The sequence below is a fragment of the Peribacillus sp. NJ11 genome, from assembly GCF_030348405.1.
Lineage (GTDB): Bacteria > Bacillota > Bacilli > Bacillales > DSM-1321 > Peribacillus.
The window spans coordinates 922,744-979,637 of sequence record NZ_JAUCFO010000001.1; the positions used below are offsets into that span (position 1 = coordinate 922,744).

Below are 56,894 nucleotides of genomic sequence, written 5' to 3' on the forward strand. Positions count from 1 at the left end.
ATGGTTACACTGTAGCCAAGCAAGGCTAATTCCCTTGCTGCAGATAAGCCCGCTGGACCGCTTCCTACAATGGCAACTTTTTTGCCATTCTTCTTCCCGGCCTTGAACAGGGCTTGTTTATTTTGGATGGCCCAATCTGTGGAATAACGCTGGAGATCGCCAATCATGATTGGCTTTGTAGAATGGTTCAGGACACATGCCCCCTCACATAACTCTTCTGTCGGACATACCCGCGCGCAGCTGGCACCGACAGGATTGGCCGTCATGATCGTCTTGGCCGAACCTTTAAAATTACCTGAAGCTATCTTCTTAATAAAACTTGGAATATCTATCCCTGTCGGACAGGCTTGGATACATGGGGCGTCATAGCAGTATAAACATCGATTCGATTCTTCCAAAGCTTCCCTAGGGGACAAACCCCTCTCCGCTTCCTGAAAGTTAATCTCTAGGCCACCTTTTAACGGGCTAGTCATACTCATCCACTATTTCTCCTTCCAAAAATTTATTTTTTGAAAAATAAAAAGGGAGGATTTGCATCCATTACTCTAAAAAGACAATTCTCACACATTTAAAGGATTGAAAAATTCCCCACATGGTTTTCACCAATTTATTCAACAGACAGTCATGGCGATTTCTTTGCCAAAATTCTCTCGTTCCGTTTATTATTTTCTATCATTCTCTCACTGGCCATGCCTCGGTCCCCACTTCCTTCGGCCATAAAAGCCCCCCCTACTAATCTTAAAAACTCAAATCCCGATGATTATCTTAGAAATGAGTATTCTTTATTTTATAATGTTGAAAAGTAAGTTACATTATACAAAGTGTAAAGTATTGCCAGCTGTAAGGTATGCAATATGTAATATCCATGTTATATTTCCTAACAATAAATGATAAACATCGTCATTTTTCTACATTCAAACTTATTATTCATCATACCTAATGATATTCTTTGATGATTTGTTCCGAAAATCTACTTATCAACACTTTGTCCACATAAAAAAAAGCCCAGAAACTTTATTCAAGATTCCCTAGGACTTTTATTTTTATCCACAACTTATACACAAAATATATTGCTTTATTCTCTTTGTTTTCGCAGAATAGAAGCACATATACAAAAGTTATCCACATTTACCAATTTATTTTTCCACTTATCAACAAGCTGTTAACAACTTATCAACAACCAATCTCATTCTTGATGAATAACGTACCGATTATATTTCTCATAATCTGTTTTCCTGCACTCAAGCTTAATTCGATATCCGTTTGCCTCATATTCAGTTTCCGTAATATGACCATTTTCATTGAAATAGGAAACCAGCTGTCCTTGATCAAATGGAATCAGCATTTCACAGTGAGTATAGTCGACAAAAATATGCTTGCGAATTTGATTGATCAATTCCTCGATGCCAACTTTGTTTTTCGCTGACATATATACAGAGCCACGATTCACCTGAGGGATTTCCAAATCGGTAAGGTCCGCTTTATTATAGGCAAAAATCGTTGGAATCCCTTTAATGCCTATCTCATTTAACGTCTTATCAGTTATCTCTATTTGCTGTTCATGATTAGGATTGGAAAAATCGACAACATGGATCAACAAATCCGCTTCCACCACTTCTTCTAATGTGGATCGGAATGCTTTCACAAGATGATGGGGCAATTTAGACACAAAGCCCACCGTATCCGTCAATAAGAATTCCTTGTTATCCGGCAGCGGTATGTTTCGTACGGATGTCTCAAGTGTAGCGAAAAGCATATCCTTTTCCAAAACCTGCTTCTCGGCTGTTGGATGGTACATCCCAATCAGAGCATTCATGATCGAAGATTTCCCTGCATTGGTATAACCGACTAAGGATACGACAGGGATGGCATTCTTTTTTCGCTGTTTCCTCTGCGTTTGCCGGTGTGCAACAAGGTCTTCCAGTTCTTTATTCAAAACACTTATATTTTCCTCGATTCTCCTGCGGTCAAGCTCTAACTGCTTTTCACCTGCCCCTTTGTTTGTACCGACTCCACCACTTTGACGCCCTAATGACTCCCTTAAACCAACGAGACGCGGGAGCATATACTGAAGCTTCGCCACTTCCACCTGAAGCTGCGCTTCCTTCGTTTTCGCCCGATGCGCGAAGATGTCCAGAATCAAGATTGTCCGATCGATCACCTTGCAATCCATGTCCCTCTCCAGATTCCGAAGTTGCGAAGGGGAGAGCTGATCATTAAAAATGACGACATTAGCTTCTTTATACTCAACGAGATTTTTTACTTCCTCAATCTTCCCGGTACCGATAAAATGTGATGAGTTAACCCGATGCAAATTTTGTGTGATGGTCCCTGCAACCTCTACCTCACACGCTTCCGTTAAATTGGCCAATTCCTCCATTGAATACTCAAAATCCTTTTGACCGTTGAGATTGACTCCAACCAAGATTGCCCTCTGCTGTAATTCCATCATTTCAAATCCTTTCCGTACATACCTTACTCCCTATATTATACTTAAACAAACCTACCATGCTTTTAAGTCAGCCACATTGTAGCATACTGACCATCTCTTGGATAACGATCTTGCCCAAGCAAAATGTTCTTATTAGAATTCCTTTTACTTAAAAGAAAATTCAACAATAAAATAACAGGACTGATTAGGACCTGTCATTTTATATCCTATTGATATTTTTACTATAGATTGACTATCATGATTTTTCCCTTGGGACACCCTTAACATTTTCAGTGCTCTAATCTATTTACGTTTTCAAAGGAAAAATGGATGCATTTTTTCAAAGTTTCACATGAAACAATTGGAAAGTGCATAAAAAAAGGCTTCCCAGCACCTTAATAAGCACCAGGAAGCCCATATCATTCTATTCTTTTATTCTCAGTAATCTAAGACTGTTCAATGTAACTAATAACGTCGCACCCATGTCGGCAAAAATTGCCATCCAAAGTGTTAACCAGCCCGGTGCTATCAATAATAACGCCAGGATTTTTATCACCAATGAAAACGTGATGTTCTGCTTAATGATTTTTAATGTTTTGCGACTTAAGCTGATTGTATACGGCAGCTTCGATAAGTCATCACCCATCAAGGCAATATCGGCTGTTTCAAGGGCCGTATCAGTACCCGCCCCGCCCATTGCAATTCCAACCGTGGAAGCTGCCAAGGCCGGAGCATCATTGACCCCATCGCCTATCATGGCCACTCGAACATATTTTTGTTTCCATTGTTTGATGATGGTCAGTTTATCTTGTGGCAATAGCTCCGCCTCGATCTCGTGAACGCCTGCTGCCGCTCCAATAGCTTTTGCCGTTCCGATATTATCCCCGGTCAGCATTATCGTTTTTTCAATGCCCAATGCATGCAGTTTCCGAATTGCTTCCTTACTGCTTTCCCTTATTTCATCTGCCACAGCAATGAGTGCCAGGAGCTTCATTTGATCGCCAAGCACCATCACCGTTTTCCCTGCATTTTGATAGCCGCTGATTATATTAAGGACATCATCAGAGAATACTAGGCCTGCCACTTCCTCAAAGAGATGGGGTTTACCAATGTAATAGATTTCTTGATTGATTTTCCCTTTTATACCTTTACCCGTGATCGCAGTAAAATCCTCTACCACTACAGAATGATAATCCACATCATGATTTGCCGCCTTTTGAAGAATGGCCGTGGCAAGGGGGTGCTGTGATCTGCTTTCTAAAGCAGCAGCGATCGCTAGCACCTCCTGTTCATTCAACACATCGGATAACACTTTGAAATCAGTCACTTCCGGTACGCCCTTTGTTAAAGTACCCGTTTTATCGAATGCAATCGCCCTTAAGGCTCCTGTTTCCTCCAAATGGACCCCACCTTTAATCAACACACCATGTTTCGCGGCATTTCCGATAGCTGTCACAATGGCGATGGGGGTAGAAATGACCAATGCACATGGACAACCGACAACCAGTACAGCCAATCCCCGGTAAATCCATTCACTCCAATCCCCGTTCATCACAATCGGGGGTACCACGGCAATGGCCAAGGCTATAAGCATAATGGCCGGAGTATAGAATTTTGCGAATCTATCCACGAATGCTTGGGAAGGGGCCTTTTCAGCCTGTGCTTCTTCAACAAGGTGGATGATTTTTGCAATAGTCGTATCCTCGACTCGCTTCGTGACCTTCACTTCGAGCAATCCTTCACCATTTAAGGTTCCGGCAAATACTTCACCCTCAACCGTTTTAAAAACCGGCTCGGACTCCCCTGTAATGGCTGCTTGATTAAGTGTCGACGCCCCTTTCATGATCCTGCCATCCATAGCAAGTTTTTGACCGGGTTTAACGATCATGATGTCGCCCACTTCAATCTCATCAACAGCAACCATCATTTCGTGATGTCCTCTACGGATCAAGGCTTCTTTAGGTGCGATATTCATTAATGATTCTATAGAATTCCGGGCTTTATCCATCGAATACTTTTCCAGTGCTTCACTTATTGCAAATAGAATGACAACAGTTGCCCCCTCACCCCATTCACCCAGCACAGCTGCTCCGATGATGGCAACCGTCATGAGAGTGTGCATATCAAAGCGAAGTCTGACGAGGTTTTTCAACCCATTGACAAATAATGAATATCCGCCAACTATGATTGCAGCCGCATAACCGATTACCGGCATGATGCCTCCATCAGCATATCGATTATCCAATATCCAGCTGATTAGCAAAAGGATAACCGAGAACACCACTTTAATATTTTCTTTTTGCTTCCAAAATGGTTCCTTTTGCGTCACCTGTTCCTGTTCACCACGGATTCTCAGGTTATCAAAAGCACCCGCCTTTTCAATCTCTTCAATGGTCGCGCTACCCTGTACCGAAATCTTTGAAGCCCCAAAGTTGATTTTGGCATCCTCCACACCCTCCAGATCACGGACATTGTTCTCAAATTTAGCCGCACAGTTCGTGCAAGATAGACCTTGAATACGATATGTTTTTAATGGGGACTCAGCCATCGACCCTTACCTCCTGCTGATGTTCTAATGCAATGAGAATCAATTGTTTAATATGGTGATCGTCCAAAGAATAAAAAGCTAACTTTCCTTCTTTTCGGTATTTTACGATTGCATGTTTATAAAGGGTACGAAGATGATGTGACGTTGTCGCCATCGAAGCACCAATGATATTGGCCAGATCGCACACACATAATTCCTCGTCCGTACAGAGCGCATAAGCTATCTTTGCCCTATTTTCGTCGCCTATCACTTTAAACAGCTTCGACATGCTGGATATATTCACCTGGCTCATTTCTTCTTGAATGCGATTAACCTTCACTTCATCATGCAGGTGGACATCACATATATCTTTCAGTTCCGCCATCTTCTCACACCTCTCATTCAAATCTTCGTTTGATTATAATATAACACAATTTCCTGAATATTCAAATCCATATTTGAATGTTTACTATTCTTCCTTCTCCTTTTCCGATACCGTAACGAAAGTGCCCTATATGCCTTTATATGAGGGCCATCGATTTTTGTTTCACTTCCCACGATTTTGATCCGCCCTTTAAGGGCAGGCTGTCCTCTTTCCAGGAACCCATCCAACCTTCCCGAATCTTCGTAACGAAACTTTTATCTTCCGGGGACAAAAAAAAGAAGGGACAGAAATTCCTTCATGCCCCTTCAATCCAATGATTTCAGTAATTCCCTAACAGTACCTTGATAAGTATTATATATTTAATTTAGTATTTTCTAGAAAAACTATGATATACTTAGTCAAACCTTTTTAAGCGTTTTACTTTACTTGTACCGTTTACCCTGCTTTTCGTTGAGCAGGGTTTTTTGTAATGTTTTTTTCAAAACAAAAAAAGACAAATCCCATTACTAGGATCTGTCTTTTTTTGTTTTTGAAATTATGCTTTTTGAACGTTAGAAGCTTGAGGTCCACGTTGACCTTGTTCTACTTCAAAAGTAACTTCTTGGCCTTCGTCTAAAGATTTGAAACCTTCGCTTTGGATAGCTGAGAAATGTACGAATACGTCGTCTCCGTTTTCGCGTTCGATGAATCCAAAACCTTTTTCTGCGTTAAACCATTTTACTTTACCTTGTTCCATTGTTGTTGCCTCCTAGTGCATTTAAGCACATTGTATTACTATCCTTGCTCTAAGTCATCATCGAAAACGAAAAGTAGTACTTTTAGTATCCTTAGTACCGAACAAAAATAATTAAGACTAAGCATAACATTAAATGGCAGCGATTGCAAATGGTTTGGATAAACTTTTTTCAAGCAATTTTTAATACTCTATAAATTCACATAGAAATAATCTTGGTCTAATGTGACTCTAGCTATTACAGCAAATGACCCACATGCCATTTCCACAAAAAAAAAACTCTTGTAAACAACGTTAACAAGAGGTTTTTTTTCACATCAAATATATCATTTTTCCGTAATGAACTTTTCTACCATCCCTTCTAATATGGCCGATTCATTTGCTAACTCTTCGTTTTGCTCCTTCAATCCAGTCATTATGGTACTTTGTTGAATTGCCGCTGCCGATATTTGCTCCGTTGTTGCGACTCCTTCTTCTGAAATCGCTGCAATTTCCTGAATGGATGCTAGGCTTTCATCCGAAGATTCACTGATTTTTTTCGAATGGTTTGCTAATTGTTCTGTGCCTTTCAACAATTTCTCTACGGATTCGAATATCTTATTGAAAATCTCTCCATTGTTTTCCACTAAGGAAACACCATTTATTATATCCTGAAAACTTTCATCATTATTTTGGATGACTTTGGCTGTTTGTTCATTGATCCGCGTAATCGACTCCGAAATGATATCGATGGATTCATCTGTTTGCACAGCCAATTTTTGCACCTCTTGAGCGACTACAGCAAAACCTCTGCCGGCATCCCCCGCCCGTGCCGCTTCAATGGAAGCATTCAATGATAGCAGGTTGGTTTGAGAAGCAATGCCCCTTATTAAACCAATCACTTCGTTTATCTTCACTACATCAGCTTCCAGGCTCACCAAATTCACTTTATTCGATTGGCCGTTTTCCATGATTTTATCCATCTGGCTCGTTACATCCTGCACTTGTTTACTTCCTTGTTCAGCAAGTGTATTCGTATGCATAGTAAATTCATTCATTTCATTCGTTTGTTCGCTCATTAAACGGATTGTATCCGTTAAGTCACTGATCATATTGGAAATTCGGTCAATATGATGGGCACGTTCTTCTGAGGCTTTTGCTTCTTCCGTTGTCCCAGTCACTATCTGCCCATAGGATTCCACCATCTCCTCAAAGGATTGGTGAATGGACACTGTCGTTTGATTCATCGTTTGAGCGTGTTCACGGACATTCTGAATTATATGGGATAAACTTAATCTCATATCTTCGAATCCATTTGACAGATCGCCAATCTCATCCTGTCTACCAATGGGTATCGATTTACTTAAGTTCCCTTCTGCCATTTCATTCGTGTAACCTACAAGTTCATTAACGGGTCCCGAGATCTTTTTCCCGATGACAACGGCGCATAGCACACCTAATATAATGGTACTTGCAAGAAATAAGATATTATAGAATAACATTGTGCTCTTCAATTCATCAATGAATTTTGCATCCATATCGATTCCCACAATGGCGTCGGTTCCTTCGATTGGCGTAAAGTACGACTTGTGTGTGCCCCACTTATCTTTATATATTTCACTCAATACGTCTTCTTTTCCATTTATCGATATTGCCTGTTCCGGCGTGAAAGGGGATTCCACCATGAAATCCATGCTGCCGTTCAAGGCTACAATCACGTCGGCATCATTCACCCGCTTCAAAACATAAACGTACTCAATTCCCTTTTTATTTTCAACAAAAGCATCTAGCTGCCTCACAATCACTTCTCCCCGTTCCGAAGCATTCTTTATCAAAGTAGGGTTGAGGCTTGCTGCTAAACTGTGGGCATTTTCAGAAAGACGCTCATCGAATTGCGGAAGGACATGCTCATTGATCATTTTATTAGTAATATAGGAAAAGCAAAGGCCCATCGCCCCTGCGAAAAGTATGAATGGAATGATATAAAACAAGAATAGTTTTGCCAGTAAAGATTTTTTAGGATTCAGCTTTGAAAATCTCATTCCCATGCCCCCCTTAGATAAAAGCCAGATGTTTTATAGTCAAATATGGTATTAAATCCAAATGAAGCAACTGGAGATTTTCGTTCAAATCCTCACTTCTATAAAATATGATTGCCATGCTCCGGTCATTTTGAAAAGGAAGCTGCCTATATTCCAAAACATGTTCAAATTCACGACAAAGTGCATCATGATCAATACGTGCAACATCTTCCAGATTTATTTCCAGTGGTGCCTCTGCAAAGAAAAAGCTATATATATTATCGTCCATCTCTTCCAATATCCGATTCCAATCGGGTTTCGTTCCTGAAAAATAATGTTCATACATATTCATCCCATACGCATGGTACCCTAGATCCGTTGTACCCGCTCCAGCAAAACGCAGAGGATTGATTTCGATAGGTATCACCCGGTTTCCTTTTTTGCGAATTTCGAAGTGTACTGGGTAATTCCTAAGAGGAAGGACCGTTTGGATATTCTTCATGAACTTTAGTGCATCATTATAGATTTCATTAATGGCCAACTTCGAAGTATAATAAATTCGATCGGAAGTATCGTAATCGTCCTTGAATAATCGTTTGAAGACATTCAAAATGACCGGTTCGCCATCTTGATTGTAATAACCATCAAAGGCATACTCTTCACCCTGAATCCACTCCTCTATTAAAACGGTCTGGGAACCGACCACTTCTGAATCATATAATCCATCCGAATGAAGTAAATCCGCTTTAAGCTGGTTCACGGCTATATCCCAGTCCTGTTCATTCTTGACTTTATGCACCCCTACACTTGAATAGCCAATATTGGGTTTGATAACTACCGGAAACGGTATTTGATTTTTATCCAGATCACTTATCATGGATAAATCAATATCTTGGAAATAGAAATCAGGATATAAAGATTTCGTTAAATTCCGCACCTGACTCTTATCCTTCAATAACTTTGACCATATGTACTCATTGCTATTTGGTCGGAAATGACCTAACAATGTAATGCCATTTTCAGAGTTTGTAAGAATTCTTTGGCCCATTTCCATGGACTTGAAAAATTCGGTATCTTTTTGAATGTTTAGCTTTTCTGATGTTAATGTTTCTCCCCATTGCCCTTGTTCCAGCACTGGAATTTGCTGTTCCTCCAACACCTTTAGAAGAATTGGCGACACAATGGACTCATTCAAAATAATCATTTTTTCCACCTAACTTATTCTGTTTTTTGTATCTCCATATTTAATCGGTTAAAAGCGGTAAGTATTTAGCTTATATAGGTAATTTATTATTAACTTCACAATGAAAAATAAAATTTCAATATACCTTTTTACCTATCGACTCCAACTTAAAAATCATTTGAGGACATAGAAAAAGCCCAGATTTTTTGCTCTGAGCTCCGTATACTTATGCCTTTTCATTAACCAAGAACTTCATATACCTAACATCCATATTCACCTGAATATTTCAGTCCGATTCTTTATTTTTCTTGTATCTTAATTAAAAAAAGCCGACACTATTTTAAGTGACCGCTATTTTTTCAACTTTATCATTCAGTAAAAATCCAACAGTAATTTCGTGGAATTTTCCTTTAATACCCAGAAGTTCATATTCAATTCATAACTTCTTTGTATACTTCCTCATGTAAAGATCAAGAAAGGATGTATTTAAATATGCCAGAAGAAAAAAAACAAAAAGGATGGCGCCAGTTCATTCGATTAGTTCAACAAACGAAGCCTTCTAAACTAATGATAGGGATTGCATTGGCATTAAGCCTAGGTACAACGGGTGTGGGTTTATTAGTCCCTTTATTCACAAAAAATTTAATTAATGATTTTTCGATCAGCTCACTAAGCACTGAACGGATCACCCTTCTCGTTCTTGCCATCATTGTTCAAGCATTGGCCAGTGGATTTTCCATCTATTTATTAAATCGGATCGGTCAATCTGTAGTGGCGGGTATCCGCGATCAACTATGGAAAAAAATACTCGTATTGCCCGTGAGTTATTTTGATGAACATCCGTCAGGTGAAACGGTCAGCCGAATGACAAATGATACAACTGTAGTGAAAGGATTGATCTCTGAACACCTCTCTAATTTCGTTACTGGAATCATCTCCATCGTAGGTTCCATGATCGTTTTATTCGTACTGGATTGGAAAATGACATTATTGATGTTCACTGCAATTCCACTCTCTGTTTTGATATTAATGCCACTAGGGAAAAAAATGCATAAAATTTCAAAAGGGATGCAGGACGAGACAGCAAGCTTCACCTCAGTCCTTCAGCAGGTGCTAACGGAAATACGTCTTGTTAAAGCCTCAAATGCTGAAACTCTAGAATATGAAAACGGAAAAAAAGGAATCAACAAATTATTTCACTTCGGATTAAAAGAGGCAAAAATCCAAGCGTTGATTGCACCGCTAATGAGTTTTGTCATGATGGCATTACTCGTGCTGATTTTAGGTTATGGGGGAATGCGCGTTTCTTCAGGAGCCCTGACAGCTGGAGCCCTAGTTGCATTCATCATGTATCTTTTCCAAATTATCATGCCAATGGCTCAATTAGCCAATTTCTTTACACAATTTCAAAAAGCAACGGGTGCTACAGAGCGCATCATTTCTATTTTGGATTCAGTGGAGGAGGAAGATGCGAAGCAGCCAGTTCAGAATATAAGTCAATCAATCACCGTGGATCACCTGAACTATAGTTACAATAATGGAGAACAGGTACTTAAAGATATAAGCTTTAACGTTGAATCCGGTAAGGTCACAGCAATTGTCGGACCAAGTGGCAGCGGCAAAACGACCCTTTTCTCATTATTCGAGCGTTTCTACAAACCACAGCAAGGCTCCATTTCCATAGGCGGGAAATCCATAAATGATTTCACACTGCTTTCATGGAGAAGCCAGATTGGGTATGTTTCACAAGAAAGTCCGATTGTATCTGGCACAATTCGAGATAATATCTGTTATGGAATCGATCGGGATATAACAGATGAGGAATTAAATCAAGTAGCTAAAATGGCGTATGCAGATCAATTTATTTCTGAGCTTCCTAACGGATATGATACAGAGGTTGGCGAAAGGGGCATGAAATTATCCGGCGGTCAAAGACAAAGAATTGCAATCGCCCGAGCATTTTTAAGAAACCCAAAAATACTGATGCTTGATGAAGCTACCTCCAGCCTGGACAGCAAATCAGAAAAAGTTGTTCAACAGGCGTTAAATGAATTAATGAAAGGCAGAACAACAATAGTTATTGCTCACCGCCTATCGACCGTTGTTGGTTCAGATCAAATCATCTTTCTGGAAAAAGGGAAAATAACGGGCAGCGGAACACATAAGGAGCTATATAAAACGCACTCATTATATCGCGAATTCGCTGAACAACAGTTAAACAAACTTGAACTGGCCTAAATCACCGAAAGGAAAGAAGAAGGATGACAAAAATACTAATTGTCGATGATGATGCACATATTCGTGAACTTATACAACTCTTGTTAAGAAAAGAAGGATTTGATCTATATGAAGCCTCAGATGGACTGGAAGCATTGAAAGTAATGGAGAAAGTGAAAATCGATTTGGCAGTCATCGATATTATGATGCCTAACATGGATGGATGGCAATTATGCAAAGAGTTACGGGAATTTAGTGATATCCCCATTTTAATGCTGACTGCAAAAGGGGATACAACACAGAAAGTAAAAGGATTTGGGCTTGGGGCAGATGATTATCTTGTAAAGCCATTTGAACCGATCGAATTGGTTCTTAGAATAAGGGCATTATTAAAACGGTATAAAATCACTATTTCACAAACATTATATATCGGCGAATTGAAGATGAATCGCAACACACATGAAATGTCATTCAAAGAACAGGAATATACGATTCCATTAAAGGAATTTGAATTGTTGTTTAAATTAGCAAGTTATCCTGGAAAAACTTTTTCCAGGGAAGATCTTATTGAAGACATTTGGGGCTATGATTATGAAGGTGATGAACGAACTGTCGATGTCCATATTAAAAGAGTGAGAGAACGGTTTCCAGAATTGGAATTCCCCTTCCGGATTAAAACGATTTGGGGATTAGGCTACCGTTTGGAGATAACTAGATGAGAGACAATCGATTTTACAAACAAATGCTTGGCATACTGTTTTTTCTTACGTTTATTTCAATTTGCTTTTCGGCCGGTTACTATATCATCGAGCTATTGCCCTTAAGATTAACCGATTATGTTCGGTATCTGGCCACAATCATGACAAGCATCGCAATCATGATATTCATTGGTTTTCTTATCCAGGCCATCCATCACAAAAAACGGGTAAATATTTACCTCGAGATCATAGATGCCTTAAGGAAAATAGCAAATGGCGATTATAATGTACAATTGGATTTTAAAATGGATAAGAAAAACGAAATGACCGATATCATTAACCACTTCAATCACATGGCCAAGCAATTGAAGCAAATGGAAGAGATGCGGCAGGAATTCATCTCTAACGTCTCACACGAAATACAGTCGCCCCTAACCTCCATTGTAGGATTTGCCCAAGCTCTTCAAAATAATAAACTGACAATCCAAGAACGAAATCATTATCTTCATATAATTGAGACTGAGAGCAGGAGATTATCTAAATTAAGTGATAACCTTCTAAAGCTTACATCCCTTGAATCCGAGCATCATCCTTTTGAAAGGACAGATTTCCGGCTGGATCAGCAAATACGAAACATTATTTTGGCTTGTGAACCGACGTGGTTGGAAAAAGAACTCGAATTGGATATATCCTTAGAAAAGGTTTCGATTTTCGCAGACGAAGATTTAATGAGTCAAGTATGGACCAACTTAATTCACAATGCCATCAAGTTCACCCAGCATCATGGCAGAATCACGATTCGGTTACAACAGATTGATGATCAAGCATCGATAACGATATCCGACAATGGAATTGGCATTTCCGAAACGGACCAGTTCCATATATTCGAGCGATTCTATAAAGCCGACCTGGCAAGGGAACGCTCAAAAAGCGGGAGCGGTTTAGGTCTATCCATCGTGAAAAGAATTATTGAGATGCATGAAGGGACCATATCCGTGAAAAGTGAGCTCGAAAAGGGAACGACCTTCACCATACTGCTTCCTATATCATGAAGGGTTTTGTGATTGTAAAACCCTTCATGTATAGGTTAATCATTAATGCTGCTTTTATTATTAACGACACGACCCCTTCGTTGTTGATTATCTTGTACGATTAACTCTTCTGCGTAAATTCTGGTTTGTTATAAAGCAAATTTTAAAGTTGGTATCACGCCCCCATCTAGTCATACAAAATGTAGTGGAACCATTATTTAAATCCATACATGACAATTGATTAGTCCTTTTAAAGCATGGTAGCAGCGTGTGTCCGAATCCCATTTTAATACATATATTAAAAGAGAATGGCTACAGAAAAGGCGATTGTGGAAAAATTTACGGAAACTATCTTTGTAGGATTGAAATAGGAATCCGATAATTTAATCAGATTAATAACACTTATATTATAAGCGTTGGGGCGTATCGATGGGATCAAATCGGGTTCGATATCAAACGATTAACATGCCGGCAAGAATTGTTGGTGGTGGAATCATTTAATCAAGTTAAAATTAATGGAGCCCTCCTTTAATTTTAATTAGATTTACTATTTAATTTAATTATCTCCTGTTTATACTATCTGAATTTTCCGGGTTTTTCATTCTTTCCACGAGAAAAATGACGATCATTTCAAAATATATTACTTAAATATGGACATCGACCTCAAAGAAATCCTCTTAAATGATGTCGTTAAATATTAGCGTTCATTTAATACCTGTATTATCTTTGATTAAAATTTATTTTATTGTTAGGAAAATAACATACATCAAAAACAACAAAATAATATATCTATCAAAGAATTTAGCTTCTTCACTTTGAAAATGATTATTTTTTCTTACTTTTATAAATAAGAAAGTTAATATAGATAGAAAAAGCATTAAACCAGTTATGGTAGTAATTGGAGATACCATTACCTTAAAATAAGTTTCAGTAACCTTTTCCGGGAAATGCATGATGATCCTCATTATTTCATTCACTACAAAGTGAAAAAAGATAGCCGGAACAATACTTCCAGTATAGATGGTTAATAGTGCAAAAGAGATACCCATTACAAATGCAAAAACCAAGTTTCCCACCGTCATATGATAAATGCTAAAAATAAGAGCACTTAAAATTATGGCCGACTTTATGTTCATTCTCTGATATTCTTTTAATAATATACCCCTAAAAAGAATTTCTTCACTAATCGCCACTGAAAAGCCAATCATAATAATGCTGTAAAAACTTATGCCTTTACTACTCTCCATAAGTGTACCAACAATTTTTTCAGCAGTAAGCCATTCGCCAGTTAGTAGATAATATTGGGTCCTACCAAAAAACATAGTTATCATGTGAACTATAATACCCATTAAAATACCAAGAAGAATATATTTTATATGTACCTTTTTAAGCTGAATGCTAGATAAAGTTATTTTTTTCTTTTTTAAGAAAAGAAAAAGCACATAGATAATAACCAGTTTACTTAAAAAGAAAAATAATTGTTTGTTTATTTGCAAAGAAAGTTCTTGTAATATAAGTTGTGCAAAAGGAAAAATAATCATAATTAGTATTGTTATATATAATATAAAGCGATGAGTTTGCTTAATATTAGTATCCATTCTTACCCCTTTGTTATACATTAATTTCAAATTCTAAAAAAACCCTTTTTAGAATAAGGGTTTCATTTGCACTTTTATTAACTTATTTTATTGCTACTTTTTTATATTTAATGAAGGTTGCATTTCTTTGTTCTGATTTTATCAAATTACCAGTTGGGTTATATGTTTTTAGAGTTCCAGTCACTTTCCATGTTTCTTTGTATTGGTTCCATTTTTTCGATGCCGAATATACCTTCTCTCCACCACCAGACATAACTATTATACCAGCTATTTCCACCTTAAAGGTAAGGTTAAGACTCCATGTTGTAGTATCAGTCACTTTTTTGTGAAAGACACTTGATTGTCGTTTATCTGTGGCTGTTTTCCAAGTATATCGATTACAAGTAGCACACACTGGAGATATACCAATTCTATCATTAGTCATTTCTCCTGTTTTTTCATCTACAAGTATAGGTATTTCTTGACCTAAAAGTACATCAGTGCCTGATAGAGTTGTATATTCTGTAGGAAACTCACCTGATTGCCTTTCCTCTTTTAAATCAACTTCTTTGGTTGGAGAACTTGCAAAGGTTGATGTTGGATTAAATCCAAACAAAAATACAGGAATTATTAATATAAAAAGATATAGTACCTTCTTCATTTCTTCACCTCATCAAATATTTTCCCTTAAATACCCACTGTGAATTTTTGTGCAGAAGTGTACTAATTTAGTAATTGTTTTGGCACAAACATTAATTTTTTAAATAATTTTTAATTAATTAATCTCACGTCCTATCTTTTTTTACTAGAGCAAAATCCTTTAATAATTTCGAACAGTTACTCTTGAGTATTCTTTCAACTGTTCCTATATAATGTAAATGTTTTTCTACCACATTTTTTTGTTAGTTTTGTATTTCGCCCCCTTTAATATCTTAAAGTAGTTTAGTTTTAATACTTTTATATCTTCATTTTATCAAAAACCAAAAACACAAGGAGTTCCAAATTTGGAACTCCTTGTGTTTTTTTTGAACTTTAAACTATTTATGAATAAGCAGCAGTGCCTGCAGCGCTAACAGTAATCGCTGCTGCCGCTCCTCACAGACATAGTACTGCATTTTGAATTAAGATTGTTCAAAATGTGTGGGTATCATTTTGGAATGAATTTGTTTTTTATAAAAATGTTTGATTTAAGATTAATTGAACCCTTAATAATCCAATTTTTTCATTTCCGCCAAAAGGTTGAACAGTCCGCCTTATCCAAAATATTAAACTCGATCATTCTCTCAAGTAATGAGTAATCAACCGGACTATCCCACTTGATACGTACCAACTGCTTGGTGTGATCATAGCCAGCCTGCACGATTTCATCAGAAAAATGATCAATCCCTGCCTTTTCAGGGGCAACAGCCAAATGATGTTTGGCTACGCTAAAGCCAATAATATATGTGTCATGATCGGTAAACATAGGCTGATTCCACGCAATTTTCGGCATTAAATTTGGAAATTTCTTAGATACCCAAGCCAAAACTTCTTCCGTTCGGTCCCGATGTTGCGGGTTATCAACATTCGCTAAAAATTCTGCAAAAACTTCCATGTCATTCTCTCCTAAAATTAAGAATTATTTTTGAAGATTTAATTATTCATGCTAATACGCTATTTCATCAATTGAACCATTCGCAACCTCATCCGTATCATCATCAATATGAATTAAATCGCCATCTTCCACATCGTCTTTTCTTTCTTTCAACAATCCACCATAGGAAATCAATCGTTTGTAAGCCAGCGCCTTATCCAAATCTTTAATTTTTCTCTTAAAGATGCCGTGATTACCTACCGATGGATTTGATAGATTGCATTAAACGACTTTATTTTACACTGCACCCCGATGCCTATTCCCCGGCCTTCTTTAATCCACTTGTCAACTTTAGAGGTTCCCGTTCTTTTAGACATAAAAAAACACCCCTTTGGCTAATCATAACCAAAGGGGTGAAGCTTCGCAATTTTTTTATAAACGTCGCATTGTTCTTTCAAATCTACAAAACATACATTGCATTCATTCCAACTTACTCAACCGTTACACTTTTCGCAAGGTTACGTGGTTTATCCACGTCACATTCGCGGTGCAAGGCAGCGTAGTAAGCAATGAGCTGCAGCGGGATAACAGAGATAAGGGGTGTTAATAGTTCATTCACTTCCGGGATGACGAAACGGTCATCCTCTTCTTCCAGACCCTTCATGGAAATGATGCAAGGGTTGGCGCCGCGGGCAACCACTTCTTTGACATTTCCACGGATGCTTAGGTTGACGCCTGCTTGAGTGGCAAGGGCTATGACAGGTGTACCTTCTTCAATCAAGGCGATCGTTCCGTGTTTAAGCTCTCCTCCAGCAAAGCCTTCTGCCTGGATGTATGATATCTCCTTCAGCTTAAGGGCACCTTCAAGAACAACATAGTAGTCAAGGGAACGGCCAATGAAGAAGCAGTTTCTTGTAACGGACAAATATTCACGGGCAATGGCTTCCATCTCTTCTTTCGAATCACAGAGGGCTTCCATTGCTGTCGCAACGATTCCAAGCTCTTTTACAAGGTCGAAATCATACTCCATTTTACGGAATTGGCCAGTTACATTTGCTAATATGGACAGGACTGCCACTTGAGCTGTGTAAGCCTTTGTAGAGGCCACGGCTATTTCAGGTCCAGCATGCAGCAAGAGCGTATAATCCGCTTCACGTGACAATGTAGAGCCCGGTACGTTGGTGATGGTCAGGGCTTTATGACCAAGCGCTTTGATGGACACTAATACGGCACGGCTATCTGCAGTTTCACCACTTTGTGAAATGAAGATGAATAACGGTTTTTTCGATAATAACGGCATATTGTAAGTGAATTCCGATGCCACATGGACCTCAACCGGAATTTCAGTCATTTTTTCGATGAACTGCTTACCAATCAATCCTGCATGATAGCTGGTTCCGCAAGCGATGATATAAATTCGGTCAGCCTCACTTACCGCTTCAGTAATGCTATAATCGATTGCCAGTTTACCTTCTTCATTTTGGTATGCTTGAATGATTTTACGAATGACAGCTGGCTGCTCGTCGACTTCTTTAAGCATATAGTGAGGATACGTACCTTTTTCAATATCACTTGCATCCAGTTCAGCAGTATATGGAGCTCGCATAACTTCTTCGTTGGAAAGGTTCTTGATCGTTACCTTTTCACTTGTCACGATAACCATTTCTTTATCCATCAGTTCAAGGAATTGATCTGTGACTTGCAACATGGCCATTGCATCTGAAGCGATAACGTTAAAATCATTTCCCACACCGATCAGCAGCGGGCTTTTATTTTTTGCGACAAAAATGGTTTCATCATTTTCAGCATCCAAAAGGGCAATGGCATATGAGCCTTCTAATAGAGTGAGTGTTTGACGGAACGCCTCTTCCACTTCCATACCATCGTTTACGAACTTCTCAATGAGTTGAACGATGACTTCCGTATCCGTTTCGCTTTTAAAGGCAACATCCTTCAAATATTCACGTTTTAGAATCGCATAGTTTTCAATGACCCCATTATGAACTAAAGTCAAGCGACCTGAATTACTTTGGTGAGGATGAGCATTCTCACGGCTTGGCACACCATGGGTGGCCCAGCGTGTATGTCCTATTCCAGTATATGCAATAGTGTTATCATCCACGGCTCCGCGTAAGTCCGCGATTCGTCCCTTTTCCTTAAAGATTGTCACGCCTGCATCATTTTTCACAGCAATCCCTGAAGAGTCATATCCGCGGTATTCAAGTTTTTCAAGACCCTTTAATAAAATTTCCTTTGCATCATTAAGTCCAATATATCCAACAATTCCACACATAATTTCTGTTCCTCCAACCGATTCGAGGGAACAGGAATGCACGGGGGCATCCCTGCCCCCTCATCTCTAATATATTTTTATAAAGGAAATGCCCTAAAGCACTTTTTCCCATTGTGCATTTCCGATCCTTTGTGCAGTAAGTTGCCCTACTGTTTTAAGATTGGAATTACTGCGGCTGTGCACTTCAGCCGGGAGGTATCCGCCGATCATTCGATAAACCTCCTCCTCGTCAACTAAGCCTTTCTCGACCAGACTTAGTTCAGGCGCTTTTGTAAATCTGTTTCTCCTTGCCTACCCTCCTTTTTAAAAACAACCATTTTAGAGAAAATGAGTTGTAAATCAGGATAATCATACCTTAAACAAGGGACATGGGTCAATTCTTTATTACCAAGACCTACGAAAAAGAACTTCTTTATAAAAATATGCATAAAAGGAAATTTCGTTCCTTTTATGCATTGGATTGGTTATTCGTTTATTCCCATTTCCGCTCTTACCACCGAGACGATGCGATCTACATAATTAGTGCATTCTTCAGCAGTCGGTGCTTCAGCCATAACACGGACTAGCGGTTCCGTACCGGATGGTCTCACCAAAATGCGACCGTTTCCGTTCATTTCCCCTTCGACTGCCTTAATGACTTCCTGTACCTTTTCATTATCAGTTACAGCATGCTTATCGGTAACTCTGACGTTGATGAGTGTCTGTGGATATTTCTTCATCTCGCCAGCGAGCTCTGATAAGGTTTTTTGGGTGTCACTCATGATGTTCACAAGCTGTAAGCCCGTCAATAAGCCATCTCCTGTGGTGTTATAGTCCAGGAAGATGATATGTCCGGATTGTTCGCCGCCAAGGTTATAGCCGCCTTTTCGCATCTCTTCCACCACATAGCGATCCCCCACTGCCGTTTGGGCGCTTTGTATACCGTGCTCTTCAAGACCTTTATAAAAACCAAGGTTGCTCATGATCGTAGAAACCACTGTTCCCTGTTTCAAACGATTATTTTCTTTCAAGTATTTCGCACATATATACATGATTTGGTCGCCGTCCACTATATTTCCTTTTTCATCTATGGCAATGACGCGGTCTCCGTCACCATCGAAAGCAAGTCCAACATCCGCACCTTTTTCTTTTAAGAATTCAGCAAGTGCTTCAGGGTGGGTGGAACCTACCTTGTCATTGATGTTCAAGCCATTGGGCGATGCCCCCATTGTAGAGATGTCTGCATCAAGATCCGCAAACAAATGCATGGCCAAGGCTGATGTCGCCCCATGTGCACAATCGAGCGCAACATGAATGCCTGTAAAGTCTTCATCCACTGATTGTTTCAAGTACTGGAGATACTTTTGCCCACCTTCGAAATAATCGTTCAAATGGCCTAAATCTCCGCCAACCGGGCGTGGAAGTTCATCCTTTTCCAAATCTAACAATGTTTCAATTTCCTCTTCTTGATCATCGGATAGCTTAAAACCATCCGGTCCAAAGAATTTAATGCCATTATCCTCTACCGGATTATGCGAAGCGGAAATCATGACACCTGCTTCGGCACTTAAGGCCTTTGTTAAATAGGCAACTCCCGGTGTCGAAATTACACCCAGGCGCATCACTTCAGCCCCAATGGATAATAGACCGGCAACAAGTGCACCTTCCAGCATTTCACCTGAAATTCGTGTATCGCGCCCTATGAGCACTTTGGGTTTTTCTGTATTTCTAGTAAGAACGTAGCCACCAAATCGGCCCAGTTTAAATGCCAACTCCGGTGTTAATTCGCTATTCGCTATACCCCTTACTCCGTCTGTTCCAAAATATTTACCCATCTTTATCGCTCCTTCTTCGAATCGTTACTGAATTAAATGATGTTAAAGGAAGGTTATGTCTCTTCGGCTTTTGGAGTAATGGTGACCGAAACCGTTTCAGAATCCAGCTCCCAGTCCACTCCCTCAGGCACGTTTACCACCAGTTCTACATCATGCGTACCTTCATCTAAATTACTCACATCTACTGTAAGATTAATGTCGTCTTTAGTTATTTTCTTCAAGTCATCCGCCTCACCAAGCAAGGTGATGCTTGTTACATCGGATTCCAATTCGGCATCTTTGTCATCCTGTATGCCCACAGGAACTATTTTTATATTGCTGAATGTTTTAGACTCAATGGCAGCCGGTTCATCTTCTTCGACTACTTGCTCTTTTTCTTCTTGTTTTGGTTCAGTTTCTGGTTCTTCCTCTTCTTCAACTGGCTCTGCAGTCACTTCATCTTCATCTACATCCACTTTCTCTGTACGAATCTTGACCTTTGCCTTACCCAAGGACATTTTTTGTACATTTTCCGGTTTAGTAAGATCGAGTTCCAATTCTGTATCACCATCAATTTTCGAGATATTTACAGGAAGATTTATTTCACTTATATCCCCAAGGCTCGTTTCTGACCCAAATAAGGTGACCTCTTTTGGATCGACACTTATACTCTTGATCCTGATGCCATCCTTTGCCTTCCCAGTTTGCTTTGGTGTTATCGACACCGTTTTGGAAGGAATGCTCACTTTTAAGGAAACGGCAACTGAAGCTGGCTCGATCGTCACGTCCAACTTATTCAAGTCCCTGTCCAGGGCTTTAACGGTTGCCTTGCCGTTCACCGTTTCGTTAAGTCCCTTACTTATTTCAAGGTTTGCCTTTACATAGGAAATTTGTTCAATCGCATCTTTAGCACCCGTAATTTTGACAGTTTTCGGGCTAACTGTTGGTTGACCGGCAGTATATCCCTCTTCAAGTAAAGAGCTATTATACTCGGCTTCAACGGAGAATTCCTTCGTCACCCGTTCCTGAACGTTGACTTCCGCATATTCCGGATCGATCGTCGCCACTAACTTTTCATTCAACTCACTTATTTTAAATGTGACGGTTCTGTCCCCCATTGAGATTGCAGGATCAGAAAGGTCTACATACACTTTAAAGTCCCTTTGGTTTTTCGCATTTATCAATAGGCTTTTTGCTCCCTTTAGAGTAACATCAACCGTTTCCGGCACTCCGCTGACCACTAGATTCTCACGGTCATAGTACACTTCAACCGGTACATTTTCGATGGTCTCCGTACTGATTTCAGGGGCCGTCGATAAACCAAGGGATTTTTTATCCGACTCCATCTCAAAGTTAATGGAAATGAACAAAAGTGCTGCCAAGGCAAAAGCTACGATTCTCATAAACCAAGCGCTATTGGTGAATTTATCCATTCTTTTTCCCCCTCCAGTTAAAGATGCTTGAGGAAGTTGATTTGATGTTTTCCACTACCAGTTCACTTGTAAGCATGGCCCTAAATGATTCTTGATTCAAATCCCGGTAAAGTTCCCCGTTTTTAGTGACGGATATCCCTCCCGTTTCTTCTGAAACGACAATCGTAAGACTATCCGTAACTTCACTCATGCCTATGGCTGCCCTATGCCGTGTGCCAAGCTCCTTTGATATGAATGGACTCTCTGATAATGGCAAGTAGCAAGCTGCAGCCGCCACCTGGTTATTTTGTAAAATAACTGCGCCATCATGGAGCGGCGTATTAGGGATGAAAATATTAATGAGCAGTTCTGAAGAAATATAGGATTTTAGGGGTATTCCCGTTTCAACATAATCCCCCAGCTCCGTACCCTTCTCTATCGTAATCAAGGCCCCAATCCGCCTTTTTGCCATATAAGTGGACGCCTTTAGGATTTCTTCGACTAAACGCTCTTGCTGATTCTCTTCTGGAACGGTGCCCCTTGCAAAGAGCTTCCCGCGTCCTAATTGTTCAAGTGCCCTTCTCAGTTCAGGTTGAAAAATGACGAGAATCGCCAATACTCCCCAATTCATGACTTGTGCCATTAACCATCCGAGTGTATTGAAACCAAACAGGTTGCTTAAGCTTTTTACAATGACAATTACAAAAATTCCTTTTAGCAGCTGAATAGCCTTCGTGCCTCGAATAATAGTTAACAATTTATATATCACAAACCATACAAGGAGAATATCAATGAAATTTACTACATAGTCCCAAACAGTCAAATTGGTTAAAGACATGTTGTTTCCTCCAGTCAGTATTACTCCAAATACCAATTACAATCTTTATACGATAACCTTAATAGTATACCATTTTTTAAATGATACATCTAAAAACTAGTGTGGGAAATTTACATGGCAAGAACGAACCATGCAAAATGGTTCCCTTCCCTTAAAAAAATAAAGCTGAGCGAAGTCACCGTATATGAAAACGATGCTCTCCTCCCAGCTCTATTCCTTATTCATTTTTTTCCTCTTTAGCAGGAACCAACGAGGTTGCAGTATCCTTTACTTTATACCACATCCACTCAAAAGCTTGGTCAATAACATGGATGCTCCCAGTCACATTCCCTGCCTTAGACATATATTTATGCCCATTTATGACTGTCACATCTCCCTCTACTTCACCATCTATTTGAATGTTGCCATTTTGAACTACCACATCACCCTTGATTGTCTCACCCGCAGGCACAATCACCGTTTCACCTGCGACCACTAAGTTAGGCTGCTTTGATACTGAAAAATGTTCGTCCTGATTATAAGTGGAAAAAACAGATCCTGTCATCAATATGATGAACATCGCTGCCGCTGTCATGAAGGGATGGCTTTTGAACCAACGTTTGGCGCCCGTTGTTTTCGTTTCCTTTGGCAATTGAGCCATAACCTTTGCTGTAAAGTCATCCGGTGCCTTAATATGGGAAGTGCTTTGTACAAGAGCGACCGCCTTTTTCATTTCATGAAAGTAATTCCGGCATTCAGCACAGTTGTGCAAGTGCTCCCGTAAAACTTCTTTATGCTCCGGTTTGATGTCCTCATCTAAATAATCATGCATATATTCAATGATTTCCTCATGGCAGTTCATTTTTCTCACCTTCTTTTTATAAATGGCGTAGTTGTTTACGCAAGGCTTCCCGACCACGATGTATTCTCGTCTTAACCGTACCGACTGGCAAATCTAATATTTCACTGATTTCCTTTAAAGATAACTCTTCAATATACTTCAATACGATAACCGATCGGTATTTCTCGGGCAATTTCATTATTTCCACTTGAATGGTTTCCTGTAGTTCTAAAGATTCAACTTCTTCCTCGGGTTTCGCCATATCTGATGCTATTTGGGAATACATATTCAATCCCTCTGTCCCTGCCACCTCTGCATCTAGATAGTAATCCGGCTTTTTCTTGCGAAGGCGGTCAATACAAAGATTGGTCGCAATCCGATATAACCATGTAGAAAATTTCATTTGTATATTGAAACTACGAATATTCACGAAGGCCCTTACAAAGGCCTCTTGTGCCAAATCCTCTGCTTCTTGCCTGTTTCCGAGCATCCTGAAACATATCTGGAAAACTTTGTCCTTGTAAATTTCGACAATTTCCCCAAATGCATTATGGTCTCCCTTTAATACTTGATTAATTCTCTCTTTAATGAGTGCATCCATTTTCCGGTATTACCCCCGCTCATGCGGCTATACGATTACTACGAATCGTAAGCTAAAAGGTTTCAAAAATTTAATACATTAATTTTAACAAAGTTTTACATTTAATGTTTAAGAAAAAAAGAACAGGGCTATATAGTAAGAAATTGTAAAATTCGAGGGAGTGAATCTCTATATGACTGCTGAACAAATTTTAGACCATATTGAACAATACAGACAGAAGATGATGATTTTGGCTTCCCGTTCTTCGATGGTTGATAATGAAGTTATTGAAGTTAGCAGCAAACTGGATACTTTAATCAACGAATACCTCCATTTAACTAAAAATGGAGATCTCACACACCGACGTGCTCTTAAGTGAATATGGATATGGGATTGCAACCATCTATTTATAGATATGTTCATGTTACATACACCCTGGAAAATAAACCTACGTCTTCTAGCATATAAAAAACAGTAACCCATTACAAGCCGGTTACTGTTTCTTTTATTTTTTCAGTTATAATAACTTTTCTCCAAATAGCGAACCCATTAGAGCCACCGCAACGATTGCCGTTTTATTCCGCTCATCTAATATGGGGTTCACTTCAACGAATTCAGCTGATGTAATCAAGTTGGCTTCAGCGAGCATTTCCATGGCCAAATGACTTTCCCGGTAACTTATGCCACCAATCACCGGTGTCCCCACTCCGGGAGCATCTGCTGGGTCAACTCCATCCAAATCCAATGAAAGATGGACACCATCCGTTCTTTCCCTTAAATAATCTATGCATTCTTCCATGACCTTTGTCATTCCCATGCGATCGATCTCATGCATCGTAAATACTTTAATCCCTTTATCACGGATAAGTTCTTTTTCCCCTTCATCCAAAGACCTTGCCCCAATTATTACGATGTTTTCCGGTTTCACTTTTGGACCGGAACCATGGATATTGATTAGGTCCGGATGTCCAATTCCAATACTGACAGCTAAGGGCATTCCATGTATATTCCCCGATGGCGAGGTTTCTTCCGTATTTAAATCCCCATGTGCGTCATACCAAATCACACCTACATTTTCATAGTGCTTTGCGACTCCCGCCAGTGTTCCTATAGCTATTGAATGGTCTCCTCCCAATACAAGCGGGAAGGAACCACCTTCTATTATTTCATCAACCCTTGCAGCTAACAGGGCGTTACCCTTTGCAACAAGCGATAAGTTTTTCAGGTTGGTCCCAGGCTTATTTGCATTTTCAGGCCGTCCTACAATTATATCTCCTAAATCCTCTACTTCTATATTTAACTGTTCAAGACGCTCGAAAATATCTGCGCAGCGAATGGCACTAGGTCCCATATCCACGCCCCGCCTTGCTTGACCAAGGTCCATAGGCAATCCAATGACGGAAATTTTCTGAATAGACATATAATTCCCCCTTTCACCCATTTTATATCGTATATGCCAAGTGGTTCAACTCGACATTTCCATGTATAATGATGCAACCTTTTCATACCTAATACGCTTTTTTTATAAGACCTATGAAAAAAAACCTTTCTAGACATAGGTTAACCCAAAAATGCTTTTATACAAAAAAAAGTCTTAAACCATTTTGGCTTAAGACGTAAGTTTTGGTGTATGTAGTTGATGGTGGAGCCTAGCGGGATCGAACCGCTGACCTCCTGCGTGCAAGGCAGGCGCTCTCCCAGCTGAGCTAAGGCCCCTAAGGAATTTAAAATATATTAAGCGGAAGACGGGATTCGAACCCGCGACCCCAACCTTGGCAAGGTTGTATTCTACCACTGAACTACTTCCGCAAATGGCTGGGCTAGAAGGGATCGAACCTTCGCATGACGGAATCAAAATCCGTTGCCTTACCGCTTGGCTATAGCCCAATATATAATATGTAACAATTAATGTTCAACAAAATAAAAAGGTGATAATCATATATTTCCCCATTAATGAGAATATATAACTGATCCACAGGATTTTATTAAAATGGTGGAGGGGGGCAGATTCGAACTGCCGAACCCGAAGGAGCGGATTTACAGTCCGCCGCGTTTAGCCACTTCGCTACCCCTCCGCAATATATGGTTGTAAATGGTGCCGGCAAGAGGACTTGAACCCCCAACCTACTGATTACAAGTCAGTTGCTCTACCAGTTGAGCTACACCGGCAAGTAAAGAATAAATGGTGGAGGATGACGGGATCGAACCGCCGACCCTCTGCTTGTAAGGCAGATGCTCTCCCAGCTGAGCTAATCCTCCGGATTAATGAATTAAGAATGGTGACCCGTACGGGATTCGAACCCGTGTTACCGCCGTGAAAGGGCGGTGTCTTAACCGCTTGACCAACGGGCCGGACTATTTTGTGTACATAGATAGATTGGGAAGCTCCCAAGCGGATTCGAACCGCTGACCTCTTCCTTACCATGGAAGTGCTCTACCTACTGAGCTATGGAAGCATATGGCTCCGCAGGTAGGACTCGAACCTACGACCGTTCGGTTAACAGCCGAATGCTCTACCACTGAGCTACTGCGGAATAATATAATGTTTCCTAAAACCCATTTAAAGATATAAATGAATTGCTTGGCGGCGTCCTACTCTCACAGGGGGAAACCCCCAACTACCATCGGCGCTGAAGAGCTTAACTGCCGTGTTCGGAATGGGAACGGGTGTGACCTCTTCGCTATCGCCACCAAACAATAAAGGAACGTTGTTCCTTCAAAACTAGATAATAAGAAGGTATTTCATTTTTTATAAAGCGTTGGTTAAGTCCTCGATCTATTAGTATCAGTCAGCTCCACATGTCGCCACGCTTCCACCTCTGACCTATCAACCTGATCATCTTTCAGGGATCTTACTAGCTTGCGCCATGGGAAATCTCATCTTGAGGGGGGCTTCATGCTTAGATGCTTTCAGCACTTATCCCGTCCGCACGTAGCTACCCAGCTATGCCTTTGGCAAGACAACTGGTACACCAGCGGTGCGTCCATCCCGGTCCTCTCGTACTAAGGACAGCTCCTCTCAAATTTCCTGCGCCCGCGACGGATAGGGACCGAACTGTCTCACGACGTTCTGAACCCAGCTCGCGTACCGCTTTAATGGGCGAACAGCCCAACCCTTGGGACCGACTACAGCCCCAGGATGCGATGAGCCGACATCGAGGTGCCAAACCTCCCCGTCGATGTGGACTCTTGGGGGAGATAAGCCTGTTATCCCCGGGGTAGCTTTTATCCGTTGAGCGATGGCCCTTCCATGCGGAACCACCGGATCACTAAGCCCGACTTTCGTCCCTGCTCGACTTGTAGGTCTCGCAGTCAAGCTCCCTTGTGCCTTTACACTCTACGAATGATTTCCAACCATTCTGAGGGAACCTTTGGGCGCCTCCGTTACTCTTTAGGAGGCGACCGCCCCAGTCAAACTGCCCACCTGACACTGTCTCCCACCCCGATAAGGGGCGCGGGTTAGAATTTCAATACAGCCAGGGTAGTATCCCACCAACGCCTCCACCGAAGCTAGCGCTCCGGCTTCTCAGGCTCCTACCTATCCTGTACAAGCTGTACCAAAATTCAATATCAGGCTGCAGTAAAGCTCCACGGGGTCTTTCCGTCCTGTCGCGGGTAACCTGCATCTTCACAGGTACTATAATTTCACCGAGTCTCTCGTTGAGACAGTGCCCAGATCGTTACACCTTTCGTGCGGGTCGGAACTTACCCGACAAGGAATTTCGCTACCTTAGGACCGTTATAGTTACGGCCGCCGTTTACTGGGGCTTCGGTTCAAAGCTTCGCTTGCGCTAACCTCTCCCCTTAACCTTCCAGCACCGGGCAGGTGTCAGCCCCTATACTTCGCCTTGCGGCTTCGCAGAGACCTGTGTTTTTGCTAAACAGTCGCCTGGGCCTATTCACTGCGGCTTTTCCGGGCTATTCACCCTAAAAAGCACCCCTTCTCCCGAAGTTACGGGGTCATTTTGCCGAGTTCCTTAACGAGAGTTCTCTCGCACACCTTAGGATTCTCTCCTCGCCTACCTGTGTCGGTTTGCGGTACGGGCACCTTACATCTCACTAGAGGCTTTTCTTGGCAGCGTGGAATCAGGAACTTCGGTACTATATTTCCCTCGCCATCACAGCTCCGCCTTAATGGAAACGGGATTTGCCTCGTTTCCGGCCTAACTGCTTGGACGCGCATATCCAACAGCGCGCTTACCCTATCCTTCTGCGTCCCCCCATCGTTCAAACGATGTATAGGTGGTACAGGAATATCAACCTGTTGTCCATCGCCTACGCCTTTCGGCCTCGGCTTAGGTCCCGACTAACCCTGAGCGGACGAGCCTTCCTCAGGAAACCTTAGGCATTCGGTGGAAGGGATTCTCACCCTTCTTTCGCTACTCATACCGGCATTCTCACTTCTAAGCGCTCCACCAGTCCTTCCGGTCTGACTTCAACGCCCTTAGAACGCTCTCCTACCATCGACACCTAATGGTGTCAATCCACAGCTTCGGTGATACGTTTAGCCCCGGTACATTTTCGGCGCGGAGTCACTCGACCAGTGAGCTATTACGCACTCTTTAAATGGTGGCTGCTTCTGAGCCAACATCCTGGTTGTCTAAGCAACTCCACATCCTTTTCCACTTAACGTATACTTTGGGACCTTAGCTGGTGGTCTGGGCTGTTTCCCTTTCGACTACGGATCTTATCACTCGCAGTCTGACTCCCAAGAATAAGTATTTGGCATTCGGAGTTTGACTGAATTCGGTAACCCGTTGGGGGCCCCTAGTCCAATCAGTGCTCTACCTCCAATACTCTCATCTTGAGGCTAGCCCTAAAGCTATTTCGGAGAGAACCAGCTATCTCCAGGTTCGATTGGAATTTCTCCGCTACCCACACCTCATCCCCGCACTTTTCAACGTGCGTGGGTTCGGGCCTCCATTCAGTGTTACCTGAACTTCACCCTGGACATGGGTAGATCACCTGGTTTCGGGTCTACGACCTCATACTCATTCGCCCTATTCAGACTCGCTTTCGCTGCGGCTCCGTCTTATCAACTTAACCTCGCATGAAATCGTAACTCGCCGGTTCATTCTACAAAAGGCACGCCATTACCCATTAACGGGCTTTGACTACTTGTAGGCACACGGTTTCAGGATCTATTTCACTCCCCTTCCGGGGTGCTTTTCACCTTTCCCTCACGGTACTGGTTCACTATCGGTCACTAGGGAGTATTTAGCCTTGGGAGATGGTCCTCCCTGCTTCCGACGGGATTTCTCGTGTCCCGCCGTACTCAGGATCCACTCAGGAGGGAACGAAGTTTCAACTACAGGGTTTTTACCTTCTTTGACGGACCTTTCCAGATCACTTCATTTACCCCGTTCCTTTGTAACTCCATGTTGAGTGTCCTACAACCCCAAGAGGCAAGCCTCTTGGTTTGGGCTAATTCCGTTTCGCTCGCCGCTACTCAGGAAATCGCATTTGCTTTCTCTTCCTCCGGGTACTTAGATGTTTCAGTTCCCCGGGTCTGCCTTCAGTACCCTATGTATTCAGGTAAAGATACTGTTCCATTACGAACAGTGGGTTTCCCCATTCGGAAATCTCCGGATCAAAGCTTACTTACAGCTCCCCGAAGCATATCGGTGTTAGTCCCGTCCTTCATCGGCTCCTAGTGCCAAGGCATCCACCGTGCGCCCTTTCTAACTTAACCGTTAAAAAGATCTTACAGATGCTTTGAAAAAAATTAATTGCCTTCTATCTATTATCTAGTTTTCAAGGAACAAAGCAGAAAGAATCCATCACATCGTGATGTTTTTCTTCCCTATCTGAATGAATTACTCATTCAAAACTGAACAAAACAAAAGCGCGCTCGTAATTATCCTTAGAAAGGAGGTGATCCAGCCGCACCTTCCGATACGGCTACCTTGTTACGACTTCACCCCAATCATCTGTCCCACCTTAGGCGGCTGGCTCCATAAAGGTTACCTCACCGACTTCGGGTGTTACAAACTCTCGTGGTGTGACGGGCGGTGTGTACAAGGCCCGGGAACGTATTCACCGCGGCATGCTGATCCGCGATTACTAGCGATTCCGGCTTCATGTAGGCGAGTTGCAGCCTACAATCCGAACTGAGAATGGCTTTATGGGATTCGCTTACCTTCGCAGGTTTGCAGCCCTTTGTACCATCCATTGTAGCACGTGTGTAGCCCAGGTCATAAGGGGCATGATGATTTGACGTCATCCCCACCTTCCTCCGGTTTGTCACCGGCAGTCACCTTAGAGTGCCCAACTGAATGCTGGCAACTAAGATCAAGGGTTGCGCTCGTTGCGGGACTTAACCCAACATCTCACGACACGAGCTGACGACAACCATGCACCACCTGTCACTCTGTCCCCCGAAGGGGAAAGCCCTATCTCTAGGGTTGTCAGAGGATGTCAAGACCTGGTAAGGTTCTTCGCGTTGCTTCGAATTAAACCACATGCTCCACCGCTTGTGCGGGCCCCCGTCAATTCCTTTGAGTTTCAGCCTTGCGGCCGTACTCCCCAGGCGGAGTGCTTAATGCGTTAGCTGCAGCACTAAAGGGCGGAAACCCTCTAACACTTAGCACTCATCGTTTACGGCGTGGACTACCAGGGTATCTAATCCTGTTTGCTCCCCACGCTTTCGCGCCTCAGTGTCAGTTACAGACCAGAAAGTCGCCTTCGCCACTGGTGTTCCTCCAAATCTCTACGCATTTCACCGCTACACTTGGAATTCCACTTTCCTCTTCTGTACTCAAGTTCCCCAGTTTCCAATGACCCTCCACGGTTGAGCCGTGGGCTTTCACATCAGACTTAAGGAACCACCTGCGCGCGCTTTACGCCCAATAATTCCGGACAACGCTTGCCACCTACGTATTACCGCGGCTGCTGGCACGTAGTTAGCCGTGGCTTTCTGGTTAGGTACCGTCAAGGTACCAGCAGTTACTCTGGTACTTGTTCTTCCCTAACAACAGAACTTTACGACCCGAAGGCCTTCTTCGTTCACGCGGCGTTGCTCCGTCAGACTTTCGTCCATTGCGGAAGATTCCCTACTGCTGCCTCCCGTAGGAGTCTGGGCCGTGTCTCAGTCCCAGTGTGGCCGATCACCCTCTCAGGTCGGCTACGCATCGTCGCCTTGGTGAGCCATTACCTCACCAACTAGCTAATGCGCCGCGGGCCCATCTATAAGTGACAGCCGAAACCGTCTTTCCATCTTCTCTCATGCGAGAAAAGAACGTATCCGGTATTAGCTCCGGTTTCCCGAAGTTATCCCAGTCTTATAGGCAGGTTGCCCACGTGTTACTCACCCGTCCGCCGCTAATCTCAGGGAGCAAGCTCCCATCGATTCGCTCGACTTGCATGTATTAGGCACGCCGCCAGCGTTCGTCCTGAGCCAGGATCAAACTCTCCGAAGAAATGTTTGACTTGCTCATTTTGCTTTTTTGATAGTGTGTGCTCACTTAAAATTTAACGTTGGCGCTTTGTTTTGTTCAGTTTTCAAAGAGCAATTTTTTTCGCCATCTCTCTTAGCGACTTTAATATCTTAACATCTTATTACCACTTCGTCAATAACTTTTTTAAAAAGTTTTTTTCGCTTTTTTCAAAAGCTATTACTACGTTGCAGCAACTTTTATAATATACCAGCGTATAAATCAATAGTCAATAGATTTTTTGAATATATTTCACTTTTAATTATCATGACTGATTCCCCTTGGATAAGTTCGTTTTCACCCTCATATATATAAGGCATTCCTCCTCGGTGCTCACCCTTTTAAACAGTCTGAAAAGGATGTTATATTTCTCGTTTATTGCCCTTTTGACTAAGTGATCAATTCTGTCATCCTGTAAATCGAATAGTATTTCATCCATCTCTCTTTTTAACAGATACTCCAATTCCATCTTCTCCTTGTCATTAATCAATAAACCGAGCATGATTCACACCTCCACCAGATATCTTTCCCCATTCCCTTCAATTTTATGAATTTCCAACTGATTTTTTTTGCATAACAATAATCCTTGCGCATAAATTTGAAGACAAGAGTCTTTTGGACAAGGGGATGGATTAATGAAATTTTTCATGGTGCTTCATGCAAAGAACATCAAATTTTATTCGTTAATTTTACTTACGGCACTTTTTACCGCTTGGTTCCTTTTTGTACAAAACATTCTTCATGCCCCTGTTTTTTCTACAGAAGATGGACCAAAAGCGGTTTATAAAGGGGAAAAGAATGTCGCGATCACGTTCAATATTGGCTGGGGTGATGAGAAAGCCGCTCCGATAATAGAGACATTGAAAAGGGAAAAGGTTGAGTCTGCCACTTTTTTCCTTTCCGGCTCTTGGGCTGAGCGTCATCCGGACATAGTAGAGGAAATTGGGAAAGAAGGATATGAAATCGGTATGCTTGGTTACGATTATAAGGATTATTCCGAAATGGAAGATCAAGAAATCATCCGGGATATTTCTAAAGCTCAGGAAGCATTCAAAAAACTGAATGTAAAAAATATAGAACTTTTACGAGCGCCCACCGGTCACTTTGATAAACGCCTCTTAAAGATTAGCGAAAATTTCGGATATACAGTTGTTCATTGGAGTATCGATTCAAAGGATTGGACCAATCCAGGTGTGGATCGAATCGTTCAGAACATCACCAAGGCCCAAAAGGGTGATATCATCTTATTACATGCTTCAGACTCAGCAAAACAAACAAATAAGGCTTTGCCTGAATTAATAGGTGAACTTCGAGCAAAAAATTTAAATTTCGTTAATGTTTCAGAAATGATCTCCAATTCATCAGCCAGCAGTGAGGAAATCCGCTGACTGAAAAAACTGCGTACTATGTTCTCCATGAACTTTAGTACGCAGTTTTTATGTTGGCTTCCTTATGTATGGCCCACGTCTTACATATAGGTTAGCTGCTGCCTTTACCTAATTCGCCGGCCTTCATTTTCTTCCCCTTTGCTGGAGTTTGCATCCGTCCTCTTTTACTGGCCAATTCCTTTTGTGAACGTTCGATCAATTTGCTTAGGACCAATAATTGATATGCATTGCAGACCAGTAACGGAAACAGCATGAAGTAAAGCCAGCTTTCATCATCGGAACTTAGGACAGGTATCCACTCCAAAACCGTGACTACGACCATGAAAAACAAGGCCGGAATAAACGATTGTTTATTCGTTTGTTTCATTTTGAAATAAGCTGTAATAAGTCCTGCAGCCAATACAACCAACGCCAGGACGATGTATGAACTAATCCCCTCACCTGAACCAAAATTAAGATATCGCAGATACACCAAATCAAATACAACAAAAAGAATGAGTACAATTTGAACGGCATTCCATAAGGAAGCGCTTTTAAATATTCCCAGACCGAAACGATGTATCGTTAAATAGGCAAAAAAGCCGGCTTGGCTTATGACACTGAAAATTAATCCAACACCGAATAACCAAATAAACGTTGATAGGATGGCACTGACTTCAAAAGAAGAAAAATAAGGCTTAAACTCACTCCATCGAGCTAAGAACCCTACAACTCCGCCCGTTACACCACCGATAAGCAATGTTGTTAAAAACAATTTAACTAAATTACGGCTGTTCATTGTTTTCCTCCATAAAATTTCTATTTCATTTCCTTAATTGTACCAACCAAATTTGGAAAAATCCACTTATTCCACCAAGGAATAATATCGCCGATTGGAACCATATTAACAATAAGAAGGATGAAAGGGGCCCTGCGTATGAGAGTGGGAGTTGCTTTGCTTTTCACGTCATTCTTACTCGTTTGTTCCGGTTGTGCTCAAAATGGAGCAGGCGCAGATAAAATGGAGTATGAAGAGACAAAGAAAATGGTCGTCGATATCTTGAAAACAGATGATGGAAAAAAAGCCATCCAGGATATCATTTCCGATGATAAAACGAAAGCTGAACTTATTATGGACTCGGATGTCATTAAGAAATCCATTGAAGATATGATCACTTCAGATAAAGGGAAGGAATTTTGGAAAAAGACATTTAATGATCCTGAATTTGCCTCCGCTTACGCTAAAGCTTTAGAAGATGAACATAAAAAGGTATTGAAGGACTTAACTGCTGATCCTCAGTATCGTGGAATGATCATGGAAGTAATGAAAGAACCGGACATGGAAAAAGAAATGAATAAATTATTGAAAACCAAGGAAATGCGCTCCGTCTATAAAGAGCTGATCATAGAAACCATGGAGAGTCCTCTCGTTCAAGCGAAAATGCAAGAGAGATTGGATAAAGCAGCTACTAAAGCGGTAGAGAAGGAAAACAAGGATAAAAAGGAAAAGTAATGAAATAAGGCTGATTCCAATTGGAATCAGCCTTCATTTTATTGTAGCTTTTCAATGACCTTTTTAGCAATATCCTCGTATATCCTTCCAAGCCTATGGTCTGCTGCGTAAATGGAGGGAGCAAAGTCCTCTTCATTCCAATCTGGCTGTTGCAGGGGCAGTTGACCTAAAACTTCTGTACGAAGTTCTTCTGCCAGCTTCGCGCCGCCGCCTTTTCCGAATACATATTCTTTTTCACCGGTCGTTTTACTTTCGAAGAATGACATATTCTCAATGACACCAATGACTTCATGTTCTGTCTTGATGGCCATTGCACCAGCTCTTGCAGCAACGAAGGCTGCAGTCGGATGCGGTGTCGTAACAATGATTTCTTTACATGAAGGGAGCATCGTATGCACGTCCAATGCAACATCGCCTGTACCTGGTGGTAAGTCAAGGACTAAATAGTCCAATTCTCCCCATTCCACTTCATTAAAGAAACTGTTAAGCATCTTACCCAGCATCGGTCCTCTCCAGATGATAGGCGCGTTATCTTCTACAAAAAAGCCCATTGAAATAACTTGAACGCCAAACCGTTCTACAGGAATGATCTTTTCCCCACGAACAACCGGTCTTTTTGTTATCCCCATCATATCAGGTACACTGAATCCATAAATATCGGCATCAACCAGTCCGACCTTTTTACCTAAACGGGCAAGTGAAGTAGCGAAATTCACTGAAATCGTAGATTTTCCCACTCCGCCTTTACCACTGGCGATCGCGATGAATTGTGTCTTGTTATTAGGTCCAAGCAAACCATGGTCCGCTTCACCCTGCGGAATGCTTTCACGGTGCTTAGCCAACTCACCTTCAGAAAGTTCCGTGAAACGGATGCCTACAGATTCCGCTCCGTTCGTTTTCAGCAAGTCCACCACTTCTGATTGCATTTGCATTTGCTCGGCAGTCCCAGTTTTCGCAATCGCAAGTTTAACGCTTACATGATTCTTTTCAGGCTTTATTTTTATTTCTATAATTCCATTTGTCTCTTCAAGGTTTTTATGTAAAAAAGGGTCTTTAAGATCCTTCAATAAATTCAGTACTTTCTCTTCTGTTAACAAGTCGAGCACCCCTTTGAATTCGTTTTTTTTTCCCATTTTTCAGTATAACATATTACCGAAATAAAGCTTATTATCTGTCCTGTATTCGAAACCGATTATTTCCCATAGTAAAAAGGCCTTGTACTTTACAAGACCCAGACGTCACTCTTCATCCGATAGTTTTTCCTCTGTAAAGTAACGTAAAATGCCCATATAAATCGAACTGGCAACCTTTTCTTGATACCCATCACTGATAAGGCGTTCCCTTTCCTCAGTATTGGAAAGAAAGCCAATTTCCACAAGCGCTCCCGGTTTTTTAGCATAATTCATCAAATACACATTATTGATCGTTTTTGCATCACGCTTTGTATTTTCCAGGTTTCTAATGATTTCAGTCTGAATGAATTTTGCTACCTGTTCATTTTCCTCAAACCTGTTTGTATAAAAGGTTTGGGCTCCTTTCGATGACGCTGATGGAAAAGAGTTCAAATGAATGCTTAAGAATAAGTCCGCTTCCGAATCATTGATCATTTCAACCCGATTCCGTAAGTCTTCCTGTTTGCGCTGGCGGATCCCCTTTGTATTACCCTGTGCCAAATCCTCATCCTTCTCACGGGTCATGATGACAAGGGCACCCTGTTCCTGTAAATAGTCCCTGACCTTCAATGAAACGGAAAGGGCAATTTCCTTTTCCATTACCTTTTGTACATTTGCCCCTCCGTCCATCCCTCCATGACCAGCATCCAGTATGATTACCTTACCTGCCAACGGAAGGTTCCAAGAGTCCCAAGAATCATCTTCAACAAATTTAAAAGTCACAATTAAAAAAAGGACAAACAATCCCATAGCGATTCCTGTATATTTCAGCTTTTTGCGCATGACCGTTCCCCTTCCATGATCCCTCTATTAAAAAGTATGGGACAAACCATGGAATTAGAACAAGGAACGAGTGATTTTTGCCTTCTTAATGCAGTTTCATTTTATATCGTTTTTCACCAGTCTTAAAGCCGTCCAGCCACCACTCTCCCACAAACCCCTCACAGCAATAAAACAAACCTTCATCGAAAGCGTTATTTGCTGTAACTTCCCGCCAATACAAAATAAAGTTAAAAAGAGTATCGATCAAAAACTTTTCTTCCTTCCAGGACCTGGCCCTTACATCGTCTTCTGACTCACCGTAATAGCCAAACTTACTATAGTTCGCCCCTAATAAATAAGCCTCGATAGCAACATCAAAGTAGCCTTCTTCCAAGACATCCATCAAATCCTGTCCAAAGTAACGCTGGATTCTTCCCTTCATATCCTCGATAGAAAGATCCCTGAGCAATCTACGTTCGAACTTCAGTTGCCTTTCCCTTTGCATCTCCTGTAAACCTAATATCACAGCCATATTTCACCTCCGGGGCATTTCCCCATTTCCCAAATTATTTCCCAAGACATAATTTAGTTTTTGCGTTCTATTTTGAACCATTCATTTATTCTATTGGCAAAAAATAATGAGGATAAGTTCAGCAGGCGCAGGACGATGATCTAGTTTTATAAGAACACTGTTAAAAAGAAGACTGCCTGTACGGATTATAGAACAGAGATGTAAGCCGTTAAGAAGGAACCAGTATTACCTTTGAAATATGAAGCGATTCGCGCGTATCTAAAAACGCACCTCCTGGGTAACAAGGCATACGATTGAATATTCCGGAGTTTTCTCGCTTTTACACTTAGATCATTTGGACCGAAGAAACTTTCTCCCCCGATAACTTGCAACTCAGGCTGCTACCCGAGGCTGCCTTTGCCGACTTGGGTAGCTCACTGCGTATGTCTCTCTGGACATTGATCAATCCTAATTATTCATCATGCTTATCCATGTTTTGTTTCCTCTTCTTTCCCCCTTAGTAAAGAGTCGATTAGGATGACAAATGAATCATCTTTAACAAAACAGACGGATGTCATGGAGAAAGTAGAAAAATGATCAAATATATAAGCGTGAAAAAGTTTTAATCTTGGCATTAAGATTAAATAAAAAGGACATCCCTGATAAACGGATGTCCATGATATAACTTTTTATAATAGCGAAGTCATTTAATAGCTGCTTAATTAGCAGGTATCTTATTTTTAATTGTCCGGAATTCCCGGCGCAGTTTGTCATCAAACGGATACTTTTTTTGGTCGTAACATCAATCCCTATATCTGTCCGGCTCTTTTCTTTAAGCGGCCTACAAGCGGCACTACAATTATACCGGCTATTATGACCTGCATTACGTTACCAGGGACGGAGCCGAATGGCTGTATCCAGTTACCGTAAAGGATAACTTCAGCAAAATAATAGCCCACGATTTTTATGATCAACGCAACGGCAATGGCCAACGTGTATACATATTCTCTTTTGCCGGGTACCTTTTCGGATATGAGTCCTACTAAAAAGCCCATTGCACCTACTATGATGAATGTAAACGGTGCCCATGCTGCCCAACCAGATAAAAGATCGAATAGGGCCATTCCGAATGCTCCAGCTATGGCCCCTGTTTTTTTGCCGTAAACCAAGGCTGCTATAAAAAGAGGAACGTTACCCAGATGGATTAGGCCTCCGTTACCCATTATCGGGAGCTTGATGTTGATGAATGTCGCTACAATGGTTAATGCGATGAAAAGGGCATTGATGACTAAGGCCTTTGTTTTAGTTGTTTCTGTCGCTGAGAATGTTGAATTCATATGAAGTCCTCTTTCTTTTTTTTAGTATTATCATACTCCTAATCAGAAACTTAATAAATATGGATTTTACAAATAAACCTGTATTACATAAATAAACTCATCTTCCAACGAATGGAACGCAACTGTCTCCAACGCTGAAACGCCTTTACCGCGGCGTTTCATTTGCATTTGATGCTGGAAAGACGCATTCAGAATTCATGATGTGGTCTAATCTTTTACCGGGCCTAAAAAAGACACCGAACCATCAAGGACGACTATTAAAAACTGTGAAAATCTAAAACATCAGAACAAAACCCCGACATTAATGAAATTCAAGGTTGATTCAAACGAAAGTAGAATCAGTGCACTCTGTACATTAAATAAATTTGATTGGCAATATAATCTGAACTAAAATGAAGCCCCTGTCTTAACCACCATATTATAATGCCTACCAAGGAGGCTGTTTTAATATCAATGGCAACATAATCAGCAGGTAAATCCTTCTTGGAATTCTTCCTCCTTATTTCTACTAATTGCTTTAATAATGAAAACAATTGTTCCTCAAACTGATTCGTATTAAATAAAATAAGTAAATAATTTCGATGGATATATAAGTAATCAAGCAATTGTGTTAGCTGTTGTTTTTCTGATAAATCTTTTGCATGTATTAAAGCAACAATTTTATCAGAAAGCTCATTTAAAATCTCATCGGTGATTTGCGTTAGTAAATCTTGAATATCCTGGTAATGCAAGTAAAATGTTGTCCGATTTAATCCTGCATTGGCTGCGATTTTCTGAACCGTTAAATTTGAAATTGCGGAATCCTCGCATAAGAGAACAATGACCGCATTTTTAAACATTTCTCTAGAACGAATTGTACGAGGATCTTCTTTTTTAGGTATAGACATTTTTAACTCCTTTATAGTTTTTTCTTTTACTTTCTCAACAGCATATATTTCTATGTCGATTAGTGAACATTTTCATGAAAACTGTTCATGGTAAGGAACATATATTTTTGTTACCATCGATTTTATCGACACGATGTTGAGAATGCAAGTCAAAAATAAAGGGGTTGTCGAAAGAAATGGGCATAACAGAAGGAAATAAAAAAGTTTTATTAATTGTATTGATTGCTGGCTGTTTTTTATCAACATTAAATCAGACTTTATTAAATGTTGCATTGAGTGGCTTAATGGACGTATTTCATGTAACGGCTGCAACTGTACAATGGTTATCAACAGGCTTTATGCTAGTAAACGGTGTTTTAGTACCAATTACGGCTTTTTTAATGAAACGGTTTACAACAAGGCAGCTATTTATTAGCTCAATGTTTTTTTTGCTCATCGGATCGGTAATTTGTGCATGTGCGATGAATTTTGGCATGCTTTTAACGGGAAGAATGATTCAAGCAATTGGTGCCGGGATTATTATGCCTCTAATGATGACAGTTATTTTTTATTTATATCCTAGCGAAAAGCGTGGAAGTATTATGGGGACAATTGGCTTTGCGATGATTTTTGCTCCAGCCATCGCTCCTACATTATCTGGTTTTATCATTGAGTATGTTTCATGGAGATGGCTATTTATTGGGTTAATCCCATTTATATTAATTGTCATTGTTCTAGCGTTCAAATATTTAATGAATGTTGCGGAGACAACAAAAGCAAAATTAGATATCACAAGTGTCATTTTATCAACGATTGGTTTTGGCTGCATTTTATTTGGATTTAGTAGCGCAGGAAGCAAGGGTTGGGATAATCTCGTTGTCATAACTACAATTATCGTCGGAATAATCGTGACGACTCTATTCTGTATACGTCAAATGAAATCCAATGATCCATTATTAAATTTATCCGTATTTAAGTATAAGATTTTCACTCTCACATCATTCATCAATGTACTAATTACAATGATTATGTATGCGGATTTAATACTTTTACCAATTTACTTGCAGAATGGACGAGGTTTTACAGCATTTGAAGCAGGTTTGCTGTTATTACCTGGAGCTGTCATTAATGCCTTCTTATCCCCTATCACAGGTAAAATGTATGACAAATACGGTGCTAAACCACTCTTTATTACAGGTTTACTATTTATCATTGTTTCGATGTGGGGAGTCATTGATATAAACGAATCAACAACCTATATGTATTTAATGGTTCGTACCATTATTTTACGAATTGGATTAAGCTTTATTACCATGCCTTTAAATACAGCAGGGTTAAATGCTTTACCACGAGAATTGGGTTCCCATGGTTCAGCTGTAAATAATACCATTCGCCAATTGTCAGGTGCTATCGGCACAGCAGTTGTCATCACAGTGTATACAATGCAAGCAACTTTACATGCCTCTGAGATATCAATGCAAAATGAAAACATTACAGCTATACGACTAGAGTCATTAGCTTCTATCTTTGGCTCAAGTGACGCCTATGTTTTTATGTTAATCTTATCTATTGTGGCGTTAATTTTTACATGTTTTATGCCTAAAAAAGCCACAATCAAAAAAAGTGAAAGTGAATCCCATAACTAAAATTATTAACAATGGAGTCTTTAAAATAAAGCATATCTGGGATATCCCAGATATGCTTTATTATTTTTAATATATTTCAGTCCCACACAATAAGGTTCATGGAGCATGATATGATCAAAATCTTTTTCCTGACAAAAAAAAAGACCCCCAACCAAAATGGTTGAGAGCCTTTGAAACGGTAATAGAATTAACGTTTTGAGAACTGAGGTGCACGACGTGCGCCTTTAAGACCGTATTTTTTACGTTCTTTCATACGTGGGTCACGAGTTAGTAAACCAGCAGTTTTAAGAGATGGACGGTATTCTGGATCAACTTGAAGCAATGCACGAGCGATACCGTGACGGATTGCTCCAGCTTGACCAGTGTATCCACCACCGCTAACGTTTACTAGAACGTCGTAATTTCCAGTAGTTTCCGTTGCAACTAGTGGTTGGTTAACAACTTCACGTAATGCTGCGAAAGGAATATATTCATTAATGTCACGACCGTTAATAACGATGCGACCTTCGCCTGGTACTAAACGTACACGAGCTACTGAGCTCTTACGGCGACCAGTACCATAATATTGAACTTGTGCCAAGATAGTAACCTCCTTAGTAATTATCCGCGTAATTCGTATACTTCTGGTTGTTGAGCAGCGTGAGGGTGCTCAGCTCCAGCGTATACGTGTAATTTTTTGTAGATTTGACGACCAAGAGAATTCTTTGGAAGCATACCTTTGATAGCAAGTTCAAGCATTCTCTCAGGGTAGTTTGTACGCATTTCAAGAGCAGTTCTAGTTTTAAGACCGCCTGGATGCATAGTGTGACGGTAATAAATTTTGTCAGTCAATTTTTTACCAGTCAAGTGGATTTTTTCAACATTGATTAGAATTACATGATCACCAGTGTCAATGTTAGGTGTAAAAGTTGGTTTATGTTTACCACGTAAGATGGATGCTACTTCAGTAGAAAGGCGACCCAAAGTTTTGCCTTCAGCGTCAATCACATACCATTTACGTTCTACTTCATTAGCTTTCGCCATAAATGTCGTACGCATGGTTAACCTCCTAAAAAACTTTTTAATTTTTTATATTTATTTTCAATCACAATAAACTTCCGGGGCTTATCGTGGGATTAAAATACATACCATATTATATTAACTTCTCCCAGATTCATTGTCAAGGGAATGTTACACTAGGATAAGTTGTCTATAAAATACTCTCTGCAACTCCATGAAAAGGTCAGTATAGCGCCAAACCGCTCCATTACTGATTTCTTCCCGTTTATCAGTTGTAAAAAAACTGGTATCACACGAGAAATAATTTTATTTGTAAAATACTTTCCATAAATACAAGCCTTGGGCTGGTGCTGTTTTCCCTGCAAAACTGCGGTCTTTTTTATCCAATATCCCGATCATATCCCGGGGTGCCATCTTCCCGCTGCCGACTTCCAGGAGTGTCCCAACCAAGATACGTACCATATTATACAAAAAACCTTCCCCAACGAAGCGAAAAACCATGACGCCATCGCTCTCTTCAAAATCGATTTCTTGAATGGTTCGAACTTTATCGACCACTTCCGTTTTTGCCGAACAAAAACTTGTAAAGTCATGTGTCCCTATCAAATAGGAAATGGCTTCCCTCATCGCCTTCCCATCTAATGGGTAGGGATAATGGTAGGCGTAATTACGTTGGAACGGATCCCGTAGATTGGATCGGGCTACGATATAACGGTACTCTTTCCCAGTCGTATGGAACCTCGCGTGAAAATTGTCAGGCACGATATCGACTTCCAAAACGACAATATCGGTCGGAAGAAGGGCGCTGAACGCCTTTACCCAATTTTCAGTAGGAAATGTAAGGGGCGATTCAAAGTGAATGACCTGCCCCTTTGCATGGACCCCTGAATCTGTCCTGCCTGAAGCAGTCACCTTTATAATTGAGCCTTTGTGCATTTGTGCTAAGACTGCCTCGAATTCACTTTGTATGGTTCGTTTCTCAGGCTGCACCTGATACCCAGCGAAACCCGTGCCGTCATACGCGATCACACATTTATATTTTGGCATAGTACTCTTCCTTAATATGAACGTAATAAAAATAACATGACCGTAAGAAGACCTATTGAGACCATTAAAAGGCTATCACTCGTCTTCCAGTCCAATTGGCGGTATTTCGTGCGGCCTTCCCCACCACGATATCCTCTTGATTCCATGGCAGTTGCCAATTCTTCTGCCCGTTTGAATGAACTCACAAATAAAGGAACAAGCAGCGGTACAATCGATTTAACCCTGTCCTTTACTGGACCAGATGAAAAGTCAACTCCCCTTGCAGTTTGAGCCTTCATGATTTTTTCCGTTTCCTCCATTAGCGTTGGAATGAACCGAAGGGCAATGGACATCATCAATGCTAGTTCGTGTACAGGCATTTTCCACTTTTTCAAGGGACCCAACAGCTCTTCCATTCCATCTGTAATGGATATCGGAGTTGTCGTCAATGTTAATAGTGACGTAACAAGGATTAGTAAAGTAAATCTTACGGATATGAACAAACCTTGAATCAAACCGCCTTCATAGATCTCGAACCAACCGTATTCAAAAAGCAATTCCCCTTCTTTCGTAAACAATATATGGAGAAGGAAAGTAAACACGATTAAGAAAAAGATAGGTTTTAACCCATTATAAAGATAGCGAAGGGGTATCTTCGAAAGGCTAATCAAAAGGATGGTGAATACCGCGAGTAAACCATAAGAAACGACATTATTCGCCAAAAAGATGACACAAACAAACAGAAACACAAGGAGTAATTTAGCCCTTGGATCCATCCTGTGTATCAGGGAGTCAGCAGGTACATAGCGCCCGATAATCATTTTATCCAGCATCAGCGGTTCCCCCGTTTCATGGCTTTATCTATTTCTATCGCTAAATCACCGATATTAAGACACGGTTGATCAAATCTAACCCCAAGTTCCTTCTGGAGCTTGAGCTGAAAACGTACCGTATCAGGTACATCCAGGCCAAGCTCAAGTAATTGTTCTGGCTCGGAGAAGATTTCCTGCGGAGTCCCTTTTTTGAACACCGTACCCTGGTGCATGATAATGATGTCATCCGCGTACTTTGCTGCATCCTCCATACTATGTGTCACTAGAATTGTAGAAATGCCCCTTACTTTATGCAAATCATAAAACATGTTCATTATTTCTTTGCGTCCCCGTGGATCCAGTCCCGCTGTAGGCTCATCCAGTACCAATACTTCCGGCTCCATGGCAAGTACCCCGGCAATGGCCACCCGTCGCATTTGTCCGCCGGATAGATCGAATGGAGATTTTTCAAGAATTTCCTCACTCAATCCAACTTGAGCGATGGCTTTCCTGGCCAGTTTCTTAGCATCGGTTTCAGAAACCCCAAAATTCATAGGTCCGAAACATATATCCTTTTCAACCGTTTCATCAAATAGCTGATGTTCCGGAAACTGAAAAACAATTCCGACCTTTTGTCTAATTGGCCGCAATGCCTTTTCTTTTCTTCCAGCCTCGATCGTCCGGTCCCCAATGAAGACCCGACCCTTCGTCGGTTTTAAAAGAGCATTCAAATGCTGCAGTAGCGTCGATTTCCCGGACCCTGTATGCCCGATGATTGCGGTATAGGTTCCCGGCTCCATTGAAATATTGACATCATGAAGGGCGAGATGTTCAAAAGGAGTATTCACCTGATAGCGGTATTCTACATCATCGAGTGTAATTCGCATAAATCCTTCACCAACTCTTCCTCTGTCAAATGCCCATCAACCACACGAACACCATTTTTTTGTAACTCTTTGGTAAGTTTCACTGAAAAGGGAATATCCAGACCAAGAGCAATTAATTCTTCCTCTAATTCAAAAATATCCTGAGGTGGTCCTTCACGATATAACCGACCTTGGTTCATGACTATCATTCGATCAGCTTTCGCAGCTTCCTCAAGATCATGGGTGATTGATATGACGGTAATCTCGTTTTCCTGTTTTAACTCCCTAACTGTTTCAAGCACTTCTTCACGGCCTCTTGGGTCAAGCATGGAGGTTGCTTCATCTAAGATGATTATGTCTGGCTGCAAGGCTATTACACCTGCTATGGCCACTCTTTGCTTTTGACCGCCGGATAGATGGTGCGGCTCTTGATTAAGAAAGGCATTCATTTTAACCTTATTTAACGCACCATGAACACGCTCCACCATAACCTGCTGAGAAACACCGGCGTTTTCTAAACCAAAAGCCACATCATCCTGAACTGTAGTGCCTACAAATTGATTATCTGGGTTTTGAAAAACCATGCCAATTTTTTGGCGCGCATCCCAAACAGTTTCTTCCGTCAATAGTTGATCATTAATCGTAATGGTACCTGAGTTAGCGAACTGAAGTCCATTCAGTAACTTCGCTAATGTCGACTTGCCAGAACCATTATGCCCGACAATCGCAAGCCACTCCCCCTGATGAATATCAAATGAAACATCATCCAAGGCGTTTCGAGACTGACCCTCATATTTAAAAATAATATTATTTAAAGAAACCAGCTTCTTCCCCATGTGGCCCTCCTCATCCTCGACTGCACTCGTCTAATCTAAACTCTGCTCAATCAACATAAACATAGTGGTATTTCTTCTGAAAATATAAAAAAACGCTGCACCCCTTCCACCGAAAGAATTTTCGGTAAATTAAGAGCAGCTTACAGCGGGCCTGTTACGAAAAACAGGTTATCTTATAATCGCTTATCAAAAGCGGGAAGGGATGCTTGAGCTAGACGTGAAGGCTCCCTGTATAAACAGGTTCCGCCAGCCATCGTAACACTCAATGCGAATTTCTAAATAACAGAATTTCTATTTAAAAAAAGAAAAAGGGCATAGAACAAGTGAGTTTATTCATTTGTCCCGCCCTTTTTCATCGTTGTTATTAAACTAATTCAATAACCACGACTGGTGCACCGTCACCGCGGCGTGGACCAACTTTCATGATACGAGTGTATCCACCTTGACGTTCTTCATAACGTGGAGCCACGTCACTGAATAGTTTTTGAAGGGCATCTGTGCCATTCTCAGCGTCAGCGATTTCGTTACGGATGAATGATGCAGCTTGACGGCGTGCATGCAAGTCACCACGTTTACCAAGAGTGATCATTTTATCTACTACAGAACGTAATTCCTTTGCACGTGCTTCAGTAGTTTCAATGCGCTCATGGATAATAAGATCCGTAGCTAAATCACGAAGTAATGCTTTACGTTGTGCGCTAGTGCGTCCTAACTTTCTGTAACCCATTAGAGATTCCCTCCTTTGTTGAAGTTCTATATTGTGTGTCTAAACAAGGCTCACAACATAATGGATTGATTCCGCCATGTTATCAGTCGTCTTTACGAAGACCTAAGCCTAATTCTTCTAGTTTCGCTTTCACTTCTTCAAGTGATTTACGGCCTAGATTACGTACTTTCATCATATCTTCTTCCGTTTTATGAGCTAGCTCTTGAACGGTATTGATTCCAGCACGCTTCAAGCAGTTGTAAGAACGAACAGAAAGGTCTAATTCTTCGATCGTCATCTCAAGAACTTTTTCTTTTTGATCTTCTTCTTTTTCAACCATGATTTCAGCATTTTGAGCTTCATCGGTTAACCCAACAAAGATATTTAAATGCTCTGTTAAAATCTTAGCTCCAAGTGCTACCGCTTCTTGCGGACCCGTACTGCCATCAGTCCAAACATCGAACGTTAACTTGTCAAAGTTAGACAACTGTCCAACACGTGTATTTTCAACTTGGAAAGATACGCGTGAAACTGGAGTGTAAAGAGCATCGATTGGAATTACACCAATTGGCTGATCTTCTCTCTTGTTTTGAACAGCAGGAGTGTAGCCGCGGCCGCGACGTGCAGATAAACGCATACGCATATGACCGTTTTTACCAATTGTAGCAATATATAAATCCGGATTAAGAATTTCTACATCACTATCATGAGTGATATCAGCAGCCGTGATGACTCCGTCACCTTGAACGTCAATTTCCAGCGTCTTCTCTTCATCAGAGTAAATCTTAAGAGCTAGTTTTTTCACATTAAGAATGATAGATGTTACATCTTCCACGACGCCTTCAATTGTTGAGAACTCATGTAGCACTCCATCAATTTGTATAGCTGTGACAGCAGCACCTGGGAGTGAGGATAAAAGGATACGACGTAAGGAGTTACCCAATGTAGTACCATACCCACGCTCTAGTGGCTCTACGACGAATTTACCGAATTTGGTATCGTCGTTGATTTCAACCGTTTCGATTTTTGGTTTTTCTATTTCGATCATCAATAAACCCTCCTTCAAAACGTCAAAACCCCGGCAAGTAAACTAAGTCACTTAAACCGAAATTCCCCATGTATACGTTCCCGCTGTGCGCAACAACTGAAAATTAATCCTCTGTAAGAACGCAAACTCAGTATTATATCCCATTATTGACAGGAATACAAAATCTATACAGAAAAATTAAACACGGCGACGTTTTGGTGGACGGCATCCGTTATGTGGAACTGGAGTTACATCTTTAATTGCAGTTACTTCTAGGCCAGCAGCTTGAAGTGCACGAATAGCAGCTTCACGTCCAGCACCAGGTCCTTTAACTGTAACTTCAAGAGTTTTCATACCATGTTCAATTGATGTTTTAGCAGCTGTTTCAGCAGCCATTTGTGCAGCAAATGGAGTGGATTTACGAGATCCACGGAATCCTAGAGCTCCAGCACTTGACCAAGAAATAGCATTACCATGAGAGTCAGTGATCGTAACGATAGTGTTATTGAAAGTTGAACGAATATGTGCAATACCAGTTTCTATATTCTTTTTCACACGACGTTTACGTGTATTAGTTTTACGTGCCATGAAAAGTAACCTCCTTTACTAATTATTTTTTCTTGTTAGCTACAGTACGACGAGGTCCTTTACGCGTACGAGCATTGTTTTTTGTATTTTGACCGCGGACAGGAAGACCACGACGGTGACGTAAACCACGGTAAGAACCGATTTCCATTAAACGTTTGATGTTTAGGGAGATTTCACGACGAAGGTCGCCTTCTACTTTAAGCTTGTCAATGATATCACGAATTTTATTCAATTCGTCTTCCGTTAAGTCACGAACGCGAGTTTCTTCAGAAACGCCTGCTTCTGCAAGAACTTTCATCGCTGTTTGTTTTCCAATACCATATATATATGTTAATGAGATAACAATACGTTTGTCACGGGGAATATCTACTCCAGCAATACGTGCCATGCTTGAGTGCACCTCCTTCTATTTAGCCTTGTTTTTGTTTATGTTTAGGGTTTTCGCAAATAACCATAACTTTACCTTTTCTGCGGATAACTTTACACTTTTCGCAGATTGGTTTGACTGATGGTCTGACTTTCATTGCTATCTAACCTCCTTATACAGATCGGAGCGTAACCGGATTATTTGAACCGGTATGTGATTCTGCCGCGAGTTAGATCATACGGGGAAAGCTCAACCGTAACTTTATCTCCAGGCAAAATGCGAATAAAGTGCATACGAATTTTACCGGATACATGAGCTAAAACAGTATGACCATTTTCTAATTCTACCTTAAACATTGCATTTGGCAAAGTCTCTTGTACTGTGCCTTCTACTTCAATTACATCATCTTTCGCCATTAAAGTGATTCTCCCTTCTCTATGCGTGAACCTATTAAAGGTACACATCTTTCCGTCAACATTACTACAGTCCAATTATCCTCATAAGTCTTACAATTCTGCATCAAGTATTCACCATTTTGTAGAACCAGGCTTTAACTGAGGACCTTTATCAGTTGGACCGAAATGAGGATTTTATGGGTCCTCATGTAAGTCTTGACCGATTCCGTGACCGACATACTCTCGAATAGAGAAGCAATTAGTCTCGACATAGGTTTGAATAGCATGGGAGATGTTTGAAAGGCGCACGCCTGACATAGCTTCTTTCAACCCTCTATATCACGACTCTTTAGGAATCCCAATAGAGTCACTGCATTTCTTCATCAATTTTGCCGACCGGATATGTCCATGAAGATCACTTAAAAAGTAATCGCCCAATTCAGGGAATACCAAGTACAAGAACCTGATTAATAAATGTGCGAATGCTCTCGCGAAATCCATTATACCCTTTGTATTAAAGGAATGCACCAAGTTTAACTAGTAAGATATAAAAATGGTATGAATTTCATAAATCAATACGAATGATTAATTTTGCAAAGCACCTAATAACACATCGATATTTTCAAATACCTTATTAATATCTTGCTGTCCATTAATGTTGACCAAGTATCCTTTGTCTCCGTAGAAATCAAGAAGTGGCTTGGTTTGTTTCAAATTCACATCTAAGCGATTTTGAACCGTTTCTTCATTATCGTCAGCACGTTGATATAATTCTCCGCCACAGCGGTCGCATACATCATCTTTAGCAGGAGGATTGAATACAAGATGATATGTCGCACCACATGATTTGCAAATACGACGTCCTGTCAATCTTTCCATTAAGATGCTTTTATCCACATCGATATTAATGACAAAATTTATTTTTCGATCTAAATCAGTAAGAATGCTTTCAAGTGCCTCTGCCTGTGCCACAGTACGTGGAAATCCATCAAGCAAAAAACCCTTTAGGCAGTCTTCCTTGCTTAAACGTTCACGTACAATGCCAATGGTAACTTCATCAGGTACCAATTCGCCTTTGTCCATGAATGATTTTGCCTTTAGACCTAATTCTGTTCCATCTTTGATAGCTGTTCGGAACATATCTCCAGTAGAAATATGAGGGATATTATATTTTTCTACGATTTGTTCAGCTTGAGTGCCCTTACCAGCACCCGGCAGACCCATTAACACTAGATTCAATTTTCTTCCCCCTCAAACTCTATAATGGGTAAAGGGAACAAACCGTTCCCAAAACTCATTACTTTATAAAGCCTTTATAGTGTCTCTTCACAAGTTGTGATTCCAGTTGCTTCATCGTATCAAGGGCAACCCCCACTACGATTAGCAAACTAGTGCCACCAATCTGTGCAGATTGAGGTAGATCAGCAAGCTTAATGAAAAATACCGGTAAAACGGCAATGATGGCTAAGAATATAGAGCCTACAAACGTTAATCGGTATAAAACACGTGTTAAATATTCTTGTGTACTCTTACCTGGACGAATCCCCGGCACATAGCCACCTTGCTTTTTCAAATTCTCAGCCATTTGTTCAGGGTTAACCTGAATGAATGCATAAAAATACGCAAAAGCAATGATAAGAGCAACATAAATGATCATACCAATTGGCTTGGTGTAATCAAGATTTGTTGATATCCAACTAGTGACGCTGTTCTTTCCGAAGAAAGAAGCGATTGTAGTGGGAGTAATGATAAATGCCATTGCAAAGATTACCGGAATAACCCCCGCAGCATTTACTTTCAATGGTAAATGTGTAGACTGGCCACCCATTTGTGTACGACCTACCGCAGCACGTTTCGCATACTGAATAGGAATTTTTCGTAATGCCTGCTGAATGAAGATGACAGCAACCACGATTGCTAATACTGCTAAAACAATGAGGATAATCGTTATGATTCGTAAGAATAATTGATCCCCGGCATTTTCAAATTGTTGGGCGTAGATCTGATTTGCCGTAGTTGGCAAACTAGCTACGATACCAGCAAAGATTATGATGGAAATCCCATTACCCACACCCTTAGCAGTGATCAGCTCCCCTAACCACAAAAGAAAAGCTGTTCCTGCCGTTAAGACAGTCGCAATAAGCAAGTATGTTGCAATTCCAGGATTTTCAATCAATTGGCCACCTGACATATTATTGAACCCATAAGACATACCCAAAGCTTGGATGAATCCTAGGATAATAGTGAAGTAACGAGTGAATTGAGCTAATTTACGGCGCCCTGCTTCTCCTTGTTTAGACCATTCAGTGAACTTAGGTACAACATCCATCTGTAATAGTTGAACGATGATAGATGCCGTGATGTATGGCATGATACCCATCGCTAATATGGAAAAGTTTTGTAGTGCTCCGCCGCCAAAGGTATTTAAAAGACCGATGACGCTCAGCTGGTCCTGTTCAGCGAGAAAATCGGCATTCACATGCGGTACAGGTATAAATGTACCGATGCGATAGACGATTAACATTAGAAGGGTAAAAATAATCTTATTCCTTATTTCACCCACGCGCATAAAATTGGAGATCGTGCGAAACATTAGATCACCTCTGTATTACCGCCAGCAGCTTCGATAGCTTCTTTAGCAGTAGACGAGAATTTGTGAGCTTTAACAGTAAGCTTTTTCTCAATGCTTCCTTTGGCAAGAATTTTGATTCCTGCTTTTTCTTTACTTACAACTCCAGTCTCAAGTAAAAGAGCTGGTGTTACTTCAGTACCGTCTTCGAAAAGATTTAACGTATCGAGATTCACGATAGCATAGTCTTTACGGTTGATGTTGGTAAATCCACGTTTAGGTAAACGTCTGAATAGAGGAGTTTGTCCCCCTTCAAATCCAAGACGCACACCGCCGCCGGAGCGAGCGTTTTGTCCTTTATGTCCTTTACCTGCTGTTTTACCGTTACCAGATCCAATACCGCGACCTTTACGTTTACGTTCTTTACGAGAACCTTCTGCAGCTTTTAACTCATGAAGTTTCATGTTGGCACCTCCTTGTTAAGTTAAAAATTATTTTATTGTTCTTTTACAGTAACAAGATGAGCAACTTTGGTAATCATACCGCGAATCGCAGGGTTATCTTCATGAGTAACCGTTTGATGCATTTTGCGTAAACCCAAAGTGTTAACTGTAACACGTTGATCTTCTGGACGACCAATCAAGCTGCGAGTGAGGGTAATTTCTAATTTATTAGCCATAATTCGATTTCCCTCCTTATCCTAACAGTTCTTGTACTGATTTTCCACGTAACTTAGCTACGTCTTCAGCACGTTTCAATTGCTTCAATCCTTCAATTGTTGCGCGAACCATATTAATAGGTGTATTAGTACCTAGTGATTTAGACAAGATATCGCTAACTCCGCCTAATTCAAGTACCGCACGAACAGGACCACCAGCAATTACTCCTGTACCTTCAGAAGCTGGTTTCAATAGAATGTGACCTGCGCCATAGCGACCGTTCACAAGGTGAGGAATTGTAGTTCCAACCATTGGTACTGTAATTAGATTTTTCTTAGCATCCTCAATAGCTTTACGGATAGCATCCGGAACTTCTTGAGCTTTACCAGTACCAAATCCAACATGACCATTTTTATCACCAACAACAACTAGTGCAGTGAAACGGAAACGACGTCCGCCTTTAACAACTTTAGCTACACGATTTACTGTAACTACGCGTTCTTCAAGTTCTAATTTATTAGGATCAATGCTACGCATCTGTTATGTCCCTCCTTATCCATTAAAATTCTAAGCCGTTTTCACGAGCAGCGTCAGCCAATGCTTTAACACGACCATGGAAGAGGTAACCACCGCGGTCAAATACCACAGCTTTGAAACCTTTTTCAACAGCACGTTTCGCAATAAGTTCGCCAACTTTTTGAGCTGCTTCAGCATTGCTACTAGCTTCGATACTGATCTCTTTATCAAGAGTTGAAGCACTTGCTAATGTTACGCCTTGTGCATCGTCAATTAATTGTGCGTAAATGTGTTTGTTTGAACGAAACACATTTAAACGAGGACGAGCTTCTGTTCCAGAAAGCTTAGCACGTACACGTGCATGTCTTTTCTGACGAGTAGCATTTTTATCAAGCTTCGTAATCATTTACGTCACTCCTTTCGTTTACTTATGCGGCATTACTTACCAGTTTTACCTTCTTTACGACGAACGAATTCGCCTTCGTAACGAATACCTTTACCTTTATACGGTTCAGGTGGGCGAACATCACGGATATTAGCTGCTAGAGCTCCTACGCGTTCTTTGTTTGCACCTTTGATGATTACTTTTGTATTAGAAGGAACTTCGACTTCAACGCCCGCTTCTGGTTCTATTTCTACAGGGTGGGAATATCCAACGTTAAGGATAAGCTTAGTACCTTGCTTTTGTGCACGGTACCCAACCCCAATAAGTTCAAGTGATTTTACAAATCCTGTTGATACACCTTCAACCATGTTAGAGATAAGTGCGCGAGTAGTTCCGTGTAAAGAACGGTGAGCCTTCTCGTCAGACGGACGTGTTACAGTTAACACGTTCTCTTCAACAACGATTGTAAGATCAGGATTGAATGATCTAGTTAATTCACCTTTAGGTCCTTTAACAGTTACTTCACTTCCATTAACAGTAACTGTTACGCCTGCAGGGATTTCAATAGGTTTTTTACCTATACGAGACATATTGTGCACCTCCATTCTTGTGAAAATGTATTACCAAACGTATGCTAAAACTTCTCCGCCAACTTGTTTAGAGCGAGCTTCCTTGTCTGTTAAAACTCCGTGAGAAGTAGAAACAACTGCGATACCTAAACCGTTAAGAACGCGTGGTACCTCTCCAGTTTTTGCATATACACGCAAACCAGGTTTGCTGATACGTTTTAGACCAGTGATAACACGTTCGTTGTTTGCACCGTATTTTAAGAAGATACGGATGATACCTTGTTTGTTGTCTTCGATTAATTCAAAGTCACGTACGAAGCCTTCACGCTTTAAGATCTCAGCAATTTCTTTCTTGATCTTTGAAGCAGGAACTTCTAGTTTTTCGTGACGAACCATATTCGCATTACGGATGCGAGTAAGCATATCTGCAATAGGATCTGTCATGACCATTATATTTTACCTCCTTCCCAAACTCGGGTTTTACCAGCTAGCTTTTTTAACGCCAGGAATTTGTCCTTTATATGCAAGTTCGCGGAAACAAATACGACAAAGTTTAAATTTACGTAATACAGAATGTGGACGTCCGCAACGTTCGCAACGTGTATATTCTTGTACTTTAAACTTTTGTTCGCGTTTTTGCTTTACGATCATAGACTTTTTAGCCACGATTTCGCCTCCCTTTATTTAGAGATTACTTTTGGAACGGCATTCCAACTTGAGTAAGTAGTTCACGAGCTTCTTCGTCAGTGTTGGCAGTCGTTACGATAACGATATCCATACCACGAACTTTGCTCACTTTATCGTAATCAATCTCAGGGAAGATAAGTTGTTCTTTAACACCTAATGTATAGTTCCCACGTCCGTCAAAGGATTTCTTTGAAACGCCGCGGAAATCACGTACACGTGGTAAAGATACAGATACTAGCTTATCAAGGAATTGATACATACGCTCTCCACGTAATGTAACTTTCGCTCCGATAGGCATACCTTCACGCAAACGGAAGCCTGCGATTGATTTTTTAGCTTTTGTTATAACTGGTTTTTGACCAGTGATCAATGTAAGTTCTTCAACAGCTGTATCTAAAGCTTTTGAGTTAGATACTGCGTCACCCACACCCATGTTAATAACGATTTTCTCAATGTTTGGTACTTGCATTACTGATTGATAGTTGAATTTACCCATCAATGATGGTGTAATTTCACTTCTGAATTTTTCTTTAAGGCGGCTCATTGCTTAGTGTACCTCCCTTCATTTATGACTTATTTATCTAAAGATTCACCTGATATTTTAGCTACGCGTACTTTTTTACCATTTTCAATCTTATATCCAACACGAGTCGGTTTACCTGATTTAGGATCAAGTGGCATTACATTGGATACGTGAATAGCAGCTTCTCTGCTGATAATTCCACCTTGTGGATTAATTTGAGATGGCTTGGAATGCTTTTTCACGATGTTAATTCCTTCAACAAGCACACGATTTTGTTTCGGATATGCTTCAAGAATTGTTCCTTGTTTGCCTTTGTCCTTACCAGAGATGACTACGACTTTGTCACCTTTTTTAACATGCATTAGCTTGGCACCTCCTTGAAAGGCTTTATACAATTTTTACATATTATAGAACTTCTGGAGCTAGAGAAACGATCTTCATGAAACTATTGTCACGTAATTCACGAGCAACAGGTCCAAAAATACGAGTTCCACGTGGGCTCTTATCGTCACGGATAATTACACATGCGTTTTCATCAAAACGAATGTAAGAACCGTCAGGACGACGCATACCACGTTTTGTACGGACAACAACAGCCTTAACGACTTCACCTTTTTTAACAACGCCTCCTGGTGTTGCCTGTTTAACTGTACAAACGATGACATCACCGATGTTTGCAGTTTTACGGCCAGAACCACCTAGGACTTTAATTGTTAGCACTTCACGAGCACCTGAATTGTCAGCGACTTTTAAACGAGATTCTTGTTGAATCATGTACGGTACCTCCCTTCGGAATTAGCTTAATCCGAACTATATTAAATGATTACTGCTTTTTCTACTACTTCTACAAGACGGAAGCGCTTTGTAGCTGAAAGTGGACGAGTTTCCATGATACGTACTACGTCGCCTGCTTTAGCTTCGTTTAGCTCGTCATGAGCTTTTAACTTTTTAGAGTATTTCACGCGTTTACCGTATAAAGAATGCTTTTTATAGGTTTCTACAACAACTGTTACTGTTTTATCCATTTTATCGGATACTACGCGGCCAGTGTAGATTTTGCGTTGGTTGCGTTCGCTCATTCTGCAAACCTCCATTCATTATCGATTAGTGACACCGATCTCTCTTTGACGAACAACTGTTTTCATACGAGCAATCGATTTGCGAACTTCACGGATGCGAGCTGTATTTTCAAGTTGTCCAGTAGCTAACTGGAAACGAAGATTAAATAGTTCTTCTTTAAGAGATTTTAGTTTTTGTTCAATTTCAGCAGTGGTTAGATCTTTGATTTCATTAGCTTTCATTTGTTTCACCACCAATTTCCTCTCTTTTTACAAACTTGCATTTGATTGGAAGTTTGTGTGCTGCAAGGCGCAATGCTTCTCTTGCCACCTCTTCAGATACACCAGAGATTTCAAACAATACTTTGCCCGGTTTAACAACTGCTACCCAACCTTCAGGAGCACCTTTACCGGAACCCATCCGTACTTCAAGCGGCTTAGCTGTGTAAGGTTTGCTTGGGAAAATTTTGATCCAAACTTTTCCTCCACGTTTCATATAACGAGTCATCGCAATACGAGCTGCTTCGATTTGGCGGTTAGTGATCCAGGAAGCTTCTTGAGCTTGAAGTCCAAATTCTCCAAAATGAACTTCAGTGCCGCCCTTAGCCATCCCTCTCATCTTACCGCGGTGTTCACGACGGTATTTTACGCGTTTTGGCAATAACATATTATTTTCCTCCTTCCTCAGATTTCTTCTTAGTAGGAAGAACTTCTCCACGGTAGATCCAAACTTTCACGCCTAGCTTACCGTAAGTAGTATCTGCTTCAGCATGAGCATAATCTATGTCAGCACGAAGTGTGTGAAGTGGAACTGTTCCTTCGCTGTAATGTTCAGCACGAGCAATATCAGCACCGCCAAGACGACCAGAAACCTGAGTTTTGATTCCTTGTGCGCCAGAACGCATAGTACGTTGGATAGCTTGTTTTTGAGCACGACGGAATGAAACACGGTTTTCTAATTGACGAGCGATGTTTTCAGCAACCAATTTTGCGTCAAGATCTGCTCTTTTAATTTCAATGATATTGATATGAACTCTTTTGCCAGTTAACTGGTTCAAAGCTTTACGAAGTGCTTCAACTTCAGTACCGCCCTTACCGATAACCATTCCTGGTTTAGCAGTGTGAACAGATACATTGATACGGTTAGCTGCACGTTCGATTTCAACTTTTGATACAGAAGCATCACTTAAACGTTTCGCGATATACTCACGAACTTTAAGGTCTTCATGCAAAAGAACTGCGTAGTCTTTATCAGCGTACCATTTGGATTCCCAATCACGGATGATCCCGATACGCAAACCGACTGGATTTACCTTTTGACCCACAGATTACCCCTCCTTCTTTTCTGATACAACGATTGTAATATGACTAGTACGTTTGTTAATTGCACTCGCACGACCTTGAGCGCGAGGACGGAAACGTTTTAATGTTGGTCCTTCGTTAACGTATGCCTCTGAAACGACTAGGTTATTGATATCCATTTCGTAGTTATGTTCTGCATTTGCGATAGCAGATTTCAGAATTTTTTCTACGACTGGAGAAGCAGATTTTGGTGTTAAGCGAAGAATCGCTACTGCTTCACCTACTTGTTTTCCTCGAATTAAATCT

62 protein-coding genes, 9 tRNA genes and 3 rRNA genes (2 of these 74 only partly in view) are annotated in these 56,894 nt (G+C 40.9%); 7 read left to right on the forward strand and 67 right to left on the reverse strand.

Annotated elements, in window-relative coordinates:
- The 7 genes from QUF86_RS04415 to QUF86_RS04445 form a co-directional block, all read right to left on the reverse strand.
- A protein-coding gene (locus QUF86_RS04415) for an NAD(P)-dependent oxidoreductase (protein ID WP_421156999.1) crosses the window boundary here: on the reverse strand, window positions 1-473 show its 5' portion. 886 nt of this gene lie to the left of the window's left edge; the window shows 473 of its 1,359 coding nt (coding positions 1-473); it begins with the start codon at window positions 471-473; its stop codon lies beyond the left edge, outside the window.
- A 713-nt stretch (window positions 474-1,186) separates the two neighbouring features.
- Window positions 1,187-2,452: a GTPase HflX gene (gene hflX, locus QUF86_RS04420; protein ID WP_289333714.1), complete on the reverse strand. Its 1,266-nt coding sequence runs from the start codon at window positions 2,450-2,452 to the stop codon at window positions 1,187-1,189.
- Window positions 2,453-2,855: 403 nt separating this feature from the next.
- The gene (locus QUF86_RS04425) at window positions 2,856-4,979 is read right to left on the reverse strand and encodes a heavy metal translocating P-type ATPase (RefSeq protein ID WP_289333715.1); all 2,124 of its coding nucleotides are present in this window, start codon (window positions 4,977-4,979) and stop codon (window positions 2,856-2,858) included.
- Window positions 4,972-5,343, reverse strand: coding sequence for an ArsR/SmtB family transcription factor (locus tag QUF86_RS04430; protein ID WP_289318686.1), 372 nt, complete (start codon window positions 5,341-5,343; stop codon window positions 4,972-4,974). Before QUF86_RS04430 ends, QUF86_RS04425 begins: the two co-directional genes overlap by 8 nt.
- A 535-nt stretch (window positions 5,344-5,878) precedes the next feature.
- Window positions 5,879-6,079 carry a cold-shock protein gene (locus QUF86_RS04435; RefSeq protein WP_034304915.1) on the reverse strand — a complete coding sequence of 67 codons (201 nt, stop codon included), beginning with the start codon at window positions 6,077-6,079 and terminating at the stop codon, window positions 5,879-5,881.
- Window positions 6,080-6,402: 323 nt separating this feature from the next.
- The gene (locus QUF86_RS04440) at window positions 6,403-8,097 is read right to left on the reverse strand and encodes a methyl-accepting chemotaxis protein (RefSeq protein ID WP_289333716.1); all 1,695 of its coding nucleotides are present in this window, start codon (window positions 8,095-8,097) and stop codon (window positions 6,403-6,405) included.
- A 13-nt stretch (window positions 8,098-8,110) separates the two neighbouring features.
- Window positions 8,111-9,280 (reverse strand): ATP-grasp domain-containing protein, encoded by a 1,170-nt coding sequence (locus QUF86_RS04445; RefSeq protein ID WP_289333717.1) that lies wholly within the window; start codon window positions 9,278-9,280, stop codon window positions 8,111-8,113.
- Window positions 9,281-9,751: 471 nt separating this feature from the next.
- Between QUF86_RS04445 and QUF86_RS04450 the strand changes: the two genes are divergently transcribed.
- The 3 genes from QUF86_RS04450 to QUF86_RS04460 are packed head-to-tail and all read left to right on the forward strand — an operon-like array spanning window position 9,752 to window position 13,226.
- Entirely contained in the window at window positions 9,752-11,497 is a 1,746-nt protein-coding gene (locus QUF86_RS04450; RefSeq protein WP_289333718.1) for an ABC transporter ATP-binding protein, read from the forward strand.
- Window positions 11,498-11,520: 23 nt separating this feature from the next.
- Complete coding sequence (locus tag QUF86_RS04455; protein ID WP_289333719.1) at window positions 11,521-12,195, forward strand: response regulator transcription factor; 675 nt, start codon at window positions 11,521-11,523, stop codon at window positions 12,193-12,195.
- Window positions 12,192-13,226, forward strand: coding sequence for a sensor histidine kinase (locus QUF86_RS04460; RefSeq protein WP_289333720.1), 1,035 nt, complete (start codon window positions 12,192-12,194; stop codon window positions 13,224-13,226). Before QUF86_RS04455 ends, QUF86_RS04460 begins: the two co-directional genes overlap by 4 nt.
- A gap of 716 nt (window positions 13,227-13,942) precedes the next feature.
- Here the strand turns inward: QUF86_RS04460 and QUF86_RS04465 are convergent.
- From QUF86_RS04465 to sigW, 10 genes are all read right to left on the reverse strand, one after another.
- The gene (locus QUF86_RS04465) at window positions 13,943-14,803 is read right to left on the reverse strand and encodes a CPBP family intramembrane glutamic endopeptidase (RefSeq protein WP_289333721.1); all 861 of its coding nucleotides are present in this window, start codon (window positions 14,801-14,803) and stop codon (window positions 13,943-13,945) included.
- An 82-nt stretch (window positions 14,804-14,885) separates the two neighbouring features.
- Complete coding sequence (locus QUF86_RS04470) at window positions 14,886-15,443, reverse strand: hypothetical protein (protein ID WP_289333722.1); 558 nt, start codon at window positions 15,441-15,443, stop codon at window positions 14,886-14,888.
- Between the two features lie 561 nt (window positions 15,444-16,004).
- Entirely contained in the window at window positions 16,005-16,376 is a 372-nt protein-coding gene (locus tag QUF86_RS04475; protein WP_289333723.1) for an iron chaperone, read from the reverse strand.
- Window positions 16,377-16,427: 51 nt separating this feature from the next.
- The gene (locus QUF86_RS04480; protein ID WP_289333724.1) at window positions 16,428-16,577 is read right to left on the reverse strand and encodes a hypothetical protein; all 150 of its coding nucleotides are present in this window, start codon (window positions 16,575-16,577) and stop codon (window positions 16,428-16,430) included.
- 268 nt (window positions 16,578-16,845) lie between these two features.
- The gene (gene glmS, locus QUF86_RS04485) at window positions 16,846-18,648 is read right to left on the reverse strand and encodes a glutamine--fructose-6-phosphate transaminase (isomerizing) (protein ID WP_289318674.1); all 1,803 of its coding nucleotides are present in this window, start codon (window positions 18,646-18,648) and stop codon (window positions 16,846-16,848) included.
- A gap of 464 nt (window positions 18,649-19,112) precedes the next feature.
- Complete coding sequence (gene glmM / locus QUF86_RS04490) at window positions 19,113-20,462, reverse strand: phosphoglucosamine mutase (protein WP_289318673.1); 1,350 nt, start codon at window positions 20,460-20,462, stop codon at window positions 19,113-19,115.
- Window positions 20,463-20,515: 53 nt separating this feature from the next.
- Complete coding sequence (locus QUF86_RS04495; RefSeq protein ID WP_289333725.1) at window positions 20,516-21,874, reverse strand: CdaR family protein; 1,359 nt, start codon at window positions 21,872-21,874, stop codon at window positions 20,516-20,518.
- Window positions 21,867-22,691, reverse strand: coding sequence for a diadenylate cyclase CdaA (gene cdaA, locus QUF86_RS04500; RefSeq protein WP_034304935.1), 825 nt, complete (start codon window positions 22,689-22,691; stop codon window positions 21,867-21,869). Before cdaA ends, QUF86_RS04495 begins: the two co-directional genes overlap by 8 nt.
- Before the next feature lie 217 nt (window positions 22,692-22,908).
- Window positions 22,909-23,532 (reverse strand): anti-sigma factor family protein, encoded by a 624-nt coding sequence (locus QUF86_RS04505; protein ID WP_289318671.1) that lies wholly within the window; start codon window positions 23,530-23,532, stop codon window positions 22,909-22,911.
- 16 nt (window positions 23,533-23,548) lie between these two features.
- Window positions 23,549-24,112 (reverse strand): RNA polymerase sigma factor SigW, encoded by a 564-nt coding sequence (sigW, locus tag QUF86_RS04510; protein WP_289318670.1) that lies wholly within the window; start codon window positions 24,110-24,112, stop codon window positions 23,549-23,551.
- Window positions 24,113-24,284: 172 nt separating this feature from the next.
- On the opposite strand from sigW, the gene QUF86_RS04515 reads away from it, so the two are divergent.
- The gene (locus tag QUF86_RS04515) at window positions 24,285-24,470 is read left to right on the forward strand and encodes an aspartyl-phosphate phosphatase Spo0E family protein (protein WP_289318669.1); all 186 of its coding nucleotides are present in this window, start codon (window positions 24,285-24,287) and stop codon (window positions 24,468-24,470) included.
- Window positions 24,471-24,608: 138 nt separating this feature from the next.
- Here the strand turns inward: QUF86_RS04515 and rocF are convergent, their stop codons facing one another.
- From rocF to QUF86_RS04585, 14 genes are all read right to left on the reverse strand, one after another.
- Window positions 24,609-25,511, reverse strand: a complete 903-nt coding sequence (rocF, locus tag QUF86_RS04520) for an arginase (protein WP_289318668.1) — start codon at window positions 25,509-25,511, stop codon at window positions 24,609-24,611.
- Between the two features lie 220 nt (window positions 25,512-25,731).
- A tRNA-Ala gene (locus QUF86_RS04525) sits at window positions 25,732-25,807 on the reverse strand.
- Window positions 25,808-25,828: 21 nt separating this feature from the next.
- Window positions 25,829-25,900, reverse strand: a tRNA-Gly gene (locus tag QUF86_RS04530).
- A gap of 3 nt (window positions 25,901-25,903) precedes the next feature.
- Window positions 25,904-25,978 (reverse strand) — tRNA-Gln (locus QUF86_RS04535).
- Between the two features lie 104 nt (window positions 25,979-26,082).
- Window positions 26,083-26,166 (reverse strand) — tRNA-Tyr (locus QUF86_RS04540).
- 18 nt (window positions 26,167-26,184) lie between these two features.
- Window positions 26,185-26,260, reverse strand: a tRNA-Thr gene (locus tag QUF86_RS04545).
- Window positions 26,261-26,274: 14 nt separating this feature from the next.
- Window positions 26,275-26,350 (reverse strand) — tRNA-Val (locus QUF86_RS04550).
- Window positions 26,351-26,368: 18 nt separating this feature from the next.
- A tRNA-Glu gene (locus QUF86_RS04555) sits at window positions 26,369-26,443 on the reverse strand.
- 31 nt (window positions 26,444-26,474) lie between these two features.
- Window positions 26,475-26,547, reverse strand: a tRNA-Thr gene (locus QUF86_RS04560).
- Window positions 26,548-26,550: 3 nt separating this feature from the next.
- Window positions 26,551-26,625: transfer RNA gene (locus QUF86_RS04565), tRNA-Asn, on the reverse strand.
- 45 nt (window positions 26,626-26,670) lie between these two features.
- Window positions 26,671-26,786: ribosomal RNA gene (rrf, locus tag QUF86_RS04570) — 5S ribosomal RNA — on the reverse strand.
- A gap of 64 nt (window positions 26,787-26,850) precedes the next feature.
- Window positions 26,851-29,783, reverse strand: a 23S ribosomal RNA gene (locus QUF86_RS04575).
- A gap of 175 nt (window positions 29,784-29,958) precedes the next feature.
- Window positions 29,959-31,509 (reverse strand): 16S ribosomal RNA (locus tag QUF86_RS04580).
- Together the 16S, 23S and 5S rRNA genes with 9 tRNA genes alongside form the textbook arrangement of a ribosomal RNA operon.
- A 280-nt stretch (window positions 31,510-31,789) precedes the next feature.
- Window positions 31,790-32,026 (reverse strand): hypothetical protein, encoded by a 237-nt coding sequence (locus tag QUF86_RS04585; RefSeq protein ID WP_289318667.1) that lies wholly within the window; start codon window positions 32,024-32,026, stop codon window positions 31,790-31,792.
- A 133-nt stretch (window positions 32,027-32,159) separates the two neighbouring features.
- On the opposite strand from QUF86_RS04585, the gene pdaB reads away from it, so the two are divergent.
- On the forward strand, window positions 32,160-32,912 hold the full coding sequence (gene pdaB, locus QUF86_RS04590; RefSeq protein ID WP_289318666.1) for a polysaccharide deacetylase family sporulation protein PdaB: 753 nt from the start codon (window positions 32,160-32,162) through the stop codon (window positions 32,910-32,912).
- A 91-nt stretch (window positions 32,913-33,003) separates the two neighbouring features.
- On the opposite strand, the gene QUF86_RS04595 is transcribed toward pdaB, so the two are convergent.
- Window positions 33,004-33,690, reverse strand: a complete 687-nt coding sequence (locus QUF86_RS04595; protein ID WP_289318665.1) for a KinB-signaling pathway activation protein — start codon at window positions 33,688-33,690, stop codon at window positions 33,004-33,006.
- A 138-nt stretch (window positions 33,691-33,828) separates the two neighbouring features.
- On the opposite strand from QUF86_RS04595, the gene gerD reads away from it, so the two are divergent.
- Complete coding sequence (gene gerD, locus QUF86_RS04600) at window positions 33,829-34,404, forward strand: spore germination lipoprotein GerD (RefSeq protein ID WP_289318664.1); 576 nt, start codon at window positions 33,829-33,831, stop codon at window positions 34,402-34,404.
- A gap of 38 nt (window positions 34,405-34,442) precedes the next feature.
- Here the strand turns inward: gerD and QUF86_RS04605 are convergent, their stop codons facing one another.
- The 5 genes from QUF86_RS04605 to QUF86_RS04625 form a co-directional block, all read right to left on the reverse strand.
- Window positions 34,443-35,501: an Mrp/NBP35 family ATP-binding protein gene (locus QUF86_RS04605; protein ID WP_289333726.1), complete on the reverse strand. Its 1,059-nt coding sequence runs from the start codon at window positions 35,499-35,501 to the stop codon at window positions 34,443-34,445.
- A 141-nt stretch (window positions 35,502-35,642) separates the two neighbouring features.
- Window positions 35,643-36,359: an N-acetylmuramoyl-L-alanine amidase CwlD gene (gene cwlD, locus QUF86_RS04610; RefSeq protein WP_289318662.1), complete on the reverse strand. Its 717-nt coding sequence runs from the start codon at window positions 36,357-36,359 to the stop codon at window positions 35,643-35,645.
- An 85-nt stretch (window positions 36,360-36,444) separates the two neighbouring features.
- Window positions 36,445-36,870 (reverse strand): DUF2521 family protein, encoded by a 426-nt coding sequence (locus tag QUF86_RS04615; RefSeq protein ID WP_289333727.1) that lies wholly within the window; start codon window positions 36,868-36,870, stop codon window positions 36,445-36,447.
- Window positions 36,871-37,658: 788 nt separating this feature from the next.
- On the reverse strand, window positions 37,659-38,186 hold the full coding sequence (locus tag QUF86_RS04620) for an ECF transporter S component (RefSeq protein WP_289318659.1): 528 nt from the start codon (window positions 38,184-38,186) through the stop codon (window positions 37,659-37,661).
- Window positions 38,187-38,524: 338 nt separating this feature from the next.
- Window positions 38,525-39,073, reverse strand: a complete 549-nt coding sequence (locus tag QUF86_RS04625; protein ID WP_289333728.1) for a TetR/AcrR family transcriptional regulator — start codon at window positions 39,071-39,073, stop codon at window positions 38,525-38,527.
- Between the two features lie 176 nt (window positions 39,074-39,249).
- On the opposite strand from QUF86_RS04625, the gene QUF86_RS04630 reads away from it, so the two are divergent.
- On the forward strand, window positions 39,250-40,698 hold the full coding sequence (locus QUF86_RS04630; protein WP_483313907.1) for a DHA2 family efflux MFS transporter permease subunit: 1,449 nt from the start codon (window positions 39,250-39,252) through the stop codon (window positions 40,696-40,698).
- Between the two features lie 187 nt (window positions 40,699-40,885).
- On the opposite strand, the gene rpsI is transcribed toward QUF86_RS04630, so the two are convergent.
- From rpsI to rplV, 30 genes are all read right to left on the reverse strand, one after another.
- Window positions 40,886-41,278, reverse strand: a complete 393-nt coding sequence (gene rpsI, locus QUF86_RS04635) for a 30S ribosomal protein S9 (protein ID WP_034304957.1) — start codon at window positions 41,276-41,278, stop codon at window positions 40,886-40,888.
- A 20-nt stretch (window positions 41,279-41,298) separates the two neighbouring features.
- A complete protein-coding gene (gene rplM, locus QUF86_RS04640) occupies window positions 41,299-41,736 on the reverse strand; it encodes a 50S ribosomal protein L13 (RefSeq protein WP_034304960.1) in 438 nt (145 codons plus the stop codon).
- A 267-nt stretch (window positions 41,737-42,003) separates the two neighbouring features.
- A complete protein-coding gene (truA, locus tag QUF86_RS04645) occupies window positions 42,004-42,744 on the reverse strand; it encodes a tRNA pseudouridine(38-40) synthase TruA (protein WP_289333730.1) in 741 nt (246 codons plus the stop codon).
- 11 nt (window positions 42,745-42,755) lie between these two features.
- On the reverse strand, window positions 42,756-43,556 hold the full coding sequence (locus QUF86_RS04650; RefSeq protein ID WP_289318655.1) for an energy-coupling factor transporter transmembrane component T family protein: 801 nt from the start codon (window positions 43,554-43,556) through the stop codon (window positions 42,756-42,758).
- Entirely contained in the window at window positions 43,556-44,422 is an 867-nt protein-coding gene (locus QUF86_RS04655; RefSeq protein WP_289318654.1) for an energy-coupling factor ABC transporter ATP-binding protein, read from the reverse strand. Before QUF86_RS04655 ends, QUF86_RS04650 begins: the two co-directional genes overlap by 1 nt.
- Window positions 44,398-45,237, reverse strand: coding sequence for an energy-coupling factor ABC transporter ATP-binding protein (locus tag QUF86_RS04660; RefSeq protein ID WP_289318653.1), 840 nt, complete (start codon window positions 45,235-45,237; stop codon window positions 44,398-44,400). Before QUF86_RS04660 ends, QUF86_RS04655 begins: the two co-directional genes overlap by 25 nt.
- A gap of 364 nt (window positions 45,238-45,601) precedes the next feature.
- The gene (rplQ, locus tag QUF86_RS04665) at window positions 45,602-45,964 is read right to left on the reverse strand and encodes a 50S ribosomal protein L17 (protein ID WP_034304973.1); all 363 of its coding nucleotides are present in this window, start codon (window positions 45,962-45,964) and stop codon (window positions 45,602-45,604) included.
- An 82-nt stretch (window positions 45,965-46,046) separates the two neighbouring features.
- On the reverse strand, window positions 46,047-46,991 hold the full coding sequence (locus QUF86_RS04670; protein WP_053349049.1) for a DNA-directed RNA polymerase subunit alpha: 945 nt from the start codon (window positions 46,989-46,991) through the stop codon (window positions 46,047-46,049).
- 177 nt (window positions 46,992-47,168) lie between these two features.
- On the reverse strand, window positions 47,169-47,558 hold the full coding sequence (gene rpsK, locus QUF86_RS04675; RefSeq protein WP_028390438.1) for a 30S ribosomal protein S11: 390 nt from the start codon (window positions 47,556-47,558) through the stop codon (window positions 47,169-47,171).
- Between the two features lie 22 nt (window positions 47,559-47,580).
- Complete coding sequence (gene rpsM, locus QUF86_RS04680) at window positions 47,581-47,946, reverse strand: 30S ribosomal protein S13 (RefSeq protein ID WP_057915228.1); 366 nt, start codon at window positions 47,944-47,946, stop codon at window positions 47,581-47,583.
- A 22-nt stretch (window positions 47,947-47,968) separates the two neighbouring features.
- Window positions 47,969-48,082 carry a 50S ribosomal protein L36 gene (rpmJ, locus tag QUF86_RS04685; RefSeq protein ID WP_003156543.1) on the reverse strand — a complete coding sequence of 38 codons (114 nt, stop codon included), beginning with the start codon at window positions 48,080-48,082 and terminating at the stop codon, window positions 47,969-47,971.
- A 40-nt stretch (window positions 48,083-48,122) separates the two neighbouring features.
- The gene (gene infA / locus QUF86_RS04690) at window positions 48,123-48,341 is read right to left on the reverse strand and encodes a translation initiation factor IF-1 (RefSeq protein ID WP_028390440.1); all 219 of its coding nucleotides are present in this window, start codon (window positions 48,339-48,341) and stop codon (window positions 48,123-48,125) included.
- A gap of 174 nt (window positions 48,342-48,515) precedes the next feature.
- Window positions 48,516-48,638, reverse strand: a complete 123-nt coding sequence (locus QUF86_RS28885) for a M24 family metallopeptidase (protein ID WP_289318652.1) — start codon at window positions 48,636-48,638, stop codon at window positions 48,516-48,518.
- 267 nt (window positions 48,639-48,905) lie between these two features.
- Window positions 48,906-49,559: an adenylate kinase gene (locus tag QUF86_RS04700; protein ID WP_289318651.1), complete on the reverse strand. Its 654-nt coding sequence runs from the start codon at window positions 49,557-49,559 to the stop codon at window positions 48,906-48,908.
- 58 nt (window positions 49,560-49,617) lie between these two features.
- Window positions 49,618-50,913, reverse strand: a complete 1,296-nt coding sequence (gene secY / locus QUF86_RS04705; RefSeq protein ID WP_289318650.1) for a preprotein translocase subunit SecY — start codon at window positions 50,911-50,913, stop codon at window positions 49,618-49,620.
- Window positions 50,913-51,353: a 50S ribosomal protein L15 gene (gene rplO, locus QUF86_RS04710; RefSeq protein ID WP_034304982.1), complete on the reverse strand. Its 441-nt coding sequence runs from the start codon at window positions 51,351-51,353 to the stop codon at window positions 50,913-50,915. The genes secY and rplO overlap by 1 nt, the downstream gene beginning before the upstream one ends.
- Window positions 51,354-51,385: 32 nt before the next feature.
- On the reverse strand, window positions 51,386-51,568 hold the full coding sequence (gene rpmD / locus QUF86_RS04715; RefSeq protein WP_289318649.1) for a 50S ribosomal protein L30: 183 nt from the start codon (window positions 51,566-51,568) through the stop codon (window positions 51,386-51,388).
- A gap of 16 nt (window positions 51,569-51,584) precedes the next feature.
- Window positions 51,585-52,085, reverse strand: a complete 501-nt coding sequence (rpsE, locus tag QUF86_RS04720) for a 30S ribosomal protein S5 (RefSeq protein WP_034304987.1) — start codon at window positions 52,083-52,085, stop codon at window positions 51,585-51,587.
- A 22-nt stretch (window positions 52,086-52,107) separates the two neighbouring features.
- The gene (gene rplR / locus QUF86_RS04725; protein ID WP_061440390.1) at window positions 52,108-52,470 is read right to left on the reverse strand and encodes a 50S ribosomal protein L18; all 363 of its coding nucleotides are present in this window, start codon (window positions 52,468-52,470) and stop codon (window positions 52,108-52,110) included.
- Between the two features lie 32 nt (window positions 52,471-52,502).
- Window positions 52,503-53,039 (reverse strand): 50S ribosomal protein L6, encoded by a 537-nt coding sequence (gene rplF / locus QUF86_RS04730; RefSeq protein ID WP_289318648.1) that lies wholly within the window; start codon window positions 53,037-53,039, stop codon window positions 52,503-52,505.
- Window positions 53,040-53,069: 30 nt separating this feature from the next.
- On the reverse strand, window positions 53,070-53,468 hold the full coding sequence (gene rpsH, locus QUF86_RS04735; RefSeq protein WP_053349057.1) for a 30S ribosomal protein S8: 399 nt from the start codon (window positions 53,466-53,468) through the stop codon (window positions 53,070-53,072).
- Between the two features lie 30 nt (window positions 53,469-53,498).
- Window positions 53,499-53,684, reverse strand: coding sequence for a type Z 30S ribosomal protein S14 (locus QUF86_RS04740; RefSeq protein ID WP_034304998.1), 186 nt, complete (start codon window positions 53,682-53,684; stop codon window positions 53,499-53,501).
- A gap of 25 nt (window positions 53,685-53,709) precedes the next feature.
- The gene (rplE, locus tag QUF86_RS04745; protein WP_034305000.1) at window positions 53,710-54,249 is read right to left on the reverse strand and encodes a 50S ribosomal protein L5; all 540 of its coding nucleotides are present in this window, start codon (window positions 54,247-54,249) and stop codon (window positions 53,710-53,712) included.
- Between the two features lie 29 nt (window positions 54,250-54,278).
- Complete coding sequence (gene rplX / locus QUF86_RS04750) at window positions 54,279-54,590, reverse strand: 50S ribosomal protein L24 (RefSeq protein ID WP_061440387.1); 312 nt, start codon at window positions 54,588-54,590, stop codon at window positions 54,279-54,281.
- Between the two features lie 43 nt (window positions 54,591-54,633).
- On the reverse strand, window positions 54,634-55,002 hold the full coding sequence (rplN, locus tag QUF86_RS04755; RefSeq protein ID WP_061440386.1) for a 50S ribosomal protein L14: 369 nt from the start codon (window positions 55,000-55,002) through the stop codon (window positions 54,634-54,636).
- 41 nt (window positions 55,003-55,043) lie between these two features.
- Window positions 55,044-55,307, reverse strand: coding sequence for a 30S ribosomal protein S17 (gene rpsQ, locus QUF86_RS04760; protein WP_034305007.1), 264 nt, complete (start codon window positions 55,305-55,307; stop codon window positions 55,044-55,046).
- Window positions 55,308-55,325: 18 nt separating this feature from the next.
- Complete coding sequence (rpmC, locus tag QUF86_RS04765; protein WP_034305010.1) at window positions 55,326-55,529, reverse strand: 50S ribosomal protein L29; 204 nt, start codon at window positions 55,527-55,529, stop codon at window positions 55,326-55,328.
- On the reverse strand, window positions 55,519-55,953 hold the full coding sequence (rplP, locus tag QUF86_RS04770; RefSeq protein ID WP_053349061.1) for a 50S ribosomal protein L16: 435 nt from the start codon (window positions 55,951-55,953) through the stop codon (window positions 55,519-55,521). Before rplP ends, rpmC begins: the two co-directional genes overlap by 11 nt.
- A 1-nt stretch (window position 55,954) precedes the next feature.
- Window positions 55,955-56,611, reverse strand: coding sequence for a 30S ribosomal protein S3 (gene rpsC / locus QUF86_RS04775; protein WP_289318647.1), 657 nt, complete (start codon window positions 56,609-56,611; stop codon window positions 55,955-55,957).
- Window positions 56,612-56,614: 3 nt separating this feature from the next.
- A protein-coding gene (gene rplV, locus QUF86_RS04780) for a 50S ribosomal protein L22 (RefSeq protein WP_061440384.1) crosses the window boundary here: on the reverse strand, window positions 56,615-56,894 show its 3' portion. The gene runs 62 nt beyond the window's last position; the window shows 280 of its 342 coding nt (coding positions 63-342); the start codon falls outside the window, past its right edge — the gene reads right to left on this strand; it ends in the stop codon at window positions 56,615-56,617.

Bases quoted from the DNA above. Each gene is read 5' to 3' on its own strand.
- hflX (WP_289333714.1), bottom strand. From the start codon at position 2,452: ATGATGGAATTACAGCAGAGGGCAATCTTGGTTGGAGTCAATCTCAAC.
- QUF86_RS04425 (WP_289333715.1), bottom strand. From the start codon at position 4,979: ATGGCTGAGTCCCCATTAAAAACATATCGTATTCAAGGTCTATCTTGC.
- QUF86_RS04430 (WP_289318686.1), bottom strand. From the start codon at position 5,343: ATGGCGGAACTGAAAGATATATGTGATGTCCACCTGCATGATGAAGTG.
- QUF86_RS04435 (WP_034304915.1), bottom strand. From the start codon at position 6,079: ATGGAACAAGGTAAAGTAAAATGGTTTAACGCAGAAAAAGGTTTTGGA.
- QUF86_RS04440 (WP_289333716.1), bottom strand. From the start codon at position 8,097: ATGAGATTTTCAAAGCTGAATCCTAAAAAATCTTTACTGGCAAAACTA.
- QUF86_RS04445 (WP_289333717.1), bottom strand. From the start codon at position 9,280: ATGATTATTTTGAATGAGTCCATTGTGTCGCCAATTCTTCTAAAGGTG.
- QUF86_RS04450 (WP_289333718.1), top strand. From the start codon at position 9,752: ATGCCAGAAGAAAAAAAACAAAAAGGATGGCGCCAGTTCATTCGATTA.
- QUF86_RS04455 (WP_289333719.1), top strand. From the start codon at position 11,521: ATGACAAAAATACTAATTGTCGATGATGATGCACATATTCGTGAACTT.
- QUF86_RS04460 (WP_289333720.1), top strand. From the start codon at position 12,192: ATGAGAGACAATCGATTTTACAAACAAATGCTTGGCATACTGTTTTTT.
- QUF86_RS04465 (WP_289333721.1), bottom strand. From the start codon at position 14,803: ATGGATACTAATATTAAGCAAACTCATCGCTTTATATTATATATAACA.
- QUF86_RS04470 (WP_289333722.1), bottom strand. From the start codon at position 15,443: ATGAAGAAGGTACTATATCTTTTTATATTAATAATTCCTGTATTTTTG.
- QUF86_RS04475 (WP_289333723.1), bottom strand. From the start codon at position 16,376: ATGGAAGTTTTTGCAGAATTTTTAGCGAATGTTGATAACCCGCAACAT.
- glmS (WP_289318674.1), bottom strand. From the start codon at position 18,648: ATGTGTGGAATTGTTGGATATATTGGACTTAATGATGCAAAGGAAATT.
- glmM (WP_289318673.1), bottom strand. From the start codon at position 20,462: ATGGGTAAATATTTTGGAACAGACGGAGTAAGGGGTATAGCGAATAGC.
- QUF86_RS04495 (WP_289333725.1), bottom strand. From the start codon at position 21,874: ATGGATAAATTCACCAATAGCGCTTGGTTTATGAGAATCGTAGCTTTT.
- cdaA (WP_034304935.1), bottom strand. From the start codon at position 22,691: ATGTCTTTAACCAATTTGACTGTTTGGGACTATGTAGTAAATTTCATT.
- QUF86_RS04505 (WP_289318671.1), bottom strand. From the start codon at position 23,532: ATGAACTGCCATGAGGAAATCATTGAATATATGCATGATTATTTAGAT.
- sigW (WP_289318670.1), bottom strand. From the start codon at position 24,112: ATGGATGCACTCATTAAAGAGAGAATTAATCAAGTATTAAAGGGAGAC.
- QUF86_RS04515 (WP_289318669.1), top strand. From the start codon at position 24,285: ATGACTGCTGAACAAATTTTAGACCATATTGAACAATACAGACAGAAG.
- rocF (WP_289318668.1), bottom strand. From the start codon at position 25,511: ATGTCTATTCAGAAAATTTCCGTCATTGGATTGCCTATGGACCTTGGT.
- QUF86_RS04585 (WP_289318667.1), bottom strand. From the start codon at position 32,026: ATGCTCGGTTTATTGATTAATGACAAGGAGAAGATGGAATTGGAGTAT.
- pdaB (WP_289318666.1), top strand. From the start codon at position 32,160: ATGAAATTTTTCATGGTGCTTCATGCAAAGAACATCAAATTTTATTCG.
- QUF86_RS04595 (WP_289318665.1), bottom strand. From the start codon at position 33,690: ATGAACAGCCGTAATTTAGTTAAATTGTTTTTAACAACATTGCTTATC.
- gerD (WP_289318664.1), top strand. From the start codon at position 33,829: ATGAGAGTGGGAGTTGCTTTGCTTTTCACGTCATTCTTACTCGTTTGT.
- cwlD (WP_289318662.1), bottom strand. From the start codon at position 36,359: ATGCGCAAAAAGCTGAAATATACAGGAATCGCTATGGGATTGTTTGTC.
- QUF86_RS04615 (WP_289333727.1), bottom strand. From the start codon at position 36,870: ATGGCTGTGATATTAGGTTTACAGGAGATGCAAAGGGAAAGGCAACTG.
- QUF86_RS04620 (WP_289318659.1), bottom strand. From the start codon at position 38,186: ATGAATTCAACATTCTCAGCGACAGAAACAACTAAAACAAAGGCCTTA.
- QUF86_RS04625 (WP_289333728.1), bottom strand. From the start codon at position 39,073: ATGTCTATACCTAAAAAAGAAGATCCTCGTACAATTCGTTCTAGAGAA.
- QUF86_RS04630 (WP_483313907.1), top strand. From the start codon at position 39,250: ATGGGCATAACAGAAGGAAATAAAAAAGTTTTATTAATTGTATTGATT.
- rplM (WP_034304960.1), bottom strand. From the start codon at position 41,736: ATGCGTACGACATTTATGGCGAAAGCTAATGAAGTAGAACGTAAATGG.
- truA (WP_289333730.1), bottom strand. From the start codon at position 42,744: ATGCCAAAATATAAATGTGTGATCGCGTATGACGGCACGGGTTTCGCT.
- QUF86_RS04650 (WP_289318655.1), bottom strand. From the start codon at position 43,556: ATGCTGGATAAAATGATTATCGGGCGCTATGTACCTGCTGACTCCCTG.
- QUF86_RS04655 (WP_289318654.1), bottom strand. From the start codon at position 44,422: ATGCGAATTACACTCGATGATGTAGAATACCGCTATCAGGTGAATACT.
- QUF86_RS04660 (WP_289318653.1), bottom strand. From the start codon at position 45,237: ATGGGGAAGAAGCTGGTTTCTTTAAATAATATTATTTTTAAATATGAG.
- rplQ (WP_034304973.1), bottom strand. From the start codon at position 45,964: ATGGGTTACAGAAAGTTAGGACGCACTAGCGCACAACGTAAAGCATTA.
- QUF86_RS04670 (WP_053349049.1), bottom strand. From the start codon at position 46,991: ATGATCGAAATAGAAAAACCAAAAATCGAAACGGTTGAAATCAACGAC.
- rpsK (WP_028390438.1), bottom strand. From the start codon at position 47,558: ATGGCACGTAAAACTAATACACGTAAACGTCGTGTGAAAAAGAATATA.
- rpsM (WP_057915228.1), bottom strand. From the start codon at position 47,946: ATGGCACGTATTGCTGGAGTAGATATTCCCCGTGACAAACGTATTGTT.
- rpmJ (WP_003156543.1), bottom strand. From the start codon at position 48,082: ATGAAAGTCAGACCATCAGTCAAACCAATCTGCGAAAAGTGTAAAGTT.
- infA (WP_028390440.1), bottom strand. From the start codon at position 48,341: ATGGCGAAAGATGATGTAATTGAAGTAGAAGGCACAGTACAAGAGACT.
- QUF86_RS28885 (WP_289318652.1), bottom strand. From the start codon at position 48,638: ATGTCAGGCGTGCGCCTTTCAAACATCTCCCATGCTATTCAAACCTAT.
- secY (WP_289318650.1), bottom strand. From the start codon at position 50,913: ATGTTTCGCACGATCTCCAATTTTATGCGCGTGGGTGAAATAAGGAAT.
- rplO (WP_034304982.1), bottom strand. From the start codon at position 51,353: ATGAAACTTCATGAGTTAAAAGCTGCAGAAGGTTCTCGTAAAGAACGT.
- rpmD (WP_289318649.1), bottom strand. From the start codon at position 51,568: ATGGCTAATAAATTAGAAATTACCCTCACTCGCAGCTTGATTGGTCGT.
- rpsE (WP_034304987.1), bottom strand. From the start codon at position 52,085: ATGCGTAGCATTGATCCTAATAAATTAGAACTTGAAGAACGCGTAGTT.
- rplR (WP_061440390.1), bottom strand. From the start codon at position 52,470: ATGATTACGAAGCTTGATAAAAATGCTACTCGTCAGAAAAGACATGCA.
- rplF (WP_289318648.1), bottom strand. From the start codon at position 53,039: ATGTCTCGTATAGGTAAAAAACCTATTGAAATCCCTGCAGGCGTAACA.
- rpsH (WP_053349057.1), bottom strand. From the start codon at position 53,468: ATGGTCATGACAGATCCTATTGCAGATATGCTTACTCGCATCCGTAAT.
- rplE (WP_034305000.1), bottom strand. From the start codon at position 54,249: ATGAGCCGCCTTAAAGAAAAATTCAGAAGTGAAATTACACCATCATTG.
- rplX (WP_061440387.1), bottom strand. From the start codon at position 54,590: ATGCATGTTAAAAAAGGTGACAAAGTCGTAGTCATCTCTGGTAAGGAC.
- rplN (WP_061440386.1), bottom strand. From the start codon at position 55,002: ATGATTCAACAAGAATCTCGTTTAAAAGTCGCTGACAATTCAGGTGCT.
- rpsQ (WP_034305007.1), bottom strand. From the start codon at position 55,307: ATGAGCGAACGCAACCAACGCAAAATCTACACTGGCCGCGTAGTATCC.
- rpmC (WP_034305010.1), bottom strand. From the start codon at position 55,529: ATGAAAGCTAATGAAATCAAAGATCTAACCACTGCTGAAATTGAACAA.
- rplP (WP_053349061.1), bottom strand. From the start codon at position 55,953: ATGTTATTGCCAAAACGCGTAAAATACCGTCGTGAACACCGCGGTAAG.